General features: G+C 54.0%; 52 protein-coding genes (1 of these 52 running past the window's edge). 14 read left to right on the forward strand and 38 right to left on the reverse strand.

What is annotated here, in order from left to right; all coding sequences use genetic code 11:
* The 10 genes from H2508_RS00520 to H2508_RS00565 form a co-directional block, all read right to left on the reverse strand.
* The coding region (locus H2508_RS00520) for a vWA domain-containing protein (RefSeq protein ID WP_182168466.1) at window positions 1–954 on the reverse strand (954 nt) is incomplete at its 3' end.
* Between the two features lie 211 nt (window positions 955–1,165).
* The gene (locus tag H2508_RS00525) at window positions 1,166–2,680 is read right to left on the reverse strand and encodes an alpha/beta hydrolase (RefSeq protein WP_182168467.1); all 1,515 of its coding nucleotides are present in this window, start codon (window positions 2,678–2,680) and stop codon (window positions 1,166–1,168) included.
* Window positions 2,673–3,224 (reverse strand): lipid-binding SYLF domain-containing protein, encoded by a 552-nt coding sequence (locus tag H2508_RS00530; protein ID WP_182168468.1) that lies wholly within the window; start codon window positions 3,222–3,224, stop codon window positions 2,673–2,675. Before H2508_RS00530 ends, H2508_RS00525 begins: the two co-directional genes overlap by 8 nt.
* Entirely contained in the window at window positions 3,221–4,693 is a 1,473-nt protein-coding gene (locus H2508_RS00535) for a MipA/OmpV family protein (RefSeq protein WP_182168469.1), read from the reverse strand. Before H2508_RS00535 ends, H2508_RS00530 begins: the two co-directional genes overlap by 4 nt.
* 198 nt (window positions 4,694–4,891) lie before the next feature.
* The gene (locus H2508_RS00540; protein WP_182168470.1) at window positions 4,892–8,944 is read right to left on the reverse strand and encodes a hypothetical protein; all 4,053 of its coding nucleotides are present in this window, start codon (window positions 8,942–8,944) and stop codon (window positions 4,892–4,894) included.
* A 354-nt stretch (window positions 8,945–9,298) separates the two neighbouring features.
* Complete coding sequence (locus tag H2508_RS00545) at window positions 9,299–9,910, reverse strand: IPTL-CTERM sorting domain-containing protein (protein WP_182168471.1); 612 nt, start codon at window positions 9,908–9,910, stop codon at window positions 9,299–9,301.
* A 117-nt stretch (window positions 9,911–10,027) separates the two neighbouring features.
* Window positions 10,028–10,441, reverse strand: a complete 414-nt coding sequence (locus H2508_RS00550) for a nuclear transport factor 2 family protein (protein WP_182168472.1) — start codon at window positions 10,439–10,441, stop codon at window positions 10,028–10,030.
* Between the two features lie 258 nt (window positions 10,442–10,699).
* Window positions 10,700–12,937, reverse strand: coding sequence for a TonB-dependent receptor (locus tag H2508_RS00555; protein WP_182168473.1), 2,238 nt, complete (start codon window positions 12,935–12,937; stop codon window positions 10,700–10,702).
* Between the two features lie 247 nt (window positions 12,938–13,184).
* Window positions 13,185–13,559, reverse strand: a complete 375-nt coding sequence (locus H2508_RS00560) for a YbaN family protein (RefSeq protein ID WP_182168474.1) — start codon at window positions 13,557–13,559, stop codon at window positions 13,185–13,187.
* An 18-nt stretch (window positions 13,560–13,577) separates the two neighbouring features.
* The gene (locus H2508_RS00565; protein WP_182168475.1) at window positions 13,578–14,225 is read right to left on the reverse strand and encodes a DUF2959 domain-containing protein; all 648 of its coding nucleotides are present in this window, start codon (window positions 14,223–14,225) and stop codon (window positions 13,578–13,580) included.
* 164 nt (window positions 14,226–14,389) lie between these two features.
* Here H2508_RS00565 and H2508_RS00570 point away from each other — a divergent pair, with 164 nt between their 5' ends.
* The 3 genes from H2508_RS00570 to H2508_RS00580 all read left to right on the forward strand — a co-directional run bounded on the left by H2508_RS00570 (window position 14,390) and on the right by H2508_RS00580 (window position 17,571).
* Window positions 14,390–14,986 (forward strand): LemA family protein, encoded by a 597-nt coding sequence (locus tag H2508_RS00570; RefSeq protein ID WP_182168476.1) that lies wholly within the window; start codon window positions 14,390–14,392, stop codon window positions 14,984–14,986.
* A gap of 32 nt (window positions 14,987–15,018) precedes the next feature.
* The gene (locus tag H2508_RS00575; RefSeq protein ID WP_182168477.1) at window positions 15,019–16,983 is read left to right on the forward strand and encodes a M48 family metalloprotease; all 1,965 of its coding nucleotides are present in this window, start codon (window positions 15,019–15,021) and stop codon (window positions 16,981–16,983) included.
* Between the two features lie 171 nt (window positions 16,984–17,154).
* On the forward strand, window positions 17,155–17,571 hold the full coding sequence (locus H2508_RS00580) for a helix-turn-helix domain-containing protein (RefSeq protein WP_182168478.1): 417 nt from the start codon (window positions 17,155–17,157) through the stop codon (window positions 17,569–17,571).
* A gap of 8 nt (window positions 17,572–17,579) precedes the next feature.
* On the opposite strand, the gene H2508_RS15195 is transcribed toward H2508_RS00580, so the two are convergent.
* The 13 genes from H2508_RS15195 to H2508_RS00645 form a co-directional block, all read right to left on the reverse strand.
* On the reverse strand, window positions 17,580–19,451 hold the full coding sequence (locus H2508_RS15195) for a sensor domain-containing diguanylate cyclase (protein WP_182168479.1): 1,872 nt from the start codon (window positions 19,449–19,451) through the stop codon (window positions 17,580–17,582).
* Between the two features lie 70 nt (window positions 19,452–19,521).
* Window positions 19,522–20,820 carry an adenylosuccinate synthase gene (locus H2508_RS00590; protein WP_182168480.1) on the reverse strand — a complete coding sequence of 433 codons (1,299 nt, stop codon included), beginning with the start codon at window positions 20,818–20,820 and terminating at the stop codon, window positions 19,522–19,524.
* Window positions 20,821–20,827: 7 nt separating this feature from the next.
* Complete coding sequence (locus H2508_RS00595) at window positions 20,828–22,015, reverse strand: ATP phosphoribosyltransferase regulatory subunit (RefSeq protein WP_182168481.1); 1,188 nt, start codon at window positions 22,013–22,015, stop codon at window positions 20,828–20,830.
* Between the two features lie 10 nt (window positions 22,016–22,025).
* On the reverse strand, window positions 22,026–22,217 hold the full coding sequence (locus tag H2508_RS00600) for a DUF2065 domain-containing protein (protein ID WP_182168482.1): 192 nt from the start codon (window positions 22,215–22,217) through the stop codon (window positions 22,026–22,028).
* 304 nt (window positions 22,218–22,521) lie between these two features.
* Window positions 22,522–23,397, reverse strand: coding sequence for a protease modulator HflC (gene hflC / locus H2508_RS00605; RefSeq protein ID WP_182168483.1), 876 nt, complete (start codon window positions 23,395–23,397; stop codon window positions 22,522–22,524).
* Window position 23,398: 1 nt separating this feature from the next.
* A complete protein-coding gene (hflK, locus tag H2508_RS00610) occupies window positions 23,399–24,559 on the reverse strand; it encodes an FtsH protease activity modulator HflK (protein ID WP_182168484.1) in 1,161 nt (386 codons plus the stop codon).
* 111 nt (window positions 24,560–24,670) lie between these two features.
* Window positions 24,671–25,942 (reverse strand): ribosome rescue GTPase HflX, encoded by a 1,272-nt coding sequence (hflX, locus tag H2508_RS00615; protein ID WP_182168485.1) that lies wholly within the window; start codon window positions 25,940–25,942, stop codon window positions 24,671–24,673.
* Between the two features lie 59 nt (window positions 25,943–26,001).
* On the reverse strand, window positions 26,002–26,253 hold the full coding sequence (gene hfq, locus H2508_RS00620) for an RNA chaperone Hfq (protein WP_182168486.1): 252 nt from the start codon (window positions 26,251–26,253) through the stop codon (window positions 26,002–26,004).
* A 185-nt stretch (window positions 26,254–26,438) separates the two neighbouring features.
* The gene (gene miaA, locus H2508_RS00625; RefSeq protein ID WP_182168535.1) at window positions 26,439–27,431 is read right to left on the reverse strand and encodes a tRNA (adenosine(37)-N6)-dimethylallyltransferase MiaA; all 993 of its coding nucleotides are present in this window, start codon (window positions 27,429–27,431) and stop codon (window positions 26,439–26,441) included.
* A gap of 6 nt (window positions 27,432–27,437) precedes the next feature.
* Entirely contained in the window at window positions 27,438–29,294 is a 1,857-nt protein-coding gene (gene mutL / locus H2508_RS00630) for a DNA mismatch repair endonuclease MutL (protein ID WP_182168487.1), read from the reverse strand.
* A 10-nt stretch (window positions 29,295–29,304) separates the two neighbouring features.
* Window positions 29,305–30,621, reverse strand: a complete 1,317-nt coding sequence (locus H2508_RS00635) for an N-acetylmuramoyl-L-alanine amidase (protein WP_182168488.1) — start codon at window positions 30,619–30,621, stop codon at window positions 29,305–29,307.
* A gap of 12 nt (window positions 30,622–30,633) precedes the next feature.
* Window positions 30,634–31,140, reverse strand: coding sequence for a tRNA (adenosine(37)-N6)-threonylcarbamoyltransferase complex ATPase subunit type 1 TsaE (tsaE, locus tag H2508_RS00640; protein WP_182168489.1), 507 nt, complete (start codon window positions 31,138–31,140; stop codon window positions 30,634–30,636).
* Complete coding sequence (locus H2508_RS00645; RefSeq protein WP_182168490.1) at window positions 31,137–32,639, reverse strand: NAD(P)H-hydrate dehydratase; 1,503 nt, start codon at window positions 32,637–32,639, stop codon at window positions 31,137–31,139. Before H2508_RS00645 ends, tsaE begins: the two co-directional genes overlap by 4 nt.
* A gap of 139 nt (window positions 32,640–32,778) precedes the next feature.
* Between H2508_RS00645 and queG the strand changes: the two genes are divergently transcribed.
* A complete protein-coding gene (queG, locus tag H2508_RS00650) occupies window positions 32,779–33,894 on the forward strand; it encodes a tRNA epoxyqueuosine(34) reductase QueG (RefSeq protein ID WP_182168491.1) in 1,116 nt (371 codons plus the stop codon).
* A 158-nt stretch (window positions 33,895–34,052) separates the two neighbouring features.
* On the opposite strand, the gene orn is transcribed toward queG, so the two are convergent.
* Window positions 34,053–34,601, reverse strand: a complete 549-nt coding sequence (orn, locus tag H2508_RS00655; protein ID WP_182168492.1) for an oligoribonuclease — start codon at window positions 34,599–34,601, stop codon at window positions 34,053–34,055.
* A 95-nt stretch (window positions 34,602–34,696) separates the two neighbouring features.
* Here orn and rsgA point away from each other — a divergent pair, with 95 nt between their 5' ends.
* Entirely contained in the window at window positions 34,697–35,710 is a 1,014-nt protein-coding gene (rsgA, locus tag H2508_RS00660) for a small ribosomal subunit biogenesis GTPase RsgA (RefSeq protein WP_182168493.1), read from the forward strand.
* Here rsgA and asd read toward each other — a convergent pair.
* The gene (gene asd, locus H2508_RS00665; protein WP_182168494.1) at window positions 35,707–36,558 is read right to left on the reverse strand and encodes an archaetidylserine decarboxylase; all 852 of its coding nucleotides are present in this window, start codon (window positions 36,556–36,558) and stop codon (window positions 35,707–35,709) included. The two genes, rsgA and asd, sit on opposite strands and share 4 nt — an antisense overlap.
* A gap of 224 nt (window positions 36,559–36,782) precedes the next feature.
* Here asd and H2508_RS00670 point away from each other — a divergent pair, with 224 nt between their 5' ends.
* The gene (locus H2508_RS00670; protein ID WP_182168495.1) at window positions 36,783–38,771 is read left to right on the forward strand and encodes a ribonuclease R family protein; all 1,989 of its coding nucleotides are present in this window, start codon (window positions 36,783–36,785) and stop codon (window positions 38,769–38,771) included.
* Here the strand turns inward: H2508_RS00670 and H2508_RS00675 are convergent, their stop codons facing one another.
* The 4 genes from H2508_RS00675 to H2508_RS00690 all read right to left on the reverse strand — a co-directional run bounded on the left by H2508_RS00675 (window position 38,772) and on the right by H2508_RS00690 (window position 42,273).
* The gene (locus tag H2508_RS00675) at window positions 38,772–39,083 is read right to left on the reverse strand and encodes a hypothetical protein (RefSeq protein WP_182168496.1); all 312 of its coding nucleotides are present in this window, start codon (window positions 39,081–39,083) and stop codon (window positions 38,772–38,774) included.
* 165 nt (window positions 39,084–39,248) lie between these two features.
* Window positions 39,249–40,643: an asparagine--tRNA ligase gene (gene asnS / locus H2508_RS00680; protein WP_182168497.1), complete on the reverse strand. Its 1,395-nt coding sequence runs from the start codon at window positions 40,641–40,643 to the stop codon at window positions 39,249–39,251.
* Between the two features lie 78 nt (window positions 40,644–40,721).
* Window positions 40,722–41,276: a lipid-binding SYLF domain-containing protein gene (locus tag H2508_RS00685; RefSeq protein WP_182168498.1), complete on the reverse strand. Its 555-nt coding sequence runs from the start codon at window positions 41,274–41,276 to the stop codon at window positions 40,722–40,724.
* Between the two features lie 22 nt (window positions 41,277–41,298).
* Window positions 41,299–42,273: an SDR family NAD(P)-dependent oxidoreductase gene (locus H2508_RS00690; RefSeq protein ID WP_182168499.1), complete on the reverse strand. Its 975-nt coding sequence runs from the start codon at window positions 42,271–42,273 to the stop codon at window positions 41,299–41,301.
* 126 nt (window positions 42,274–42,399) lie between these two features.
* Here H2508_RS00690 and H2508_RS00695 point away from each other — a divergent pair, with 126 nt between their 5' ends.
* Window positions 42,400–42,792: a PPOX class F420-dependent oxidoreductase gene (locus tag H2508_RS00695; protein ID WP_182168500.1), complete on the forward strand. Its 393-nt coding sequence runs from the start codon at window positions 42,400–42,402 to the stop codon at window positions 42,790–42,792.
* Between the two features lie 68 nt (window positions 42,793–42,860).
* Here the strand turns inward: H2508_RS00695 and H2508_RS00700 are convergent, their stop codons facing one another.
* Complete coding sequence (locus H2508_RS00700; protein ID WP_182168501.1) at window positions 42,861–43,487, reverse strand: phosphoadenosine phosphosulfate reductase domain-containing protein; 627 nt, start codon at window positions 43,485–43,487, stop codon at window positions 42,861–42,863.
* A gap of 263 nt (window positions 43,488–43,750) precedes the next feature.
* On the opposite strand from H2508_RS00700, the gene H2508_RS00705 reads away from it, so the two are divergent.
* The 3 genes from H2508_RS00705 to H2508_RS00715 are packed head-to-tail and all read left to right on the forward strand — an operon-like array spanning window position 43,751 to window position 48,284.
* A complete protein-coding gene (locus H2508_RS00705) occupies window positions 43,751–45,856 on the forward strand; it encodes a BCCT family transporter (protein WP_182168502.1) in 2,106 nt (701 codons plus the stop codon).
* A 20-nt stretch (window positions 45,857–45,876) separates the two neighbouring features.
* Complete coding sequence (locus H2508_RS00710) at window positions 45,877–47,172, forward strand: porin (RefSeq protein WP_182168503.1); 1,296 nt, start codon at window positions 45,877–45,879, stop codon at window positions 47,170–47,172.
* A gap of 5 nt (window positions 47,173–47,177) precedes the next feature.
* Complete coding sequence (locus tag H2508_RS00715) at window positions 47,178–48,284, forward strand: ABC transporter substrate-binding protein (protein WP_182168504.1); 1,107 nt, start codon at window positions 47,178–47,180, stop codon at window positions 48,282–48,284.
* A 60-nt stretch (window positions 48,285–48,344) separates the two neighbouring features.
* Here H2508_RS00715 and H2508_RS00720 read toward each other — a convergent pair whose 3' ends face one another.
* The 4 genes from H2508_RS00720 to H2508_RS00735 all read right to left on the reverse strand — a co-directional run bounded on the left by H2508_RS00720 (window position 48,345) and on the right by H2508_RS00735 (window position 50,725).
* Window positions 48,345–49,142 (reverse strand): ParA family protein, encoded by a 798-nt coding sequence (locus H2508_RS00720; RefSeq protein ID WP_182168505.1) that lies wholly within the window; start codon window positions 49,140–49,142, stop codon window positions 48,345–48,347.
* Window positions 49,143–49,226: 84 nt separating this feature from the next.
* Window positions 49,227–49,451, reverse strand: coding sequence for a hypothetical protein (locus tag H2508_RS00725; RefSeq protein WP_182168506.1), 225 nt, complete (start codon window positions 49,449–49,451; stop codon window positions 49,227–49,229).
* A gap of 16 nt (window positions 49,452–49,467) precedes the next feature.
* The gene (locus tag H2508_RS00730; RefSeq protein WP_182168507.1) at window positions 49,468–50,103 is read right to left on the reverse strand and encodes an FKBP-type peptidyl-prolyl cis-trans isomerase; all 636 of its coding nucleotides are present in this window, start codon (window positions 50,101–50,103) and stop codon (window positions 49,468–49,470) included.
* A gap of 97 nt (window positions 50,104–50,200) precedes the next feature.
* Window positions 50,201–50,725 (reverse strand): NUDIX domain-containing protein, encoded by a 525-nt coding sequence (locus H2508_RS00735; RefSeq protein ID WP_182168508.1) that lies wholly within the window; start codon window positions 50,723–50,725, stop codon window positions 50,201–50,203.
* Window positions 50,726–50,863: 138 nt separating this feature from the next.
* On the opposite strand from H2508_RS00735, the gene H2508_RS00740 reads away from it, so the two are divergent.
* Window positions 50,864–52,165 (forward strand): CinA family nicotinamide mononucleotide deamidase-related protein, encoded by a 1,302-nt coding sequence (locus tag H2508_RS00740; RefSeq protein WP_182168509.1) that lies wholly within the window; start codon window positions 50,864–50,866, stop codon window positions 52,163–52,165.
* A 2-nt stretch (window positions 52,166–52,167) separates the two neighbouring features.
* Here the strand turns inward: H2508_RS00740 and H2508_RS00745 are convergent, their stop codons facing one another.
* Entirely contained in the window at window positions 52,168–52,626 is a 459-nt protein-coding gene (locus H2508_RS00745; RefSeq protein WP_182168510.1) for a lipocalin-like domain-containing protein, read from the reverse strand.
* A 22-nt stretch (window positions 52,627–52,648) separates the two neighbouring features.
* Complete coding sequence (gene pdxH / locus H2508_RS00750; protein WP_182168511.1) at window positions 52,649–53,287, reverse strand: pyridoxamine 5'-phosphate oxidase; 639 nt, start codon at window positions 53,285–53,287, stop codon at window positions 52,649–52,651.
* 100 nt (window positions 53,288–53,387) lie between these two features.
* Here pdxH and H2508_RS15200 point away from each other — a divergent pair, with 100 nt between their 5' ends.
* Window positions 53,388–54,014, forward strand: coding sequence for a GNAT family N-acetyltransferase (locus H2508_RS15200; protein WP_182168512.1), 627 nt, complete (start codon window positions 53,388–53,390; stop codon window positions 54,012–54,014).
* Window positions 54,015–54,041: 27 nt separating this feature from the next.
* On the opposite strand, the gene H2508_RS00760 is transcribed toward H2508_RS15200, so the two are convergent.
* The gene (locus H2508_RS00760) at window positions 54,042–54,341 is read right to left on the reverse strand and encodes a hypothetical protein (RefSeq protein WP_182168513.1); all 300 of its coding nucleotides are present in this window, start codon (window positions 54,339–54,341) and stop codon (window positions 54,042–54,044) included.
* A 97-nt stretch (window positions 54,342–54,438) separates the two neighbouring features.
* On the opposite strand from H2508_RS00760, the gene ggt reads away from it, so the two are divergent.
* A complete protein-coding gene (gene ggt / locus H2508_RS00765; protein ID WP_328799273.1) occupies window positions 54,439–56,187 on the forward strand; it encodes a gamma-glutamyltransferase in 1,749 nt (582 codons plus the stop codon).
* 9 nt (window positions 56,188–56,196) lie between these two features.
* On the opposite strand, the gene H2508_RS00770 is transcribed toward ggt, so the two are convergent.
* Window positions 56,197–56,988, reverse strand: coding sequence for a thioesterase family protein (locus tag H2508_RS00770; RefSeq protein WP_182168515.1), 792 nt, complete (start codon window positions 56,986–56,988; stop codon window positions 56,197–56,199).
* A 167-nt stretch (window positions 56,989–57,155) separates the two neighbouring features.
* Between H2508_RS00770 and H2508_RS00775 the strand changes: the two genes are divergently transcribed.
* On the forward strand, window positions 57,156–57,671 hold the start of the coding sequence (locus H2508_RS00775; protein ID WP_182168516.1) for a hypothetical protein. It continues 699 nt past the right edge of the window; only the first 516 of its 1,215 coding nucleotides appear in the window; the start codon lies at window positions 57,156–57,158; its stop codon lies off the right edge, out of view.

A 57,671-nucleotide genomic window follows, 5' to 3' on the forward strand; every position in this document is an offset into this window, starting at 1 on the left:
CAGCGGAGCACTGGCCAAGGTCTTCATCCCCTCGCGCAATACATAGCGCACTTCATACATACCCGGTTCTGCAGGCGCTCTGAGCGTACCCTCGCTTTTGTCTCGCACCACATCTCGGTTGCCCGTCTTACCCTCGTCGGCACCGGCAGGAACAACCGTGTAGTAATCGTCACTGGATACTGTATCGCTCCAGCTGACCTTAAATTGTGCCCCAGTGGTGACCTGCTCGGGTGCGCTGATCTCGAGCTCGTAATCTGGCTCGGGTTCGGGCTCAGCTTGTTTTTGTTCAACTTCGGCTTGCACCTGACGTAAAGCGCCTTGCAACTCGCTGGCGTTGCTGGCTGCCACGAATATTCCACCTGTGTTGTCGGCAATACAGGAGAGTGCCTGCTGGCCTTCTTCATCCAAATCAAAGCCCACAACGTGAGCGGTAAAATTCGCCCCTAACGCATTTAACTCTTTAGCAACTGCGCAGGGATCACCCTGGCAAGACTCCAGACCATCGGAGATCAGCACCACAGTGGCGTTGTTATCACGGTACTTGAGCTCAGCGGCAGCCTGGCTAAGGGAGTCAGCAATCGGCGTCTTGCCCTTGGGTTCGATGGCGTTAACTTTGTTGATAAAAGAGTCAGCATCAACTTGCTGAGGTGTCAGTATTGTTTCAATATCCTTGCAATCGCCAGCACTGCGGTGCCCATAGGCGATCAGGCCGAGGTTGGTACCTTCTGGCCAACTCCGCACTAGCTCGGCCATTACCTCCCGGGCTGTAACGATTTTATTAACACCGTCAATTTGGCCCCACATAGAGCCAGATGCATCGTAGACAATCATCACATCTTCGGCGGCTTGCGCGGCAGCTAGTGGCAGAGCACTAATAGCTGTGGCAAAAAAGGGGGTCAATAGGGCCTGCATGGGTTTGCGAAGATTTATCTTAAATCTTGCTATGCTTTGCATGGTTCCTCCAGCTGTGCTTCTTACACACTTTGTTCTAATGAGTTATAGGCTTTAATCGATACTAGATCATCGCATTGCTGACTTCCAGCACAGCACCTCAAGCCTTTTGTTCTGGCCTGTTGTTTTTTACTGCCAAAATCTAAGGAAACCCAAGTGTACTTTGTATCATTATCGGCTTAACTGATAGGAGGGCTGCGGTGTCTCCCAAAGGCTAATTAGCGGCCGCTTTACTCTTTTCAGTCCTTGCCGACTCCGCAGCCTCGATAATACGGCGCTCCATATAGGGGAAAAATGGGTTGTATCGTTGCCGCGCCAGCAGACGCAAAGGTACCCCCAAAACACCGTGCTCTCCTTTAAACCACAGCTCGCCCAAACTCATCAAGCCATCTTTATTCGCTGGCCCATAGGTGGGGTCTTCAGCGCTAAAAGGCAGTGCCACGTGAGAGAGTGAGAAGATATTCTTAGGCCACTGCATCTCTGTTGGACTTTCCTGCCACTGCGAGCTCCCTGCTGCTTTGCGCCGAATCGAGACTCGACTGGGATCGTCACTATCATTGCCTACCACCGTAAGCTCAAAATTTAACACGGGCCGAGCTTGTAGCTCTTCCTGCAACCGCAGTTCAGTGGTTCGCAATAGAGGCAACATAGCACTGCCCCGGTTAATATCAAAAAGCACTAACTCCGCCGGTGTATTACCCAAGTGATCTAGCAGTCCTTGGACTATAGAGCGGGGTGGAATAGTGGCGTCAACCACCGACTGAAAGGCGATAAGTGCTGGAAACTGTTCGCGCTGCGCAGCGCTCAGTTGCCTCAGGTTTTTTTGCAAGCGCGAGGTCAGCTGGTGTATTTGCTCAGCAGTATAGACTGGGAATGAGTTGTACTTGAAGGGATCGTACTCAGCTAATACCTCAGTCCAACCTAGCTTCTCCATACCCGGCAACTCTGAGACCCAGCGCTGGATGCGAGCATAGGCTGCTACAGAAGGGGCCTGAACTGCTGGCGAAACCAGCAGCAAAAGATCTGCCTGAGGCAGCTCACTGTCCTGGGCCAGCGATCGCAGAGCATAATCAACCGCAAGTGCCGCCCCGTTGGAATAACCGACAAGAATCAAGGGCTCTTCGGGGGCTAAGTCTTTAGCCAGCGCGCGAACAGCGAGTTGATAGCTGGCCCGAAACTGTCGCCAACCGACATTCTGTAATGCACCCGGCATGGTACCGTGACCAGGCATCCTCAGATTTAGCGTTTGAAAACCAGCTGCCAATAAACTATCGGACAAGGCGTGCATACTGTAGGGCGAATCGGACAGGCCATGCACCAGCAATGCAGCCCCCCTCCTATCCTCGGGCGTACGCAGACTGGACATGTTACCCATCGGCCAAGTCTTTCTGTGGGCGGCATAAAATTGCTCATTATAACGGTGCCATAGCGGCAGACCTGCTGAGCGCTCAGTGATGACTTGATCGAGCCTTTTAAACAGCTTTTTCTCGTGAGCGAGGTAAGCGGCTAAATCCACATTTGCGAAATGCTGCAGCTCGGGCACTAGCTCTTCGGCAATATCTTCGCTGTGCCAGTATTCAAGATCAGGCAAGGCTTGCGACTGTAAGTAGTACAGATACAGCCCGGTGATAATAACTCCACTCAAGGCCCAGCCAAGACGCTGTAAGTACTTAAGTGCTTTTGCAGCTAAGCCCCTGATAGTGACAAAGCTGCGCTGGGCTTTACTCATAGCGGCCTTTGCCTAAAGGGAAATAATCGTAGCGCTGGGTACCGACACTGGCCTCAATCAATAAGCCACCACGCAGCTGGGTGAACATTGCCACGTCTTGATTAAACGATGGCGTTATAGCAGCACCCTTATTCATCAAAGCGGCATTTGCTTGACCGCTAAACTCAAAACGACCTTTCTTGAATTTTTTTAGCGACTTGTCACTGCGGAAAAATAGTATTGAGCGGTATGACTGAGCCCCCAAGTTAGCCCCAGCAAACAATTCGAACATAGCAACCCTGCCACTTGGCAAGTCCCCCTCAAATAGCCAGCCCGAACCCAGTGCACCACCAAAGCCGGTCCCTGCCCGAAGCGAGCTGGGGAAAATCACATAAGCCACAGCCTCTTCAAAAAAAGTATCCAGCGACGGCTCTGCACGAAACTCAGCTACCGCCTTCTCTACCGCTGCCGCAGTCTTTGCTGAATAAGTGATTGGCTGCCAGACACAAGCTGTCGCAACTAAAAATAGCGCGCTCAGCAACAAGTAGCGCAGCAGATATTTCATCGTTTGCACTCCAAGTGAGTGCTAAGCACATCCGAGCCACCGGCCACATTGCCTATAATATCCACGCGCCCAAAAATACCAGAGCGGTGTACAAGGGTAAGACCGGCATAACAATCTTTTAAAAAACTATCGCCAAAGAGATTGCGCAGTGGAAAATCCAACTGAGCCTCTAAGTAGTTGAGAAAGTGTGAGCTGTTCTTGCCGCGCTCTTGCTGCTTTAATTGCTCGACCATCGGCACCGAGTCTGCGTAGGAAAAGCCGAAGCCGAAACCATAGCGGAATAGTTCTTTATTAGACCAAGCTGAGTAGCCGCTACCCATGGCCATCACATAAGCGTTGATCTCAAAAAAATCGCTCTGATGATCCTGCTCAAAACGCCTATTAAGTGAGACCTTAGCCCAAAAATCTGCACGCTCACCATCTAATATCAGTCTGCCTAAGGTCAGGCCTAGCAAACTTGTATCGACATCTTTATTTTTTTGAATGTTGCCTTGATGTGTAGCAATAAAAGAGTTCTCTACAGTTTGGCCATAGTTGATGCGCCAGCTCCACCACTTATCTAAGTCGGGCTTCCTTCGAAAGTTCTTATCATCGCCAATAGTCGTCCCAAAACCGTAGGCAAAACCCAGCATAGCCTGGGGGATAAAATCACTATCTACCAATGGGCTATTGCGCACAGTACTATCGAGCTGGTCTAAGGAAAAATTAGCAAATACCCGCATTCGCTTTGACCAAGAGTAGGAAGTATTAATACCCAAGCGTACAAAGGCAGCATCACCAGCTTTGTACTGCGCTAAGTCTTCCCGCGCTTCTTCTGCTGATACACCGTAGTAGTAATTGCTAAGCTCACTGTCATGATAAATGACGCTAGCGAAAGGTGAGAAAGACCATTTCCCACTGTGCCATTTATAGCGGTAAGTGAGATCAAGTGCGTAGGAGTTATGATGATTCATCATGTCACCGAGTATAGATAACTTCAACTCTCCCCAGTCGCCAAAAACACTTCCTGCTAAACCACTTTCTAAGGTTTGTTCACGCTCTTGCACAGTGTAAAAAAAGTTGTCGAGTTCACTTTCTAGCCTATCAAAACGATAACTGAGCACTGCATCTAATTTAAACTTATCTCTCTCCAGTAAATGTATTCCCGCGGTACTGCCGTGAGCAAATAGCCACTTGCCCTCGTAGTAATAAAAGGGCATCAAATCATAAGCACCACCGTGCCAGCTGCTACCGACATGCTCGATACCTCTGTAGGGGCTATCCCCAAAACGCCAGCCAGCGCCAAGCGCGACCATCCCCTTAGGAACATCGCCTGAATGAATTTCGGTTACCGGGTTGGTGGCATAGGTTGAGCTAGGGCAAATGAAAAATACCAGCGCAAGGCAAGAGACAATCGGCAACAAAGCGAAGTGAGAAGCAATAAGCTGCCCTCTAAGCTCTGACCAAATAATGCTTAAACAGGCCTTCACGTGATATGCCTTAGAACCTAATAAGTGTGCATGCTATTTAGCGTCCGCCCTCTTGAATAAAGGGCTGAGGCAGAGCATATAGCTTTGCTACTGCTAAGCGCGCGCTCTGCCCGTCAAGCTTTCGGCAACACAAAATAAACTGTGCTTTTGCCCTAGAAAGCTATCGAATATTTCACTCAGCCTGATTGAATCAGCTTATCACTTTGCTAACCAAAGACCATTGCGACCAAAGGCCTTCCAGCCCCAAGCCACCCAAGCCAGCAGTCGACTGGCCAGCCACAGGGACCATATGAGCATAGCCACCCGATACACCATTATATCCAAGCTAACCACCGTCGCAGTAGGAAAGCTATCTGCCGGGGCACGATCTTGGAAGAAGTAGTACAGGTGTGACCAACTGTCATTGCCAGTGATGAGCATTTGCGGGCTGGATAGCAAACCTAAGGGGATCGCAGAGATCAGTGTCAGTAAGCTTAGCAATGCAACCAGCGCTAAGATGACCTGCATAAAATTAAATTTTAAGTGGTCCATGAGCTCTGGTTCCACTCGCTGGCGAAAACCCAAGGCGAAGAAAAACACCGCAAGCACTAAGACGCCGTAGCCGTTGACTGTGGATAGACCAATACCCAGCAGTAGCCAGCCAAGCAAACTGACGGGCAACTCAGTGCGCAGCCGCCGATCCAGCATGCTGAGCACAATCGCTGCGAGCATAATCACACAAAACACGCCCCAATACATAATCGCTGGGCCGATATCGGGACCACTTAAATACAGCGGCCAGCGATCCCGTGGCAGATTGTAGCTCAGGGTGATATTGCTCGCGCCACTGGGCAGTGTCAGGCTAGGCGTGCTACTTAGCCAGCCAGCAGCGCCATCCTGCTCAAAGCTCAGTACAATCTGTTGCTCACCGGGCTGCAAGGCCACACTTACCCTGTGGCTGTCAGGCAGGTTCAGTACACTAGCATCACGCTTGAGTGAAGTTACCCGCGCGTCAGCTGGCAGCTCAAAGACATAATCCTGCCCTATACTGGCTTTTATCTTCAGTGTAAGAAGGCTTTTACGGATTGCGCCGCCTGGCTGATAATCTAGGCTTGCCTCCTCTACGGTATAAGTCGGTCCCGCAATACCCTCCGGCCGATAGAAGCTAAGTTTCAGCGACTCACCGGGCCAAGGCTTCCACTCCGGCTGCAAGCTACCTGCACCTGCGGCTCCGCGAGTAGCTGCTATACCCTCGTAGTCCACTCGCCACAGTGCAGCAGGCCGTAAACGCCAAGTTTCGACATAATGGCTGCCAGCTGCAGCCACTAACTCCAAGCTATCTTGCGGCTTGATACTGGATTCCCAACTAATCTCACGCTGGCGCTCACTGAACTGCAACAGGGCGCGCCGATCTTTGACCCCAATATGCTCAGAGAGCAATCGCTCAAACTCCAGTAAGGGCACCTCTACTGCTACCGGCCCTGTACTGGGCGCAAGCCGCGTCACCCGGGTCACCAGACGCCACTGCAAGCCAATATCAAATTCCCTGTGGACTCTAAAAAATGGTTTTACAGGGTCTGGGCTAAGCACTGTGCTCGCTTCCTGACGCACTGCGGACATAGCCCGCAGCGACAGCGTGCCAGAAGGCACCCGCCCATCAACTAGGCCACTCAGCTGCCAGTGTTGCCCCCTGGCCTCGATATTGTGAATTGGCAGCGGCAAGTTAACGCTGGCGATCTCACCTTGCAGTGCTCCCACAATAGTAATGGTGTGATGGCCTTTAGTAAGCAGTATGGACAGTTCACCTTGATGCAGTCGCGCAGCGACATCTCGCTGACCATCAAGCTGAATCTCTGACACACGCCAGCCTTGACGAGGCGTAGGTAGGCGCAGCAAAACATCTGCCGCAGCGTAGGCTTTGAAACTGATCGTCATCGTTTCTTCGGTGGTAGTGATCAAGCCCTGGTCCAAAGAGATGCAATGTGGCGAACACAGTGGTGGCTGCAGCAGTCGCGCTTCAAGCTCAGTGAGCAAGTAGTCTGGCGGAAAATCCTGAGCCTGACTGAAATTGGGCGAAGCGCCAAGTAGCAAGCCACAAGTGAGCAACAAAGCCACTGGGCTTGATGCGGAAGCTGAGGCACTACTGAGTCCACCCTGCTCTTTAGCTGCTGGATCCGAGGGACTCCGTCGCAAGTTTCCCAGCACCGCAGAGGCCAATAAACCGGCATAGGCCAGCGTCAACAGTACGTTTAATATCCGCCACAGCCGTGTCAGCCAGGGCGGACTGTAAATAAATGACAATTCAGCGCCTTCTGGCACCGGACTACTAGCGCTTAAGTGCAGAGTATTCCAATGCCATTTGGGAACCCCCGGCCCTGTTTGTACACGGTCGTTGTCACCCAACTGATAAGCATCGCGCTGTACTTGTGGCGCCGCTTGAACTGCCGCGCGCTTACCCTTCTGCGCCATTACCTGGCCAGTGATAGACTGACTTTCCATCATATCAGCGGCGGCACCCACCGGACTTGGCAACACTAGCTCATTGTTGGGTCCAGTTTGGTAGACATCGACTGCTCGCTGCTCGAGCGAGGGGTATATTGCTAAGCGGAAGTTACTAATGGCGAAGGCCAACAGTGACAACAACAAGGCCGCACAAGTGAGCACTACCGCCACAGTCACTCCGCGCCTGATGCGCCCCCCTGCTACTGCAGACAGTGGCAGCAACAGCAGCAATAGAGCGAGCAAGTAGCTGGGCATACCTGCTTCGTGACGGCCAAGCAGCAGGGCCAGCAGGGCCAAGACGGCCACCTTAACACCCAACAACTTGCGCGTGGCCGCCACTATAATAAGCAGCAAAAATATATCCCATAAATCCCACTCGCTTATCCAGCTGCCTTCGATGCCGTCAACACCCGAAGCGTGCAGGACCCGCCAACCGGGCGGTATGTGCAGTGTCGCGCTAAACCGGTCAACCCGACTGTCCCAACCGCTTACCGAAAAGCGCTGCGGATTATCAATGCGAGTGACCGCCTGTAAGTTAATATTGGGGCTGCGTATTTCTACCCCCTGCGCCTGTTTATGGCGAGTGACTAATACGGGTCGGCCAGATACCTGAGCGCTGCCAAGTTGGGTATCAGGCCAGGCATCAAGCCGCCAGTCGCGGCGCATGGAACCGCTAAGCAACTCCAGACCGGTGAGCGCTCTGCCATCAAAATCGAGCCAGAGCTTACGATTGACTGCAATATCATTAGCCGCTGGCGACTGCTCGCCACGATACTCAGTAACAAGCTGCAAGCTAGTCTTGGCGTCAAGGCGCCAAGTAGGCAAGTCCTTCCATTCATTCGGAACGGGGACTTGTGAAGTGTCGATGCCCGGCGCACCAGATAACTTTAGCTGCCGCAAATCGCTGTCGCTGGCAAAGCTCAAATACTCATGCTGCGGCCAGGCTTCCTGCACGCGATTCATGGAGAGCTGTTCCACAGCAGCACTAAAGCGCGTGTGGAAAACCAGTGTGTGGCGGCCCGCTGTGAGTTGGACACGCAAGTCGCCATTGTCTTCTACCCGGGCCGGCAAGGGAGACTGAAGTGCCATTAATTCCATGCTGGGCCACACTAGCTGCCCTACTTGCACTTCTCGAGGCTCTCCACTTACCGTTAATATCAGACGCGTTTCCATAGTCATAGGAACGCCGTCACTCAGCTTACGAAACACCTCGATAGACAAAGAGTTACTCTGCTTTACTGGGTCGCTCCTTGTACTATCGCTGCCAAGAACAATTTGCCCTGAGCGGCGCTCTAGGCTGGTAGCTCGTCCGTTTTCTGTCATGCTCACCAGTGCAATACTCTCCGGTACGGCAAGACTCGATGGCCTGCGTTGCCACTGGAACTGCCCTTGAAGCTCATGCACACCGGCATCTAATAGCACATGGGGAGCACCGCCTCGATCGAGCACAGCGGCTGGCTTAGCATTAGCTGTCACACGTAGCGGCCAAGCCTCTGTGCTCCCGGGTAGTGGCACTAAGGCTTGATCCTGAAACACCTCTACACGGTAACTAAAGTCCAGCCCCTGGGAGCGTAGCTCGAGTGCCAGATGAGCAGGCCAGATACAAACCCGCGCAGGGTTATTGTCCAGTACCCAAGGACAGGTATGCTCTTGGTGCCGCTCCAAAACCCAATCCTGCCATTGCTCTAGTTCAGTGGGACTGGCTGTCGCCTGTAGCGCTGTAAACAAAACGATAAGACCAGTGAATAAGCGGACTAAAGATTGAGGCATCGGACTCTCCGACAAATGTGGCTATTGCGGCTAAAGATAGCACTATCTTAGGCAAAAAATGCAGCTGTATTAGTCGAGCTCGGCTCTCAGCCAGAGATTTCAACAACGCTCTATCAGAAGCTTAGCCCACTCGGCATAGCCTAGATCTTATTACAAGAGAACTAAGGTGAGAGGAGTTAAATTGGAAACTGGGAGCACAACACATCTTTTAATAACTCGGATCGTGACTATTTGCTGCAGCTAAGTATCGGAGTCCGGTCTGTGTCTGGGTGAATTTATTAATAAGCGCTTAAATGGCCCGGCGTACTACGGAGGCGAATTGCACGCTGTAGCACGCCGGCCCACCTAATCCTGTCAGTATTTCAGATGGCGCCTCTGACTTGCAACAATCACTAAGAGAAGCAGTGTCAGTAATGCAAGCCCCCAAAGTGGTAATGTCGGCACAGCGGTCGCTTCAGTAGCAACAGCCGGCTCTGGTGCATTAAAGGCTGAAATGGTGACCTCTGCTGCACCCTCGATACAATCCTCGCAGTTGAGCGCAAAACCAAAGGTATCCCCTGCGCTAACGTTCAGTGATTTACTGCCAGACTGCGTAGCCGGGCCAGCATCATCACTGAGCTGCTCGCGACTCCCATCGTGGAGTATAATAAAAACATCATACTCCGGCCCATCCACATCTGTGGTGCTATAAGACCAGTTAAAACTTAAGGTGCCAGTAGCTGCTACTGAGGTCGTATACTGCAGTTCGCAGTCGTCATCACAATCATCGTCGCCCCCTATTAATACTATCTGATTGGGCGCCCCCGAGGTATCTACCGCGGCACCCCCTCCGCCGGGCGGCGTACCGGTCAAAGTGGTAGACCAGTTACTAGGTGCATAGCTTCCGGAAAAACCGGCAAAGCTTGGAGCAGCAAAAATCGCTAATACCACAGCGACAGTACAGTGAAGCAATCTATGAAAAGCCAAGACTAACCCCCTTTGCGTTATTATACGTAGCGACAGGATAGCATATAGTCTATGAGCTTTGGAGTTGCACCCTGCTAAGCCAGTAACAGCGCATCATTAAAGTACAACTGTACGACATTATTTCTCCCAAGTGCCCTGAGTGGATTGGGCTAGGCTGTCGAGGTACTCCGTCACTGCGCAGATACGGCCATCGCGCAGGGCAAAGACAAAACAATATTCGTTAATATAAGCTGCGCCATTAGCGAGCCGGGCACGCATGGTGAATTGAGCTACCACCTGCTGCTCGGCTACGATCAGAGGCTGTAGATCCAAGCTCATACTACCGGCCTCGTAAACACTGACCCCGCTGTGCAGCAGATCCATTACCGCCGCATGTCCCACACGCGGATTGGGGGTAATCTGTGGGTTCGATCGCGGCACGCGCCAAGTGACGTCGTCAGTGAAGAAATCAGGCAAGTCACGACTGCTGTCGCGGCCCTGAATCACCTCAAAATATTGTTCAATCAGTGCCTTGTTGTCACTCGAGCTCATCTCGGCATCCTTTTTATTAGTGTTTCTACAGTTTGTCATATTTTATGCCAAGCATAAGCCAGAGCTTGTATCAAACAAGAGACTTTAAATTAAGCAGTGGGGTTTATCTTGGTATTTATAAACCAGAAGAGGCGCTGTTTCGAAGGGTTTGGGAGGGGCCGCTTAACAGCGGCCATTTGAAACTGCGGCCCATGACGTAAAACACAGAGGGGCCGCTGGCAGGTCCATCCTAGACCGTGGGACTCTAGCTCAGAGCTATCAGAAGTCGTAGCGTAAATCTAAGCCCCAAGTACGGGTATTGCCCCAGCTATTGGCATATAAGCCATCTGGCGGATTGATGCCGAAGGTCGGCACATCAAAACCACCGCTGCGGTATTCCTCATCGCCAATGTTTTTACCCCACAAAGCGAGCGCAAAGTTAGAGCCCCACAGTTCACGCAGCTCCAAGCGAGCATCTACTAAAGTGTAACTATCTCCATCAATCAAGGGCGAAGGGGACACAATAAAGTGCTGATCACCCACATAAGACCAATCGACTCGGGCTACCAAGTTACCTAGCTTTTCGAAGTGTTTTTCATAGCGCGCAGTGATGTGTCCGGTCCATTCTGGCGAGAACTGAAAGTTATACTGATCGGCGACATCGACAAACTCTAGCGTTGTAAAGTCTTGGCTGAGGTAAGTGTCGTACTCAGGATCAATCCAGCCTAAGCTGCCATTAATCTGGAAAGAGTCGCTGACCACGAAAGTCGCCTCCAACTCCGCTCCGGTCATGGTTGCAGCAGCCGCATTTTCAATCCGACTTAGAAAGGTGAAGGTTTCCCGGTCGATACTGTTTACTTGTACTTGCCAGTCATCAACCTCCTGGTAAAACACCGCCATGTTTAGGCGCAAACGGTCATCAAACAAATCTGACTTTACACCGACTTCATAGCTAGTGATTTCTGCATCATCATATACAGAAAAGTCTGGCACCTGCGTAGCACGACCATTTAGACCACCACTTTTAAAACCTACCGAGTAGGTCGCATACAGCATAGTAAAATCTGTCGGCTGATAGCTGACCGTGAGCCGTGGTGAGAAATTGTCCGTATCGAATTCATTGCTCGGTGCCAAGGCACTTACTGGTAAAGTACCCCCAGTGGAGGGGAAGAATATTGAGGAATTTACCTCTTTCTCCTCTTCTGTATAGCGAGCACCCAGCGACGCTTTCCAGCGATCGTTCAGGTGGTAAGACAGCTCAGCATAGACCGCCCAGGTTTCTGTTTCGGTGTCTAAGTTAAGCACAGTGTTGGGCACAGAACTTCCGAACTGCTGTTTTAGCTGATATTCGCCATCGTCTTTACTAAAGAAAAGACCGGAAACTATGCTCAGGCGCTCATCGAGCGCGGTACCCAAAAACTGGAATTCCTGAGTAAAGAAATCATAAGTCTGCTCCAGTGGCCCAGAAATAAAGTAGTAGGGCACCATGGTGCGAAAACTGCTCAGTTTTGAGCGGCGGTACCCGGTCAATGACTTGATCGTCAAGTCATCCACCACTGCGGTGTCGCCCACTTCATAGGCTAGCGTCAGCCCGTTAAACAATTGCCGGGAGTTATCATAAACATCTTCTGGTGTTGAAACCCTGCGCTCCAGGTCGGCGGCGCTAGTGCTCGCAATACCAGGAAACACCACTTCGAGGCCTTCCTCAATCAGTGTTGGCTGCCAGCCATTGGGGGTTTGTTTGGCATCAAACCAATCAAAGGTGTAATCCGCTGTAAAGCGACTATTAAAGTCAGCTGCCAAGGCGATACGGGCAGTTTGGTAATCTTTGTCGTTCAAGTCAGAGAAGGTGGTGTTTTTAATCAGGCCGTCACGCTTTTGCTGACCATAGCTAATACGCCCCGCCAAATGATCAGACATCGGCATATCAAGGCTAAACTTGGCACCTTTTAAAGAGTCACTACCGAGTGTTCCCTCGACATAACCGCCGAGCTCACCGCTGGGTCGTACCGTGGTGATATTGATTGCGCCACCGGCGGTATTCTTACCAAATAACGTACCCTGCGGTCCACGCAAGACTTCAATTTGCTGGACATCCAGCAGGTCAAAAAACGCGCCCTGCATGCGCGAAATATAGAAACCATCAATGTAGGTCCCCACCATGGGTTCCTCTGTGATGATATCGTCAGAGCGACACAAGCCGCGCATACAGGCAGTTAAACTGCTGTCACCGCCGGCGTTCCTCTGTAGTTGAAGGTTGGGCGTAGAGGTGGAAATGGAGGTCAATGCCTCTAGGCCCATTTCACGCAGTGTTTGGTTCGAATAAGCACTGACCGCTATTGGCGTGTCCTGCAAACCCTCCTGGATCTTACGGGCGGACACCACCACCTCTTCCAACTTCCCAGAGCCCTGCGCTAAAGCTAAGCTGGGATAGGCCAAAGCCGTTAGTATGCTAGGCACAAGTACGTATTTGCGAAGCCCCTCTCGGGCATCTGAGCGGTAGTTTCGATAAGACATCAGCATTCCTTTTTTTAGAATAGTCGTCCCCCAACTAACCAGCACCAGGCACCTGGCAACATTGAGAGCAGCTGTAGAATCAGGTGGGTTACATTTCAGTGTTTTGGGCTTCTTGTCAATATTTTTTGACAGTTTCTCAACTGGGCTTTAGCGCAAGTCCAACTAACAAAAACCGTCAGGTCTGCGGCTCGCACTCAATCAAGACTTAGCCCTTCCAACTTGATAAGCGCTGAGCTGATCGACTGGCTCAGTGATCAGGGCAGCGCCATAGCCAAAGGGCCACGCACAGAAGCAGTACTGGCAGGCCAAAGCGCAGCCAATCATCAAGCGCTGAGCTCACTATGATCGAGCTACTGAGCAGCATCATTCCAGTGGCAGCCCACTTAGCATTTCGGGGAATGGCCCGCCGCTCACGCCAGCGACGAATCGTCTCGCCATAGCGGGGGTGTTTAAGCAGCCAGACTTCTATCGCCGGCCAGCCGCGACCTCCGCACCAGGCCGCGAGCAAGAGAAAAGGGACCGTGGGCAAACCAGGCAAGACCAAGCCTACAGCCCCCAACAGTAAGGCCAAAACAGTCGCTGCTCGCCAGAGTAGCCGCAGCACTGCCGCTGCCAAGCGCATCGCTAGAGCTAGCTCTCATTAACCCTCTGCTGGGTTTTGCATACTGTCGATAAAGGCGTTTGAGGCAGCAATGGATTTACGCATATCGGCTATTAGAGCCGCCACATCCTGCTCAATACCTCGAAACTCTGTCTTCAGTGAGGCCACTGCTCGAGCATTTAGATTATGTTTTAAAAACAACACGTTATCTTTAAGTGCAGCCAACACCGGGTCCATGCGGGACTCCGCTTGGCGCATACTGGCAATCATAGCGTCATAGCGGCGGCGGGTTTCGCGCAGCTTAGCCTGGCTAGTCGCCTTGAAGTTAGCGTTCTGATACTCATCAATCTCATTTTTCCACTCTTTAAACAGCGCCTTTGCTACCGAATCGACTGATTTAATCCGGTCGCTGACCTCTGCGGCAGCCTTCACAGAATCTTCGTACTCATCATTAAGCTTGTGGTAAACATCCTCTAGGTCACCACCATCAAAAGCCACCACTGTCTGAAACTGCTCTAAAGCTGACTGGAATTGCTCTTGGGCATCCTCCTGAGCGTCCCGGGACTGCTCCACGCGATCGACCAAAATATCTCGCTTATGGATACCGACCTGCTCGGCAGCCGAGTAGTAGACGGATTCACAAGCCGCTAAAAATAGCAGCGCGCTCAAGGCGAGTGCAGTGCGCATGACAATTCTCCTTCAAAACATTCAAGTGACAAGGGCAATATGCCCAAGTGTAACGGGCGACTAGCTATCGCGCACCCACCAATGGCCACTTTGCGCGATTGAGGCACTTTGTCCCAAGAGCTGACTCGGCTACACTCAAACTCTCATCTATCCGGAGCGGCATAATGGAACTGTCTAGCATTCTCTTCTGGCTGGTATTATTGGGCCTAGTGATTTATGTCATTAGTATCTACAACCGACTAGTGACACTGAAGAACCGCTATCTCAATGCTTTTTCCCAGATCGAGGTTCAACTCAAGCGTCGTTACGATCTCATCCCCAGCTTAGTGGAAACTGCTCGCGCTTACATGACCCACGAGCGCGAGACCCTCGATGCCGTGACCAGCGCTCGCAATGATGCCGCCACTATTCTCAAGGGGATTAGCGACGGCACTATTGGTGGTGATGCCATGCAGCAACTCGCCGGCGCCGAAAACACACTGCAGGCTGCGCTAGGGAAGCTGAATGTAACTATGGAGGCCTACCCTGAGCTCAAGGCTAGTGAGAATATGCAGCAGCTATCTGAAGAACTGATCAATACGGAAAACCGGGTGGCTTTTGCGCGGCAGGGCTACAACGATTCAGTTATGGCTTACAACAACTACCGCCAGAGTTTTCCACCAGTGTTTTTTGCCAGCAAGTTCGGTCACCCAGATAATGCCGAGCTCTTAGAGTTCGACGATTCCGCGCAAATTCAAGCGGCTCCTAAAGTCAGTTTCTAGCTAACCTAGCTTTTGTAGCGAGCGAAGCCTCGATGGATTTTTTCCAAGAGCAGGATATCGCAAGGCGCAATTCGCGCCTTTTAACACTGCTGTTTTTAGTCGCAGTACTACTGCTGATACTGCTAACCAACCTGCTTGTTGCGGCCTTCCTCTGGCTAGCGGATGACTACAATATCTACAACGGTGGCAGCGGTGGCTGGGCCGGTTTTCTGTCCTACTTCTCCTGGCAGCGTTTTGGCACTATCGGCTTGGCTGTGACCAGCACGGTCGCCCTAGTGGTAATGCTAAAATGGATGCAGCTCTCAAGTGGCGGCAAGGCGGTTGCCGAGTCTATGGGAGGCAGTCGAATTGTGCCCCAGACACGCGACCGCTTAGAGCGGCGCTGTCTCAATGTGGTGGATGAAGTGGCATTGGCAGCCAATATGCCGGTGCCACCGGTCTATGTACTTAATGGCGAGCGGGGTATTAACGCCTTTGCCGCGGGCCTAAGCCCTGCTGACGCAGTCATCGCTGTTACTCGCGGCACCCTAGAGCACCTTAAGCGACACGAGCTCCAAGGCGTCATCGCACACGAATTCAGCCATATCCTCAATGGTGATATGCGCCTCAATATTCGCCTGGCAGCGATGCTTAAAGGCATTACTTTTATCGGTGATGTTGGCCATATTTTATTGCACTCAAGTCATCGTGCACGCAGCGGTCTGAGTGAGCAAAATACCAGTAAACGGGGTGCTATGCCCATCTTAGGTTTGGCGCTCTGGCTGCTGGGCTGGCTGGGCGGGCTCGCAGCAGGCTTCATCAAGGCCGCTATTAGCCGCCAAAAGGAGTTCCTCGCCGATGCCTGTGCCGTGCAGTACACCCGCGATGCTAGCGGTATTAGTGATGCACTCAAGGTCATTGGCGGCTATTTACCGGGAACCCTGGTGCACACTGCCCGCGCCGCAGAAATGTCCCATATTTTCTTTGGTCAGATCGAACACCAGCTGTGGCAGGTGTTTGCCACCCACCCGCCATTAGACGCTCGCATTCGCAAGCTCGAGCCACAGTGGAATGGTCAGTATATCAGCCGCAAAGTGAAGCACTACCAAGAGCAACCCAGCCGTCCGGGCGCCGCTGAAGTCGGCGTGGGCCGAGCCGCGCTTGTGGCCGCGGTCTTAGCTGCCAACCAGGATCTAGCAGCACCCGCCCTGGAGTTCGAAGAGCAAGATCAAAATACAGCCCCACAGGATCAACTTGATGAACAAACAGCCGAGCGTTTTGCACTGCCAGTCGCTTTTATCGAGCACAGCCACAACCCACTAGGTGCTCAGGGCCTGTGCTTGGCGCTACTCATCAGTAACGATCACAGCGTGCAGCAGCAGCAACTCGCTCATATTGATGCGATGGAAGTAGCAGGTTTAGCTGCCCTAGTGCTCACGCTGACCCCCGGTGTAGCGGCTCTTGGACCTAGTCAGCGCTTGCCATTACTCGAACTCTGCCTGCCCGCACTAAAGAGCATGTCATTAGCGCAGTACCGTCGCTTTAAAAACACACTGCTAATGTGCATTCAGGCTGACCGTCGTACAGAGCTCTTTGAATGGTGCCTATTTCAGCTGTTGCGGCACTATCTTGATCCAGAGTTTCTACGCACCAAAGCCAGCCGACCCCGCTATCGTAAATTGACTCAAGTTAAGCATTCGCTACAGGTCTTATTATCGGTACTGGCGAGAGAGTCTGGGGCAAATGCCACAGCCGCCTTCAATCTAGCCGCTAGCGAGCTTGAGCTGCAAAACTTACAGCTGCTAGCCATTGAAAAGTGCAGCGTTGCAGAATTTTCCAAAGCTGTGTACCAGCTTGCCGACTGCTATCCCTTACTCAAACCACGCGTCATCAAAGCGATGACTAAAGCGGCCGGCTGCGATGCTGAGCTCAGTCCGGCCGAGCGTGAAATTATTTATAGTGTTGCTGCGGTGATGGATTGCCCCCTGCCCTTAGAATCCGATTGGCTACTGACGTAGTCTGAGTTGTAGCCTGCCAGCTGTGCGCAGTAAATCACCATTAGCGGCCAGCGCTGTCTCTTGGCATGGCAAGCAGAATATTAACTGCTATATTTCAAGTTAACCGCCGCTAAGGCTGGCAGCGGTACTTAAGCATCACCTTTTCTGTAACCCGAACAAGGACGTTTGGCTATGGACATCAATACTGCTTTTTCCTCTGCGCTAAACAATGCGCAGCCTTCACCACCGAGCGCAATTAGCCATTATGGCTCCTCTCGGACTAGCGATCGCGTGCTACAAATTTTGCTACAGGGAGACCTTGCTCGATTGCGTGCGGAATCCGTCGCCGAGGAGCTGGGAATGAGTGGCACCACCCTGAGACGAAGACTGCGCGCCAATCATACGCATTATCAATTTCTTCTGGACAGAGCACGACAATACCGCTGTGAGCAGATCCTGCAATCTAACTGGCTACCGGGAAAGTGTTTAGCAGATGAATTGGGCTATTTAGAGGTCAATAGCTTTTATCGCGCCTTCCGTCGCTGGACCGGGATCAGTTACAGCGAGTACAAATTGCGCTGGGAACAAAATAGCGTGCAGCGACACTAGTGGTTGCTCTAGCTCGGTGGCCGCCCAGAGCTTTGGCTAGACGCTATCTTTACGGTGTTGCGGCCATCAGCCTTTCCTCGGTAGAGAGCGGCGTCAGCTCGAGCAATGCAGCTGTCCATGCTCTCACCGGGTAAATAGCCAGCAACGCCGAAGGTCATAGTGATTGACAAGCTTTGCTGCTCGAATTCCAAGGGCAACTCAGCCATGATAGAGCGAAGTTTTTCTGCAAGAATCGCTGCACCGGCGCTGTCAGTCTCAGGCAACAGCAGAATAAACTCTTCGCCACCCCAACGCGCCACAGAATCAACATCTCGGATTTTCTCACGCAGCTTGCTTGCCACATGGCTAAGAACATAATCGCCTAGCGCATGGCCAAAACGGTCGTTGACCGATTTAAAGTGGTCCACATCGGCCAGCACAATACTAAAGGGGCGGCCGCTACGAGACTGTCGCTTAATTTCCGCCTCCACTTGAATAGCAAATCCGCGACGGTTGTATACTTCGGTCAAAGGGTCGAGCAAACTGCTTTCTAAAAGGCGTTGATTAAGCTCATTCAGCTCTGCGGTCCTCTGCCCCACCTCTTCCTCTAAGCGGTTCAAGGTCGCTGTTAAACGATTACCCAGGGACACCGCCATAGACACTAAGACAGCAAGAAAGCCCCAGGGCAATAACTTAACTGAGTGGTAATCAAAGTTATCTACGGCAATATCGTTGAGGCAAGTCGCGATAAAAATCAACACACTTAAAGCCACAGTGCGCGCCTCTGGATAGCCAAACCACGCTTTACGCAACACCAGGGCACCTGCCAATACCATTGCCGGCACGGTGGAGAATTGCCACAGGCCCATGGTCAAAAGATGCCACTTGAGCCCTGGTGTCATTAACAGGGCTAGGGCCACAACGACAAAATACAGCTGATAGGCCCGCAAACAAGGGCCAATTTTTTGACCTAGCAATGTCCAGAGTAGCTGTATCGACAGAGCAGGAATCATGTAGACTGAGCCGTACTCCAACTTTTGGTACAGTACAAAGCTCCAACCCAAGTAGTCGCGCCACTGACTTAGCATCAAGCCATATAGACCGATGTCGATAGCAATCAGGCCAAACCAAAAGAAGCTTTTTAACTGACGGTTACGAAAGTACAAATACAGGTGATAGAGCCCAAATAGGATATAGAACATACTGCTGTGCAGCCTGGGCATCTCGCTCATAAATGCCGAGATCAACAAGCGTCCGTAACTACCTAGCTCAAATTGGCCTCGCCAGGGCCCACCACCAGCAAAAGATAAGGCCGCTGTTTCTCCCGCCCAAACACGCAGCGCCAGCACCAACTCTCCTTCAGCAGAGATCGCTGATAGGGGGATTGCCATCACCGCTTGCCGGTTGAAGTCGATGGCGGTATCAGAATGTGGTGGTAGCTTTCCGACTCCACCGACAAACTTTCCGCCAGCATAAAGTTCGTAAGCACTGTAAATGCTACCAAGGCGAATACCCAGCGGGACCACTTGCTCCCGCTGAGCAAGCTCTGTCAGCTCAATTGTCAGACGCTGCCGATACCACCCCACTGCCGTATCTGGGCTCGCAGCCTCATCTCGCCGCCAGCGGTGTGGCAGCGACACAGTCTCCCAAGTCGAATCATCAAAGTCTGGCGCTGACCATTCTGGCTTGTCGCCTAAGTGAAACTGCCACTGTTCATTCAGCTCAACACCGGATATCAACTGCTCAAGCGAAACACCGGAATCTCCCCGATGCTGCACAGCAGCAGAAGCACTCGACGTACTGAGCAAGAGCAAAAAAGTCGCGAAGCCAAGCAATAGGCTGCCATAGCAGAGCGCCATACTGTAGCGCTCTAACAAACTCTGGCGATAAGGCTTAGGCACCAGCGACTTCAATAGATAGCTGATAGGTAGATATAACAAGTGCGGGACCGAGAACCGGCCCCGCAAGTGCTTAGGCGTCGCCGAAGGGGTGGCGCAGCACAATGGTTTCAAGGCGCTCAGGCCCAGTGGAGATAATATCGATTGGTGCACCCACAACGCTTTCAATTTTGTGAATGTAATCAATCGCCGCCTGCGGCAACTCTTCCAGTGTTTTTGCGCCCAGCGTTGACTCACTCCAGCCTGGAACTGTCTCATAGACCGGTACTAGGCCCTCATAATCGTCAGCGTCGATCGGGTTGGCCACCGGATTGCCTTCGGCATCGGAGTAGCCAACACAAATCTGGATCGTCTCAAGGCCATCTAGAACATCGAGCTTGGTTAAGCACAGACCTGAAACGGAGTTGATATTAACCGCGTTGCGCAGAGCAATCGCGTCAAACCAACCACAGCGACGCGGCCGCCCAGTGGTAGCGCCAAACTCATGGCCCTTTTCGGCCAAATGGGCGCCGGTGGCATCGAACAGCTCAGTGGGGAACGGACCGGAGCCAACCCGGGTCGTATAAGCCTTAGTGATACCCAATACGTAATCGAGATAGAGCGGCCCAAAACCGGAACCGGTAGCTGTCCCGCCAGCGGTGGTGTTGGAACTGGTGACATAGGGATAAGTGCCGTGGTCGATATCCAGCAGTGAGCCCTGGGCCCCTTCAAACATGATCTTGTCATTGTTTAAGCGGCACTGATGCAAAATTGCCGTGACATCACCCAGCATCGGCAACAACTGCTCACCCATCGCCATCGTGTCAGCAATCACCTGCTCGACATCGAGGGGCTCCACACGGTAATAGTGCTCCAGCTGGAAGTTGTGATACTCCATCACTTCGCGCAGCCTGCGTGCAAAGCGTGCCTCGTCTTGCAAATCACCAAAGCGCAGACCGCGTCGGGCCACTTTGTCTTCGTAAGCGGGGCCAATGCCACGCCCAGTGGTACCAATTTTATCGTCCCCGCGACGCGCTTCACGGGCCTGATCCAAAGCTACGTGGTAGGGCAGGATCAAAGGGCAGGAAGGAGAGATACGCAAGCGCTCACGCACCGGCACCCCTTTGGCTTCCAGCTGAGCAATTTCTTTCAGCAGGGCCTCGGGGCATAACACAACGCCGTTACCGATCAGACACTGCACATGCTCGCGTAAAATGCCGGAAGGTATTAGGTGCAAGACCGTTTTTTCACCGTCAATGACCAGCGTATGGCCAGCATTGTGCCCCCCTTGGAAGCGCACAACGGTATTGGCCTGATCGGTCAGCAGGTCAACGATTTTACCCTTGCCCTCATCACCCCACTGGGTGCCTAGGACGACTACGTTTTTGCTCATGCGGTTCTCAACTCGTTACGTGGTCAGTTGTGTTCAGCGGCTGCACAAGCCACTCGCCTTCATGTTCCACCAGGTGGCGGTCACAGCGCGAGTCGGGCTCGGCAGAGAGACAGTTGATTACGATCTCCCCTGCAGCACGCAATTCATCTACCCGAGCCTGCAGGTCCGGGTCGTCTATATCTGGCATGCTGATCGCATTGTTAGTACTCACCTCAGCGGGCAGCAGTGCCATTAATGCCTTTAAGTCTGTGGCAAAACCGGTGGCCGGTCGCGCTCGACCGAACACCTTGCCTACATCATTGTAGCGCCCACCGTTGGCTAGCGCTTGTCCATGCCCTGGTACATAAGCGGCAAATACCATACCGGTATGGTAGTGATAGCCGCGCAGCTCAGTTAGGTCAAAATATAGGGCAATATCTGGTCGCTGACGCCGAATATCAGCCGCCACATCTTGCAGGGCATCAATGCCGGCTAACGCTTCAGGAACCTGCTCGGCAAGCAATTCTCGGGCTCTAGTCAGCACCGATTCATCACCATGCAAATCGACCAAGCTGATTAGCAAGCGGCGCGTTTCAGCATCGACATCTGCCAAGGCTAGCTCTAAATCAGGTAGTGACTTGCGCTGCAATGCATCAAACACGGTGGCTTCGTGTTCGGCATCAAGATCAGCAGCGGCCAGCACGGCACCGTAAACACCAACATGTCCCAAATCGAGTGTAATGTCATCCAGCCCAGCAGTTTCTAGGGTGGCCAGCATCAAGCGGATAATTTCAACATCGGCCGCTAAACTGCTGTCGCCATAGAGCTCGGCCCCCAGCTGAATGGGGGAGCGGGAGCCTGTGGCTGTTTTAGGACGTGTATGGAGAATGGATCCAGCATAGCACAGGCGAGTCACTCCGGACTCCGCCAAACTGTGTGCGTCAATGCGGGCCACTTGGGGCGTAATATCCGCCCGCAGACCTAAAGTGCGGCCACTTAACTGGTCGGTCATTTTAAAAGTTAACAGGTCCAGATCGGCACCTAGGCCAATCAACAGCGACTCGGTGAATTCCACCAAGGGCGGAATAACCAACTGATAGCCCCAGCTGCGATAGAGGTCCAGGACTTGCCTGCGCAGACGCTCCGCCGCAGCTGCCTGCGCTGGGAGCACTTCTTCCACCCCGTCGGGAAGCTGCCAGCGATCCACGTTCTTCATTTAAGCCTGCCTAATTCACTAAATACAGTAACAACAGCCCCGCCAGCATGCTGCCGAAACCAATTTTGCGAATGACGTGATCTTCCATCTGCCCGACCATGGCCAGCATCTCACGCCAGCTGCGCGGGCTGAGAAAGGGCAGTACGCCTTCGATTATCAACACCAATGCCAGAGCGGCCGGCAGCACTTGCCAGAAATCCACGCATTACTCCCGTGATAGTCCCGCTTCTCGCGAAGATAGTGTCATCACCGCTAAGACAGCAGAGTCTATCTCTCGCGATGTACCGCACGTCCTGTGCATGCATCGCTACCGACGTCCTGCCTCTCGCGATGTACCGCACGTCCTGTGCATGCATCGCTACCGACGTCCTGCCTCTCGCGATGTACCGCACGTCCTGTGCATAAAAAAACCGCGGGTTCGGGGGGTTTGTTGTACAAACGCCGAATCACACGGTTGCAAAATTCTATCACAGACGCCCCTCAAGGCATCTGTGATTATTTGGGTATTACTTACCGCCCTTGGAGTCTTTCAAGTAACGGAAGAACTCGCTGTCGGGTTGCAACAGCATAATGTCTCCGCTGCCCTGGAAAGCGTCCTGATAGGCTCGCAAACTACGAGTAAATGAGTAGAACTCGGGATCACTATTGAAAGCTTCAGCGTAAATAGCGGTAGCAATGGCATCACCTTCACCGCGAATCAACTCGGCATCGCGGTAGGCATTAGCCGCAATCACCGTCACTTCACGATCTGCCGCGGCTTGAATACCCTCAGCCAACTCTTGACCTTGAGCGCGGTGCTCACGGGCTTCTTTTTCACGCTCGGCATTCATTCGGCGATAGACCGACTCAGACACATCGGGCGGCAAGTCAATTTGCTTCACTCGCACATCGACAACCTCAACACCCAGCTCTTTCAGTGCCACTTTATTCAGGTCAACTGCCAATGACTCCATCAGCATATCGCGCTCACCAGACACCACCTCTTGAATGGTGCGCACGGCCACTTGGTTACGCAAGCCGTTGTTAATGCGCTGCGACAGCAGCGTCATGGCCCGCATTTCCTCACCGTTGGTAGCGGTATAGTATTTAAGGGTATCGGCCACCTTAAACTTAGCGTAGGAATCGACGATCAGGGCTTTCTTTTCCTGAGTGAAGAAACGTTCCGCCTGAGCGTCCACTGTGAGTACTCGTCCATCGAACTTGCGGACGTTGTTCACAAAAGGAATTTTCCAGTGCAAGCCAGGCTGGATATCTGGCTTGACCACCTCACCGAACTGCAGCATCACTGCACGCTCTGTTTCCTTAACCACAAACACCGAGTTACTAACCACAAATAGCAACAATACCGCGGCGAGAATGACTGTCATATTACGTCCTGACATTTTAACGTCCTCCTCTGCGTGAACTGCTATTACTCTCATCGCGACGCAATTGCTCAACCACCGCGTTGGTCAGCTCACGAATATTGGAGCTATCAACCCGCTGGCCGCGCGTAGTGCTTTTGGTCGCTGCGTGTTCGGTCATCTTATCCAGTGGTAAATACATCACGTTGTTGCCACCTTCAACATCCACCATGACTTTAGTGGCGTTAGTAAAGACATTCTGAACGGCATCAAGATACAGACGCTCACGAGTTACCTCAGGCGCCTTTCGATATTCCGTCAGCAATTTAGTGAAACGTTCCGCCTCACCCTGTGCGTTGGCAATCACCTGCTCTTTATAAGCGTTGGACTCCTCAACTTGACGCTGAGCTCGACCGCGAGCCTCGGGAACAATACCGTTGGCATATGCTTGAGCTTCGTTCTTCAGACGCTCTTCGTCCTCTCGCGCCTTGATCACATCGTCAAAGGCAGCCTGCACCTGTGAAGGCGGCTTAGACTCATCGACGTTCACTTTCGATACGTGAATACCGGTTTCGTACATATCTAAGTATCGCTGCAAGCGCTGGTGAACCTCGATGCCAATTTGCTCACGCCCTTCCGTCAGCACCAGATCCATCCGCGTATCACCGACCACATGGCGGATAGCACTCTGAGCCGCATGCTGCAGCGAGTTTTCCGGTGAGCGCACCTTGAGCACGAACTTGCTCGGATCATCGATGACATACTGCACAGACATGCGCATCTCGACGATATTTTCGTCTTTAGTCAGCATGATTTCTCGGAAACTCACGGCGCGCACCTTGGTGGTATTGACCTTAATGACTTGGTCAATCAAGGGTGGGTTCCACTGCAAGCCCGGCTGCACGGTGTCGTAGTACTTACCAAAACGCAGCACCACAGCACGCTCTTGCTGGTCGATCTGATAAAAACCCAGCAAGCCCCAAACGACCAGTGCCGCAGCAGCAATAACTAACAGCAGGGCACCGGACAAACCGCCGCCACTACTGCTATTACCGCCAGAACCGCTCCGACCTCCGAAAAGGCCGCTGAATTTCTGTTGCAGTTTTTTCAGTGCTTCGTCGAGATCGGGTGGTCCCTGATCACCGCCGCCCCAAGGGTCCTTGGGCTTGTTGTTGCCGCCGCCCGGTTCATTCCAGGACATACCTAACTCCTACTATTAAAGTGCACGCAGTCTAACATTATTCTTTGTGCTGGTAAGCATCGCCACTGCAGTACTATGCGATACCGGTGACCACTCGACAACGAGCAGGCTTTAGAACAGTGGTTCCGGCCCTTTTTTCATCAGTCGATTCCAGTCAGCCCGCGGCAGCCTCACACTGAGATGTGAGTTACCATCGTCGCTGTAATCTTCCGACTGCACCGCTCCCATATTATACAGTGCCGCCCGCAAGCCGCCCTGATCGGGTCTGAGACTTAGCTCTTCTTGCACCATATCCTGCCCCAGCAATTCAGCCATGGCTTCAAGCAGCAAGTCACAGCCTTCGCCGCTAACAGCGCTCAACCAAACACGGCTTGGCTTACCCTCAGCATCGCGATCAATACGCGGCGCTCGCTCCAACAGATCGAGCTTATTAAATACCTGTAACTGGGGTATATCGGCAGCGCCAATCTCTTCTAAGACATCTTCAACCTGAGCGATATTGTCATCGCGCTCAACTGCAGCTGCATCCACTACATGCAACAGCAAGTCCGCGCTACGGGTTTCTTCCAGTGTTGCCTTGAATGCCTCCACTAGCCGGTGCGGCAAGTGCGCAATAAAACCCACTGTATCAGCTAACACTACTGGGCCGACCTCCTCTAACTCCAGCCGGCGCAGTGTCGGATCCAAAGTAGCAAAGAGCTTGTCTGCTGCGTAGACCCTAGACTCTGTCATACGATTAAACAGCGTTGACTTGCCAGCGTTGGTATAACCCACCAGCGACACCGTCGGCACTGCCGCACGCCGCCGAGAGCGACGCCCCTGTTCGCGCTGACGCTGAACCTTCTCTAAACGAGCGGTAATAGACTTAATCCGCGCCCGCAGTAAACGGCGGTCAGTCTCTAGCTGAGTTTCACCAGGGCCGCGCAGACCGATACCACCTTTCTGCCGTTCAAGGTGAGTCCAGCCGCGCACTAGGCGGGTACTCACATGCTGTAACTGGGCCAGTTCTACTTGCAGTTTACCCTCGTGGGTGCGCGCTCGCTGGGCAAAGATGTCCAAAATCAATCCGGTGCGATCGATTACTCGGCACTGCAACTCGCGCTCAAGGTTGCGCTCTTGGCTGGGGCTTAAAGCGTGATTAAACATCACTATCTCAGCATCATGAGCAGCCACTTCTGCGGCTATCTCCTCGAGTTTTCCCTTGCCCACGAAAGTACCTGGGTGCGGCGCATCGCGCTGCCCCATAATATAAACCACCGGGTCACCGCCGGCGGACAAAACCAGTTCTTCGAATTCGCGGGGATCTTCCCGCTCTGTTTCGCTTGCCAGGTTAAGATGAACGAGCACAGCTCGCTCGCCCGATTCGGGTCGTTCAAAAAACAAAAGCACCTCGGCAATTTAGACCGCAGCCACCCCAACTTGAGGTGGCACTGCGGTGGATATTAGCTGTCGCCACCATCTTCCTCGGGCGGATTCTGCATTGGCAGACGCACCACACGAGACGGGACAACAGTAGAAATGGCGTGCTTGTACACCATCTGACTGACAGTGTTCTTCAACAGCACAACAAACTGGTCGAAGGATTCGATTTGGCCCTGCAGCTTGATGCCATTCACCAGGTAAATCGAAACAGGCACTCGTTCCTTACGCAGAATATTCAGGTAAGGGTCTTGTAGAGTGTGCCCTTTTGACATAGCTCTCTCCTTGGTCGGCTCAACTCGAGCCAAAAAAATGAATTAAGTAGCCTCTTCCCAACCCAGCAGCCGTATTAACTATCTCCACTGGAGTGACATCGGGCATGATCACGGCGCAACAACGAGTTGCGAGCTCCTAGCACTGTCGCAACAGCCCATCGGTAGTATAGTTCACAACCAGCAACCTATATTGGGTTTGCTCCAATATAATTCAAAGCCACCTGCAACGGGTCACTAATACTAGCACTCGTCGCATGCTGTGACCCTTGGTTGGGCAAAATGTTCCCTTGCTCGTCAGTATCCATCCAATATAGCTCTGGCCACTTGCGCAACCAAGTCAGCTGACGCTTAGCTAGTTGGCGCGTCGCCGCTATAGCCCGCTCAACGGCCTCCTCTAAGCTACACTCACCATCTAGATGCTGCCAAAGCTGTCGGTATCCCACTGCACGAATCGCAGGCAGGTCAGCGTGCAACTGGGGTTGAGCGTAAAGCTCCTGCACTTCTTGCAAAAACCCCTGGGCCATCATCTGCTGAAAGCGCTGCTCTATACGACGGTGTAAAACTTTACGGTCCCGCGGACAAATAACCAGCTGACGCAAATCAAAGCGGGCCGAGGGCAATTCACTGGGCTGCTGTCGCTGCCACTCACTAATTGGCACCCCGGTACTGCGATAAACCTCCAGCGCCCGCGACAGCCGCTGAGAATGATTAGGGTGGATACGTGCAGCAGACTCGGGATCCACCTCCTGCAGTTGCCGGTGCAGAGCAGGCCAGCCGCTCTGCGCTGCCTCGCGCTCGATCGCCTGCCGGACCTCAACATCAGCCGCTGGCATGTCTGCCAAGCCGTCGAGAAAGGCGCGAAAGTATAACATCGTCCCCCCCACCAGCAGGGGTGTTTTACCGCGGGCAATAATATCCGCAACAACAGCCTGGGCGTCGCTGGCAAAATCAGCAGCCGAGTAGGGCTGCTGCGGCTCTCGAATATCAATCAGGTGGTGCGGGTAGTCTGGCTTAGCACTGCCGATATCGAGTCCGCGATATACCAGCGCCGAATCGACGCTGACCAATTCGCAGTTTAGCTCGCCGGCTAAGGCTATCGCCAGCTCCGTTTTGCCCGAGGCAGTTGGCCCGGTCAGGCAAATCAGGCGCGGCTTAGCCGAGCTCGAAGCTGCTGACATAATCACTCAGCGCCCCCTTAAAAAGAGCTTGTCGAGCTCAGCGAGCCCCATCTGAGTCCAAGTTGGTCGCCCGTGGTTACACTGACCGGCGCGCTCAGTGGCCTCCATATCACGCAGCAGAGCATTCATTTCTGGGATAGTCAGCCGCCGGTTGGCACGCACAGAGCCATGGCAGGCCATGGTTGAGAGAATTTCATCCTGATGGGCTTCAATACGATCCGAACTGCCATATTCAATAAGGTCCGACAGCACATCTCGCAGCAACTGCTCAACATTAGAATCGCGCAGCGCCACTGGAATTTGTCGGATTAGCAAGCTTTCAGCACCAGCCACATCAACAGCCATGCCTAGACGCTCGAAGAGCTCACTATGCTCTAGGGCTAAATCCACCTCACGCTGGCTAACTGCCACCGCTTGCGGCACCAACAGCGGCTGACTGCGAATGCCCTCAGTGCTACGAGCTTGCTTAAGCCGCTCGTAGGTAATCCGCTCATGGGCAGCGTGCATATCTACCAGCACCAGACCATGAGCATTTTCCGCTAGGATATAAATGCCTTTGAGTTGAGCTAGCGCATAGCCCAAGGGCGGCACTTCTTCATCGGCGTTTTGTGCCAGCTCCTGTGACTGGCCGTGCAGAGCTGCATAAGCACGCACTTGCTCCATGCTGTTGCCGGCAGTTGAAGGCGCTGCACTGTAATAGGGAGCAGCGCCAGAGGCTGTTCCAGCCGGGGGCAGCAAATCCTGAGCAGCGCCCCAAGCCAAACCTCCTTGGCTGCGAATTTCTCCGGTTAAGGTATCGACAGTCTCGCCCTCTGCGGTGACTGCTGTAGAGCCACCCGCTAGGCTATCTTGACCGGGCCGCACATCGGCCAAGGCTCGGTGCAAGCTACTAAAGATAAAGTTGTGCACACTGCGTCCATCGCGAAAACGCACCTCGTGCTTGGTGGGGTGGACGTTAACGTCCACCTGCGCTGGGTCGAGCTCTAAATAGAGGACAAAAGCAGGGTGCCTTCCGTGATACAAGACGTCGCGATAAGCTTGCTTTACTGCATGGGCGACCAACTTGTCGCGAATCACTCGCCCATTGACGAAAAAGTACTGTAGGTCAGCCTGACTCCGTGAAAAGGTCGGTAAACCCACCCAGCCCCACAGGCGCAGGGGCGGGCGATCGTGATCGATATGAATGGCCTGCTCCATAAATGCCGGACCGCAAACACTTGCCACTCGATGCTGACACTCGGCCTGCGTTAAGGCTGGCTTGAGATTATGAATGCTGCGGCCATTGTGACGCAGGCTGAACCCGACATCGAAGCGCGATAAAGCAAGGCGCTTAACCACCTCTTCCAAATGATTGAATTCAGTTTTTTCAGTGCGTAAAAACTTGCGCCGGGCCGGCGTATTAAAAAACAGATCGCGAACTTCTACTGTGGTGCCCCTAGGATGGGGTGCCGGCTTTACCTGCACCTCCATATCGCGGCCCTCACATAGAGCACTGTTGCCCTCGCTGCTTTGGCTCTGATCATTCGAGGTCAATGTCAATCGCGACACCGAGCCAATACTAGCCAGCGCCTCGCCTCTAAAGCCCAAACTGCCAACGCTCTCGAGATCTTCCAGCGAAGTAATTTTACTCGTGGCATGGCGGGCCAATGCCAAGGGCAGGTCGTCCGCAGCAATGCCCATTCCGTCATCGCGCACGCGAATCAATTTGGTGCCACCGGCTTCAACATCTACTTCTATTCGAGTAGCGCCGGCATCAACGCTGTTTTCCAACACTTCTTTTACTACCGACGCGGGGCGTTCTACCACCTCTCCGGCAGCAATCTGGTTGGCCAACCTGGTACTCAGGCGGTGTATTTTAGACATAAGACGCTTGTTAGCTTGTGGGGATAGTGAGTGTTTGCCCGATGGTAATCCGTGTGCCGGAAAGGCCATTAGCATTTTTCAGTTTACTGAGCGGCACATTAAAGCGCTCGGCAATACCGGACAGTGTATCACCACGGGCAATAATGTATTGCTGCTCGCCCTGCATCTTCTGCCAAGCTAGCAAAGTCCCAGCCGGCGGATGCGCGGCAAACCAGTCGCGAATACCCGCATGTATGGCCTGCGCCATCCTTTGCTGATAGCTTCGCGTGTTAAGACGGCTAGCATCATTGGGGTTGGAAATAAAACCAGTCTCAATAAGGATCGAGGGTATGTCTGGCGACTTGAGCACGGCAAACCCAGCTTGCTCTACACCGGGCTTATGCAAGCGCGCCACGCCACTCATACGGGACAAAACTTGCCCGCCTAATTTCAAGCTGGTATCGAGGGTGGAGGTCATCGACAAGTCGGCAAGCACACTAGCCAGCACGTCATCCTTATCCGATAGGCGCACACCGCCGACTAAGTCCGCGGCATTTTCTCGCTGGGCTAAATAGCGGGCAGCCGTACTGGTCGCGCCTTGGGTCGACAGTGCATAAACCGATGCGCCATTAGCAGATGGACGAGTAAAGGCATCGGCATGGATGGAGACAAATAAATCTGCCTGGCGCTTACGAGCGATATCCCGACGACCTTTCAAGCTCACATAGTAGTCGCCAGTGCGGACCATCGTCGGCTTAAAACCGCTGTCGCTGGCCAACAACTTTTCCAACTCTTTGGCGATCGACAGCACCACGTCTTTTTCACGCAGACGGTTGGGGCCTAGCGCGCCAGGATCTTCGCCGCCGTGCCCGGCATCGATAGCAACAATGATTTCTCGCTTGCCTCGATCAGCGACACTCTTGTGAACTGTCGGCGCTTGCGTGGTTGCTTTCGCAGGGGCCTGATCATAGAGATCCAGCACCAAGCGGTCGCCAGCCTGCTGGTTGGCCCGCAGAGAAAAGCTGCGAGGTGTGATCTCCTCACTTAAATCAAATACTACGCGCAGATCGGTCTTTTCTCGGATACCACTGCGAATCTGCTGTATCGGCGTATTCTCTAAAGGCAGACTATCCAAACTGGTCTTAAGCTGGATATTAGGGATATCCACCACCAAACGGCGGGGGTTATCCAGCATGATAACTTTATGTTCGGCGGGACCTGTCAGGTCAAATACCACACGCGTGTGGTCGGGTGCCCGCCACAAACGCACATCGTGCACCTCCACCGCCCACGCGGTGGAAGCCGACAGCCACGCCAGGAGCGCAACGATCCAGCAAGCCCTGTTCATATCACTCCAACCCTATTGTCGTTGTTGAGATCGATGTTTTTGTCGCCACCGAGCCAACACCGAACCCCCCAATTCTGTACTGGCTTGTATGTGAAGACGGCGGCCCGATCCTGCTGGCGCTATGGTAATCCCTATGTCTGCTGGGGGCAAAATCCCCCGCCCCCGAACCGGCCACTCAATCAAGCATATCGAATCGGGCCGAAAATAATCTCGCACCCCCATAAACTCAAGCTCTTCTGGATCACCTAGGCGGTACAAGTCGAAGTGATACACCTCCACGCCAGCTAAAGCATAGGGCTCTACTAAAGTATAGGTTGGGCTTTTAACCGCCCCTTCATGCCCCATGGCCCTAATCAGACCTCGGCTAAAGGTCGTTTTTCCCATCCCGAGTTCACCTTCTAGGTAAATCACCAAACCCGGGCAGCACACCGCAGCCAGGCCCGCCCCTAGATCTGTCATAGCAGTTTCTTCGGGGGCCTCAACCACCCATTCCGCAGCTTGACCAGATACATCAATCATTGCAGGAGACCTCGCATTTCATGCATTAAATCCGAAGCCGCCAGACCGCGCTGACCAGCAGCTGCAGCACGATCTGCAGCAGCGCCATGTAAACATGCTGCTAGGGCCGCAGCCATCACCGCCGGTAGGCCCTGCGCTAAGAGAGCCGCAATCACACCACTTAACACATCGCCCATACCGCCACTGGCCATCCCCGGATTACCGTAATCACTTAGCAAAATCTGCCCACCACCACTAATCAATGTACCACTACCTTTTAACAGCACGACTCCCCCCCAGCGACGCTGGAGCTCACTGACAGCCGCAAAACGATCAGCTTGAAGCTCCGCTGTAGAGCAGCCTAGTAAACGAGCTGCTTCACCCGGATGGGGCGTCAGCACCCAGTTATCACGCGCTTTGAACTGTCCCCCTAGCCCAGCGGCCAGCAGATTCAGCGCATCGGCATCGACCACCATTGGCAACTCACTGCGCAAAGCTGCCTGGCACAGTTGTTCAGACCATGGCGAGCGCCCCAGCCCCGGCCCTATCACCAGCACTGTGGCGCTGGGAATTAAGGCCGATAAATCCTGCCCCGAAGCAACTGCCTGGGCCATCACCTCTGGACTGCGCGCCAGCACTGCGCTGACATGCTCCGCTCGGGTAGCAGCGCTGACCAAGCCTGCCCCGCAGCGCAGTGCCGCCTCGGCCGCTAGCGCCGTCGCCCCGCCCATACCGTAATCACCGCCGATGACCAGCACTCGCCCATATAAGCCTTTATGGGCAGTGGCTGGCCGTGGAGCCAATGCCGGCAACAGGGCCTCCAGCTGCAAGCGCAGGCAAGTAGCTGGTAGATGACTGCTGAGCGCAGCCCCGACCCCTAGACTGGCCAGTTCCACACTGCCACAGTAATCCGGCCCAGACGCTGTGTACAAACCGCGTTTTGCGGCAATAAAAGTGACGGTGTGCGCTGCCTGCACTGCCACCCCGAGTACTGATCCGCTATCGGCACAGAGGCCAGAGGGAAGATCCAAAGCCATCACCGGTATCGCTGAGCTGTTTAGTGCCTCAATCGCTGCTCGATAGGCAAGACGCGGCTCCCCACCCAAGCCAGTGCCAAGCATGGCGTCGACCCGTACCGCGTCATGTGGATCGAGCGCGGCAAATTCTTCGGCAGAATACGCCACCATCGGCACTCCCGCCGCTAAAGCCTGCTGTCTAGCAGCAAGTGCATCGCTCTGCATTCTCTGCAGCTGCCCCAACTCCAGCACCTTCACTGAGTAGCCTTGCTGCTGCGCAAGAGCGGCCAGCAAGTAGCCATCACCCCCATTATTGCCAGTGCCGCAAAGTACCTGCAGCGATTTCACCTGCGGCCACTTACTCAGTAGCGACTGCCAGGCCGCCTGAGCGGCACGAGACATTAACTCCGCAGCCGTCACCTCAAAATGCGCCATGGCATAGCGGTCTAGCTCTCGGCTCTGCGCAGCAGTGTACAAAGCTTGCAGGCCTATATGCTCGAACATACATCCTCTCTCGTAATACGAATTGTGCCAGGCCTAGAGCCCGCCTATCCTGATTCTGCTAAACTGCTTGCTAGCATACTGATTCTGACCACCGCGCGCCGGCAAATTATAGGCGCCCTAGCATCCGCGGCCCAGCCCCATGTCTGATCTATCATCAACTCAAGCTGACAGTGAACAAAGCCGCGCAGCTGCGCCGACACTCGACAGTGAGCAGCAATTATTGCTACTGCAGCAAATCAAAGAGTGGGCGGCAGAGCTGGGCTTCCAGCAAGTGGGCATCAGTGATATCGAACTCAGCGAACATCAGGACTATCTGCAAAAGTGGCTCGATGCCGGCTACCACGGCAGCATGGACTACATGGCCCGCCATGGCAGCAAGCGCTCCCGCCCCGAACAGCTGGTCCCTGGCACCTGCCGAGTAATTAGCCTGCGGATGGATTACTTATACGAGGATACTCAAGCGCTCGAGGTGCTGGACTCATCTGAGCTAGCCTATATTTCACGCTATACCTTAGGCCGGGATTATCACAAACTGATCCGCAAGCGCTTGGCACAATTGGCCCTGCGTATTGAGGCCGAAGCCGGCGGCGGTCAGTATCGCGCCTTTGTCGACAGCGCGCCAGTGCTAGAGCGAGCCCTTGCCGAGCGCGCCGGCTTGGGCTGGATCGCCAAAAACACCATGTTGATAAATGACAAGGCTGGGTCTTGGTTTTTCCTCGGCGAAATTTATACCGACCTCCCCCTGCCCGTCAGCAAGCCCCAGACGAGCAAGCACTGCGGCAGCTGCAGCGCGTGTTTGGAAATCTGCCCTACCAACGCCTTTCTTGGCCCTCATCAACTCGACGCTCGGCGCTGTATTTCATACCTCACCATTGAGCACCGCGGCAGTATCGACCCCGAACTGCGACCACTGATGGGCAACCGCATTTTTGGCTGCGATGACTGTCAGTTAGTATGTCCCTGGAACAAGTTTGCCAAGGCGACCAATGAGCCCGACTTCCGGCCCCGGCATCAACTTGCCGCGCCACAATTAGTAGAGCTTTTTCTGTGGGACGAGCAGACCTACTTAAAAAACACCGAGGGCTCAGCTCTCAGACGCATTGGCCATGAACGCTGGCTACGCAACATCGCCATCGCTCTAGGCAACGCCGAAACCTCAGATGAGATTATTGCTGCACTTCAGCAGCGCGCTGCACATGACTCAGAGCTGGTCAGAGAGCACGTCAACTGGGCGCTAGCGCGCCACGGCCAATAGGAGCTATTGCCACTACTCATGCGCTCACAGCCTGAGATAAGGACTCTGTGGTGCCCGAGCCTGAGGGGGAAACTTGCAGCACATGAACCAGGCAATAGGCGCAAGCTCCCCAAGCGATCCCTCCATTAACTGCAATATTGCTGATTAATGGATGCAGTTCATGGATTCAAACGCAGAAAATGTTCACGGTAATAGCGCAGCTCCGCTATCGATTCTCTGATGTCGTCCAAGGCCAAATGCGTGCCCGCCTTGCTGAAGCCTGCATCTAAGTCTGGCCGCCAGCGCTGCATCAGAATTTTTAGGGAGCTGACATCGAGGTTGCGGTAATTAAAAAAGCGTTCCAACTCCGGCATATGTCGAGCCATAAAGCGTCGATCTTGGCAGATACTATTGCCGCACATTGGCGATGCGCCAGCCGGCACCCACTGCTCGAGAAAAGCGATGGTTTCACTACTCGCCATTGCTTCATTCACGGTACTGGCACGAACTCGCGGCACCAGACCTGAGGCATTGTGGTGCGTGGTATTCCACTCATCCATCGCCGCGAGGCGCTCATCACTCTGATGGATTGCCAGTACCGGTCCTTCAGCTAGAGTATTGAGCTCGCTATCGGTCACTATGGTGGCGATTTCAATGACCACATCCTGCTCTGGGATCAGCCCGGTCATCTCCATATCAACCCAAATCAAGTTAGCCGGATTTTGCATGTTTATACCTGTATTGATTTAAAAGTTAGCCAGTGTAGCAAATACTTATTGCGATACTATTTGCGCCGACCCCTCCAGCACCTAATAATGATCGCATGAGCAAACGAAAACTTAGCCGCCAACAATCTTGGCGCGTCAGCAAAATCCAACAGGAGCGCGCCGAGCGCGCTGCTAAACGTGGCGCGGCTGCCGAACAAGCCCTATCCGCAGGTGAACTCGGCCCCGAACGCGAGGGACTGGTGATCGCCCACTACGGCACACAAGTCGATATTGAGTCTGAACCGGGCCACAGCATGCGCTGCCACCTGCGAGCCAATCTCGAGCCCTTAGTGACCGGCGACCAGGTGATTTGGTGTGAAGGACAGCCCACTGGGGTGGTGGTCGCGCAATTGCCGCGCCACAGTGAACTATGCCGCCCCGACCCCTACGGCAAACTGAAGCCAGTAGCGGCTAACATTGACCGGATTTTTGTCGTCATTGCGGCTCTACCTGAGCCCCACGCCAATCTGATTGACCGCTATTTAATCGCCGCAGAGGCGGTGTCGATTCAAGCTGTACTGGTCCTTAATAAAACAGATTTATTGGCAGACAACCCGCAACTGAAACAAAAGCTGGATCAGCTCTTAGCTATTTATCCGGCGCTGGGCTATCCCTTACTGGAGGTCTCCAGCCTCAGTGGCGGCCTCGAAGACTTGCACGCGGCACTGCGCGATCGCACCAGTGTATTTGTCGGGCAGTCGGGCGTGGGCAAGTCTTCGCTGGTCAACAAGCTCCTGCCAGGGATAGATCTGCGAGTGGGAGGACTCTCGGAGTCGAGCCATAAAGGCACTCACACCACCACCACAGCGCAGCTGTTTCACCTGCCTTCTGGAGGCAGTTTGATTGACTCTCCCGGTATTCGCGAATTTGGACTCTGGCATATGAACCGCGATCAAGTGACGCAAGGCTTTCGGGAGTTTCGCCCCCACTTAGGCCACTGTCGTTTCCGCGACTGTCAGCATCAGCAGGAGCCCGGTTGCGCCATACTAGCCGCAGCCGAAGAGGGCATAATCAGCGCCGAACGACTCGATAGCTACCGGCGCATTATTGCCAGCTTAGAGAACCCCTAAGAAGCACTCTCTGCCAGTGCTTCCCCGAGCCGAGTGGGACTGCCCGCGCGATAGTGCTCAGCCCAATCCACCGCGCCTTCAGGGAATAGCAAAATAACCGTTGAGCCCAGTTTAAAGCGCCCCATCTCCTCGCCTTGGGCCAGTGTTATCGGCGCAGGTTGCGCACTGTAGTCGCGGTGCTCAATTTGGCGCGGCGGCGGTGCCACCTGGCCTGACCAAACGGTTTCGATGCCAGCGACGATCATCGCCCCCACCAAAACCATCGCCATCGGCCCTACTTCAGTATCGAAATAGCACACCAAGCGCTCGTTGCGGGCAAATAAACGCTCCACCCCTTCAGCCGTCGCGGCGTTGACTGAAAACAGCTCACCGGGAATATAGCGAGTTGCCGTGAGCCGGCCGGCTACGGGCATATGGACACGGTGATAGTCTCGGGGCGATAGATAAATAGTCGCGAAGCTGCCGTTGCGGAACTGTTCAGCGCGCTGCTCATCCCCACCAAGCAGTGCCCAGGTAGAATAATTGCGCCCCTTGGCCTGCAATAGGCTGTGCTCCTTGATCTCCCCTATTTGGCTAATCGCGCCATCGGCAGGGCAGACAATCGCGGCCTCCGCAAGGGGGCGTGCCCCCTCTTTCAGAGCCCGGGTAAAAAAGGCATTAAAGTTGGCATAGGAGGATAAATCAGGGTTCTCCGCCTCACTCATATCGACCTTAAAATGGCTCGCAAAACCGCGGATCAGCCAGTTTTTCAGCCAATGGGGGCCGCGCAGCTCGGCTAAGGCAGCTACCAGCCGCGATAAAAGATGCTGAGGTACTAGATGTTGAAACAATATAAACAGTGAATCCATAGCGTCGACAGCTTCCTGCTCCGTTTGCTGTAATAAGAGGTCGCGAAGGTGCCCCCGCCGGCGCAGTTTAGCACCGCAGGACAGTAAATGGGGGAGTGGCAGCACGAGAAAGCACGATGGCTTTGCCTCTGCCGCGCAGACAAGGTGATTGCACACTGACAGGGCCCTGCTTTTCAGCTACGATAGCCTGCCTATACTCTCACTATGTAAGACGCTGTAACCCAATGCTCAATCAGGACTCACTCTCCCAGCTCAAAGGCCTTAAGTCGCGCATGGAGGCCGAAAAAGAACGGGCCGAGGCGGTGGTCAAAGGTACCCAAGCCCGCTACGGTTTTGCTGTCCTAGATGACGGGCGGGAAATCTTTATTCCGCCTGACGAAATGCTCAAAGCCTTCCCCGAAGACCGGGTAAAGGTTTGCATCCGCCCCACCGGCGACAATAAAACCATCGCCGATATTGAAAAGCTGGTAGATAGCCCGCTAGGCGAGTTTACTGGCCGCTGTGTACGCAAGGGTAAAGCGTTTTTTGTACAGCCAGACCTACCCCATCTAAAGCGCTGGTTATTCATTCCTCCTCACGCCCGCAACGGCGTTAAAGAGGGTGATTATCTGCGCTGCGCCATTTTGCGACACCCCATACGAGACGGTAAACCACAAGCCAAGGTGCTGTCGATAATGGGCAACGATGCCACGCCCGGTATAGAAAACCTCTACTGCATAACCAAATTTGGGCTCGCCACCGAATGGGGCAGTAGCGCACAAAAAGATCTGCAGCGCAGTCTGGAGCAATGTCGCCCACTGGAAAACTCCAGCCGCCGCGATTTGCGGGACCTAGAATTCATCTCCATTGATGCAGCCAAGACCCAAGACATCGACGACGCTCTGTATGCCGAAGTCTCCAACGATGGCTGGGTGCTGTACGTAGCAATCGCCGACCCCACGGCTTACATCACCCCCGGCTCACAACTGCAGCGTGATATCGCTGCGCGCGGCACCTCGGTATATTTTCATGGTGATATTCTGCCTATGTTGCCCGAGGCGCTGTCACAAGACACCTGCGCCCTATCTGAGGGAAATGACCGCCCAGCATTGGTCTGTCGTATTGCTATTGGCGACAACGGCTCTGTCGGCGAGGCTGAGTTCATCGAGGCTACCATCCGCTCACGCGCCAAGCTGTCCTATTACGCGGTAGATCGCTATCTCAACGGCCAAGCCGATGAACTGATGAGCCACGCCAGCCCGCTGGAGGCCTTGTATCAGGTTTATCGCGCACTGCGCGCGCACCGAGAAGCCAATGAGCTGGTCATGGAAGATCGCCAAGAGTACCGCTGGGTGCTCAACGACAACAAACAGATCGAGCATATCGAGCCCTACGACAAATTACTCTCGCAAAAGCTCGTTGAAGAATGCATGGTGGCGACTAACCGCTGTGCGGCTCAATTTCTGGCAGAGCACCAAGCGCCGGGGCCCTTTGTTTGCCACCCGGGATTTCGTGCTGACCGCTTAGATGAAACTCGCAAATTTCTGGAAATGCATGCGCCGGCAGCTATCGAGCTGGACCCACAGAGCCGCGAAGGCTACCGCGACATCATGCTCGAGTTAGCTAAAAACTCCGAGACTTTGCCTTTGCGTGCCATGGTTAATCGCCTGCTGACCCGAGCCGAGCTCAGTACCGAACCCGGCCCTCATATGGGCATGGCACTGGACTGTTACACAAACTGCACTTCACCACTGCGCAAGTACGTGGACTTCTTAGTGCACTTACAGATCAAGGCCATTCTTGCGGGCAATAAGCCGGACATGATTGAACAGAGCAGCCTCAGCGCGCTGAAAGATCAGCTGCTAGTGGCACGCAGCGCGACCCAAGAGGCCGAGCGCTGGTTAGCCAGTCGCTACTTAGCTCGCATAGCAAGTGACAACGAAGGCCAAACCTTTAGCGGCACAGTGTCACATATCAACAGCAGTGGCTTTAATGTCCGCCTAACCGACAACGGTTTAGAAGGTTTTGTCGACCTGCGCAAAGACCCCGAGAAGTTCAGCTACGATAAGTGGACTGCCAGCCTGACTAGCACGACGCGTCGCTTCCAACTCGAACAGGCGGTAGAAGTGCGCTTTGAACGGGTTGATAGCGATAACCGCTTCCAGGTTTTATTTCAGCTCGCAGATGGCTGCGGCCTAAAGCCGGATAAAAACGCGCCTCAAGAACAAGCTTAATTAATACGCTTTGGGAGCCGGTGATTTAGCACGCCGGCGGCCCAAAGCCGGCCCCTGCAAATGACTTAAATACTGCTGCACCCGGGCTACCAAACGCAGCATCTCTGCCACACCCAGAGTGCGCAGATAGATACCCATTGCACTCATGTCATCAACTGCCATATTGGGCTCAACGATTCGCAGGGCAGCAATCACCTGCAACTCACTATGACTGTAGTCACCCTCATCGGCGAAAATTAGCCGCGTAAAAGTATCCACAATAGCCATTTCATCAGGTACATCTAGCTGTACCCCTGCGCCAGCCCACCTCATTGCGCCTCTCCCGAGATTGATCCATATCGCGACACGCTCAAAGCACGCTCCAATTACGAGCCAATTGCTTAAAGCTTAGGCGATATTCACGAAACTGCAGGATTTTTGTACAGCGGAGCTAAAACTGGAGGGCGCAGGGCCTGCTGCGCCCCTATGCTTAGCCGCTTAAAAAGCCGCGTTACCCGGGGTTCGCGGGAAGGGAATCGCATCGCGCACATTGTCCATGCCGCTGACGTAATTGAGCAGACGTTCGAAACCGAGGCCAAAGCCAGCATGGGGCACACTGCCGTAGCGGCGCAGATCTCGATACCACCACAGCTCTTCGCGCAAATGCTCATCCATGCGCTCATCTAGTACTGACAAGCGCTCCTCGCGCTGACTTCCGCCGATGATTTCACCGATACCTGGTGCTAGGACATCCATGGCCGCGACGGTTTTTTCATCGTCGTTAAGGCGCATGTAAAAGGCCTTGATGTCTTTGGGGTAATTCATCAGCACGACTGGCCGGCCGACGTGTTTCTCCGCTAAATAGCGCTCGTGCTCAGAGGCCAAATCAACCCCCCAAGCCACCGGGTACTCAAAGCTTTCGCCACAGTTTTCCAGTATGCGAATTGCTTCGCTGTACTCCATTCGCTCAAAGCGATTATCAATCACACTGCGCAAGCGATCGATAACCGTGTTATCAATGCGCTGTTGGAAGAAGGCCATATCATCTTCACACTCCTCCAGCACACGGGTAAATACATGCTGCAGCAAGCCCTCGGCGAGATCCGCATTATCATCGAGGTTGGCAAATGCCACCTCCGGCTCCACCATCCAAAACTCTGCTAAGTGGCGGCTGGTATTGGAGTTTTCCGCGCGAAAGGTCGGCCCAAAAGTGTAGACCTTGCTCATTGCCAGACAGTAAGCCTCGACTTCCAATTGTCCCGAGACGGTCAGAAAGGTCTCTTTACCGAAAAAATCCTGACTGTAGTCAAGCTTAGCGCCCCCTGCAGAGAGATTAACTTGATCTAAAGTACTTACTCGGAATAACTCCCCTGCCCCCTCACAATCACTAGCAGTAATAATCGGCGTATTGATCCAGTGGAAGCCATCGCGATAGAAGTAGTTATGGATCGCATTGGCCAAGGTGGTGCGCAGCCGGGTAATGGCACCAAAAGTATTGGTACGCGGACGCAAGTGCGCCTGGGTACGCAAATACTCAAAGCTGTGGCGCTTCTTGGCAATGGGGTAAGACTCGGCATTATCGACCCAGCCAACAACCTCCACCGCAGTGGCCTGTATCTCCAAGCTCTGACCTTTGCCTTGGGATTCCACCAGCTCGCCGCACACGATTACGGCGCAGCCCGTTGACAGCTTTAACAGTTCGGACTGGTAATTATCCAGTGTATTTGGCACTACTGCCTGAATAGCATCAAAGCAGGAGCCATCGTGTATTGCGAGAAAGGAAATACCGGCTTTAGAGTCGCGTTTACTGCGTAGCCAGCCGCGGACTTGCACCGCGTCACCGGAAACAAAGCGCCCCTTAAGGGCATCGGATACTGTGCTTAGTTGTGGCATACGAAAGAGCTCTCAAGGGCTGCTGGAATAGGCGCGGAGGATACCGAAACCGCGCCGCCATCGCCAGTTGTGCCTCGCCTAACGGGCGATTCGGTTAATCACCGTACCGGCCAGATCAAGGTGCGGGGTGAGCTGCCTATCGCTAAAGGTAAAACCCAGGACTGGGCCGATAGCCTGCTTACTCTCTATCCGGCCGCGGCCGTCCACGTGCACGCGCGTCACACCGCCGCTCACTCCAACCTTCCAATTGACGGTATTGCGAAAAGACACCAGCGCATCCTGATTCATAAACAATACCACCTCGGCTTTGAGCCCCTCCGTCTTTGGCAGATCGTGATGGCCACCGGTGGCGGCGTAATAGGCTACAGGCTCCTGATTCACCAGCAACACCCCTTCGCCGTAACGCCCTCCTTCACCAAAGCCCATTTCAACCATGTCGGGAAATACCAGCACGCCGCTGGCCTTGCTGACTAACTGATCAGCTTCAGGGGCGTGTATACGAAGTTTCCTCAGTGCCTCTTGAGATTTACGCTCTATACTTTCACGATCATCTGCCAGCGCCGAGCCTACCAAGAGGCTCAACAGAGCCAAAAGCCAAAAGCCAAACCATCGCCTACTTAATAACTGAGCCATCGACTGTACCTTCCACTTACGGTTAACCAAGCATTGAATTAAAACTGAAAGACTGCCCCACAAGACCTTCAGATAGTTGCCAGAGATCTTCGGCAGTAGCTAAATCAGTGGCGTAGGACTCCACCCCACCAGGGCTATCTGCTGTAGCCGGCCCGGCAATATGACAATCTTCGAGATAGTCGCCCCCACGGTCCAACAATTCTGGCGCTGTTGCCGCATAGACAGTGGTCGCTGCACCCTGTGGAATGGTTTTATAGTTACCCCCAGAAGCATTTTGGGCACGCTGCCCCAACGCCTCGATATCAGCGCTATCTAAGTGGCGTCCCAAGTCGGTGACAATCATACCGGGATGGACAGCAAAAGCTCGCACCCCATAAGGTGCTAGACGCCGATCCAAAGCTACTGTGAACAGCACATTGGCCGTCTTAGACTCACCATAGGCCTGCCATTTATCGTAGTCACGCCTTAAGTAATTCGGATCCTCCAGGTTTAGCGGCGCTAGGCGGTGGCCTGCTGAGCTGAGATTGACCACCCGTGCAGCACCCTGCTGCTTGGCAGCCTCACACAAGGCTGGAGCCATCAGAGCAGTAAATAGAAAATGCCCCAAGTGGTTGGTGCCAAACTGCATTTCAAAACCCTGCGCGCTACGCTGCAGGGGACAGGCCATCACCCCGGCGTTATTAATCAGCAGGTCTACCGATGGATACAGATCGAGCAAAGTGGCAGCGGCGCTGCGCAGCTGCTCTAAGTTCGCCAAGTCGAGCGTAGCAGTATCTAGCTGCCCTGCCAGATTAGCGTCTTCCAAACTTGCTGCTGCCGCTTCCAGCTTTTCTCGATTACGCGCCAGCATCACTACCCTGGCACCACGACTGGCCAAAGCCCTTGCAGTCTCCAGGCCTAAACCAGAAGAGGCGCCTGTGACCAGCGCTACCTTGCCCTCCAGCGACAAGCCCTGCAGCACATCGTCGGTGCTGCTCTCGGCCCCAAACTCTCTCATCAAACACCTCTAATTATGTCGATTTGTTTTGCCAGTCATTGTGGCAGAGAATCTGCTACAAGCGTTAGCTCGACACTCAGATGCCAGCAACAAGCCACAGTCATAATTCAACAGGAAGCAGTCAACATGAACAACACAGTGCAACAACTCGAATCCGGTGATTACATCAGCTTTGCGACACGCAAACGCTCAGGCGAGTTTGTGCCCACGCCAGTGTGGTTTGCTCCCGATGGCGATAGTTACTATTTGTTCTCTGCCGGCGGGGCCGGCAAGGTCAAGCGCCTGCGTAACTTTAATGAGGTGCGCATTGCCTCCTGCACAGTCACCGGCAAGCTAAACGGCCCTTGGCACGATAGCCATGCCTATCTCTTAAGCAGTAAAGAAGACTGTGACAAGGCGCTGGCCGCTTTGCGGCGCAAATATTTTGTGATGATGCGCTTGGGGGACTTCTTTTCCTATCTCACGGGTAAGTATCAGCGCCGCGCCTATATCCGCGTCGACCGCCCTAAAGCTTTATAAATTATGAGTATGGCGCTATGGCCTAGTGCAGCAACAAAGGGCTAGCGCTTTGTTGCTATAAAATGCCTCTAAGCGGCTGTATGCAGGCCACATTCGCGGCCATCTAGGACTTTAGTCGGATCAAAGTAGTGCTTGCAGCTTGGCAGCTCGAAAGCCGCCATATACTCGGCAACCTGATCTTCTGACCAATAAAAAATTGGCGCCACCTTGATAATGCCACGGGCATCGCGAGACACGATATCTAGGGTTTTACGGTGCTCGGTTTCTTCGCGGCGAATGCCTGTGAGCCAGATATCGGGCTTAAAATCGTTCAGAGCGCGCTCAAAGGGCTCCAATTTAACCTGCCGGGTAAACTCCTGATGTCTTTCCGTCTCATCGACTGTCGGAATACCACCCATGATCGCGTTGCGCCGCTCTGAGGTCATCAAGGGCGAATAGACCTTCATATTCAGATCAAGGTCACGAATTAAGCGCTCGGCCACCACATAGGTATCCCGCAGGTTATAGCCGGTATCCACCCAGATGGTGGGCACAGAAGGGTCTTCACTGCTTACTAAGTGCAGCATTAAGGCGGCATTGCGCCCCATACTAGTAGTCGCAATCGCAGTGCCACCCAAATTCAAGGCCCAGCGAACCACCTCCTGTGGAGAGGCATTCCGTAGTGCTGCGTTGGCACTGTCTAGGTCCAGATCCAAAACTGAGCAATCCTTGGGATGATGAATGAAGTGAGGGCAGAACTGTAATGAATCAAAAGGGTACTGACAAATAACTATCCTTTATATGGTTATGCAGGCCCGTATGATTGGCGGTAAATGTCGCTCAGTGGATGACAGAAAGTGCAGCGACTCTTTGCTCCGCTACAGAAAAACACCAAGTGAATCAATGGCCCTGCGGTGTGTAAAACGAAGCTCAGGCTGGTAGGCTAGGGGAAAACAGCGCCATTATAAGGAAGTGAAGGATGTCAGACTCGCGCCTCGGGGGCAGCTCCACAATACTCATTCCGGTATTTATCCCCTCCGTCATTGTGATGATATTGCTGGTAATCGGCACCATCAGCAATCCAGATTTGGCCGGCAGTGTATTTGAGCAAACCCTCAAATACATTACTGAAACCTTCGGCTGGTTCTATATGCTCGCGGTAGCCTTTTTTCTGCTCTTTATCGTAGGCATCGCGATGACCCGCTGGGGACACATCAAGCTTGGCCCCGACCACGCCGACCCGCAATACAGTTTCCCTGCCTGGTTTGCCATGCTGTTTTCCGCAGGCTACGGGATTGCCCTACTGTTTTTTGGTGTAGCCGAGCCAGTGCTGCACTACGCTTCTCCACCCAAAGGGGCCGGAGAAACCGTCGACGCTGCGGCGCAAGCGATGCAAATTGCCTTTTTCCACTGGGGCTTTCATATCTGGGCCATTTACGGCCTAGTCGGCTTGGTGCTGGCCTATTTTGCCTTTCGTCACGGCTTACCCCTATCGATGCGCTCAGCCCTATACCCACTCATTGGTGACAAGATTTATGGCCCCATTGGCCACATGGTGGATACCTTTGCCATTCTCGGCACCATGTTTGGTATTGCCACCACTCTGGGGCTGTCCGTCACTCAGATCAACACTGGCTTAAACTATCTCTGGCCGGAAGTGCCAATCAATACTACGGTTCAGATCATCAGTATTTTCCTGATTACTGGACTGGCGATTTTTTCGGTAGTGGCAGGTATGGATAAGGGGGTAAAGCGACTTTCATTATTGAACATGGCCTTGGCGATTACCCTGATGCTGTTTGTGTTTATCGCTGGGCCCACCATCCATATCCTAGAAACTTTCCTGCAGAATACCGGTAACTATCTCAACAATATTGTCGCGCGGACCTTTAACTTACAGGCTTACACGCGAAGCGATTGGATCGGTAACTGGACCCTGTTTATTTTCGGCTGGACTATCGCATGGGCACCTTTTGTCGGCCTGTTTATCGCCAAAATCAGTCGTGGCCGCAGCATCCGCGAGTTCGTCGTTGGGGTGATGTTAGTCCCTTCACTGTTTACCTTCCTGTGGTTTTCGATTTTCGGTGACACCGCACTCTACGCCATCATGAATGAGGGCTATACCAGCCTCATTGGGGAGGTGAAGAACAACCATGCGATCGCTCTCTTCAAGCTCTATGAGATCCTGCCGCTAACCTCGGTGATGTCTTTCCTTTCGGTACTGTTAATCATCACCTTTTTCGTGACCTCTTCCGACTCTGGCTCACTAGTGATTGACTCCCTAGCCTCGGGAGGCGCGCTGCATACGCCTGCCTGGCAGCGGGTTTTCTGGGCTTCTACAGAGGGCGTCCTTGCCTCTGCCCTGCTGCTCGCCGGTGGCCTGGGTGCGCTGCAAACCATGACTATTGTCAGCGCCCTACCTTTCAGCATCATCATGATCGTGTCGGCACTCGGTATGTGGCGCGCTCTGCGTATTGAAGGGCACCATCACCGCAGCTTAAAAACCGACATACAGCAGCGCTTCAGCGGCACCAGCGGTCACGGGCTATGGCGGCGGCGCCTTCATGATTTGGTCACATTCCCCAGCCGTAGCGAAGTTCAAGAGTTTATGGACACCACGGTGCGCAAAGCTATGTTGCGAGTCGAACGCGAGCTGCTAAAAGTCGATTGGCAAGCCGTGGTACACAACGATCACGAGCACCAGCGCATCTATTTAGAAGTCATCAAAGATGAACAGGTTGATTTTATCTACGAAATTCGCGCCCTAGAGCAAGCTCTGCCTGATTACGCCCAATTGGAATCGAGTGATTCCGATGACACTCAAGAGTTTTACTACCGGGCCGAGGTGTTTTTACGCCGCGGCGGACAATCCTACGATATTTACGGGTTCGACCAGCAGGACATCATCACTGATATTCTCGACCAGTTTGAGAAGCACCTGCACTTCCTGCACATATCGCCAGACATACTGCCTTGGCGGATGGAGGCACACGATGACCTACTCAATTCCCCAGCCGATGCCACTGAGGAAGACAGTAAGGCAGCACCCTCTGGTCAAAGCGGCGCAACAAAGCCCGCTGTATAAAACTGTGTGAGGGCAATACTGTGAGCAAAAACAAAGTCTCCCCCCTGCCACTACTTTGCTTAGTGGCACTGTGCAGCAGTGCAGGCGCCGCCGAGCCCTCGGTCAATGCCCTCAAAGAGGAAATTGCGACGCTCAAGGATCGCCTCGAGAAGCTGGAACAGCTGGTTTTGCAGCTCAGCACTGAACCAGCCTACAGCTCTGTGCCGCTACAGGCCGAGCACAGCGCTTTAGAATCAGCGGCGGTGGAGCCAAGCACAGCCGAAACAGAGCCTGCGACCAAACACATCGATATTGGCGGTGCACTGCGTTTTAACTTGGTCTATCGAGACGATGTTGAAGACTCGGTTGGCAAGCGCGGAGAAAGCGGCTTAGATATCTTTCGCCTCAATATTGACGGCGCTATTAACAATATTCTGCTCTCTGCCGAGTATCGCTTTTATTCCTATATGAGCACTCTGCGCTACGGCTGGCTGGGTTATCAATTTGCTGATGACAGTCAAATACAGGTGGGGATTAGCCAGGTGCCTTTTGGCCTATTGCCCTATGCCGCCCACAACTCCTGGTTCGGACTGCCCTACTACCTGGGGCTGAGTGATGACTACGACATGGGGCTTAAATACGAGCGCCAGGATGGCCCCTGGAGCAGCCAGCTAGCCTTTTATAAAAACGAAGAGCTGAATGATTCCAGCAGTGCTAAACGCTACGCCTTTGACCTGGTTCGCAGTGGCGATCAACAAAATGAGGAAATCAACCAAATTAACGCCCGCCTCGCCTACACCTTCGGCCTAGGCAGTAACTGCGAAACCGAAGTCGGTGCATCCTATGAAACGGGCCAAGTTTACAACACAGTGAGCAAGAAGCGCGGCAAGCACCGGGCCGCTGCGCTGCACTTAGACAGCCGCTGCGGACGCTGGAACTTACAGCTACAAGGCACTCGTTATGATTATGATGTAGCAAACCCGCTAGGCGTCGACGATTCTGTGGTGCGCATGGGCGCCTTCGCTGGCACTTATGACATCGCTAGCGACGCTGATATTTGGGTTGCCAACTTGGCCTACAACTTCTCCTCCCCCTGGAAGCACATCGACAGCATTACCTGTTACAACGATTACTCACGGCTCGACAAAGACCTCTCAGGGGCCACGGACTCACAGATCAACACCTTGGGCTGCGCTATCGGCAGCGGCCCCATCTTCACCTACCTCGATTATATTGTGGCCAAAAATATGCCCTATTTCGGCAACGGTTCACTCGGGCACGGTGGCAATGACGATTGGCAAAGTCGTCTCAATATCAATATTGGTTATTACTGGTGAACATCATGAAACCCGCATTGGCTGGCCTAAAACGCTACTGTGTCGCCGCCTTGTGGCTGTCAGCACTACTGGCTCAGCCCGCAACGGCACAGCAGTCACTTAACGTGGTCTCCTGGGATGGTGCCTACGTCAAAAGCCAGATCCTAGGCTTTATCCGCCCCTACGAAGAGGCCACTGGCCACCGTATCAATGTCATTCAATACAGCGGCGGTATCGATACCATCCGCCAGCAAGTGCGCGCTTGGAACGTGAGCTGGGATGTCGTTGACCTAGAGCTGTTTGATGCCATGCGCGCCTGCAAGGAAGGCTTGCTTGAAACTATCGATCACTCGATCTTAACGCCGGCACCCGACGGCACCCCGGCCGCTGAAGACTTTATCGAACTAGGGCAGACTCCTTGCGGCGTAGGCAATGTCGTGGGCTCCACTGTGGTGGGCTATCGCCAGAATAGCTTTAAGCAAAAACCGACTCAATTAGAAGACTTGTTTGATCTAAAGCGTTTTCCAGGTCGCCGCGGTTTGCGCAAATCCCCTAAGGGCAATCTCGAATGGGCGCTGATTAGTGACGGCGTGGCAGTAGATGAGGTCTACCCCCTACTGTCGACGGAAGCCGGCTTAAAACGAGCATTTGCCGTGCTGGACAAAATTAAACCCCATGTTGACTGGTGGGAGACTGGGCAGCAGGCAGTGCATATGCTGGAGTCTGGTCGAGTGGCAATGTCCTCAGTGTACAGTGGCCGCATCGCTGCCGCTGCCGAGCGGGGGCAGCCGCTAGAGATATTATGGGACCATCAAATTTGGTACTACGACGTTTGGGCCATTCCCAAGAATGGCCGCAATACTGAGTTAGCTATGGACTTTGTGCGCCACGCATCAAGCACCGAAAGCCTTGCAGCTCAAGCGCGCTACATACCCTACGGTCCACTGCGTCGCTCCTCTGTGGCCCTTCTCGAGCCGGCCCTGCGCGAACAGCTACCCACCTCGCAGAAACATTTGGCAACTGCTGTGAAGCTCGATGCCAAGTGGTGGTCAGAGCACCTCGACAGCATTGCCCCGCGCTTTAGCCGTTGGCTTGAGCGACCAGTGATGGTACCGAAAAGCTTGCCGCGCTAATGCACTCAGAGTGAGTTGGCAGCCTTAGCGCGTGCGCAACAACGAGCTGGCCGAGCTAGGTCAGCGTTTTGCTGAGCGACGCTTTTCCAGCTCTCGATGCAGTTCGATGTACTGCTGAGTCAGTTTATGACTAGGCGCCAAATCAATCAGGGGGCGATTAAGGTGATGAGATTCTTTCATCTTGACCGAGGTATTTAAGTAAGTAGCGAGAACCGGATAACCCTCTTCTTCTAATTCCGCCACTAACTCACCGGGGAGACGGGCCTGACTGTTGAACTGGTTGATTACAATGCCCTCAACCTCTAAGTCGGGGTTGTGGTCTTCTTGTAACTCAGCAATATTCTCCATCAATGCGTAGAGACTCTGCCGGGCAAAACTGTCGCAGTCGAAAGGCACCAGCACTGCATCAGCGGCAATCAAGGCCGACTTGGAATAAAAGTTAAAGCTGGGCGGCGTATCGATATAAATGCGGTCGTAGAGCTCATCGAGCTTATTCAAGGCATCACGCAGCTTATAAATCTTGTAACGCGACTCGAGCTCTTTTTCCAGCTGTGACAGTACTGGGCTAGATGGCATCAAATAAAGGTTTTCGTAGGGAGTTTCCCACACGAACGAGTCCGGGTTATTGCGCATTTTGCGCGGTCCCACGGTCTGCTTGAACAGGCCAGCAACACCCTGGGCTTCGGCGGGGAATGCCTCGGCATCAATTTCACCGACTAGGTAGTGAGTACTATTACCCTGTACATCCAAGTCCAATACCAGTGTGCGCAAACCTTCACTAGCGCTGATAGCTGCAAGATTACAGGTGATGCTGGTCTTGCCGACACCACCTTTCTGATTGAATACAACACGTCTCATGGGCTAAATGCTCATCATCAGGAGGTCTACTAGGGAGACCAAAGTGTAATCAATGGCGCCGAGCAATGTAAGATGGGCGAGGAATTAAGCGCCCCAAACACGCTGATAAAAAGCCACCATATCGCTTTGCTGGGGAATTCGAGGGTTATTAGCCGGAGACCCCGAGGCGATGGCCTGTTGCGCCAACATCAGCGGATCAGTCACTACAAAGGGCCGCTTGTAGCCCAGCTCTTGCAGGCTAGTTAATAACTCAGCGCTGGCCCCTGCCCCGATTTTAAGGATCCGCGGCAGGGTGATGTTGGCAATCATGCTCGGCGCTTGAGTATTAGCTTTTAATCGCGATCAAGTGCACTTCAAACACCAGCGCGGTGTTTGGTGGGATCGCTCCCGGAGCGCCCTGCTCACCATAGGCCAGCTGCGGCGGACAGGCGATGCGCCACTTATCCCCCACTGACATCATCTGCAGCGCCTCGGTCCAGCCGGCAATCACTTGATTTACGCCAAACTCCGCCGGCTGACCGCGTTCCACAGAGCTATCGAACACAGAGCCATCAGCAAAGGTGCCGTGATAATGCACCACAACCACATCCTCTGGGCCGGGGCTGCTATCGCCGCCGCTCGCTTCCAAGACTTCATACTGCAGGCCGCTCGCTGTAGTAGACACTTCATCGCGCGCCGCGTTGGCTTGCATAAACTGTTCGGACAGTGCAGCTCGCTTATTAGCCAGCTCTGCGGCAGCGGCTTTTTGTCGCTCTTGGATCACCTGAAAGCTGGGATTAATTTCTTCGTTAGTGAGCAGAGCCTGCTGATGCAAAAACTGATGCTGAATACCGGCTAGCACAGCCTCGAGTTCCATGCCCTCGAAATGATTACGGCGTAATTGATCGCCAAACTGCAGGCCAAAGCCATAGCTGACCTTTTGCTCATCGCTGCTCAGGTCGACCTCGGGGAGTAAAGACATAAGAGTGTTCCATTATCTTGGGGCTAAAAGAGGCTGAACTTTACCATATTGCCGCCCACAAAATGGCCCACCTGGGGCAATTTTTGATCGCAGATGCTCACTCGGGCGCGACTGCCCAACGCTGATAGCCCTTCGCTGTCATTTGCGAGTGCCAAACCCGAAACTCGCCAGTTGCCAAGTCGCGATAAGCCTGTTCGATGACATCATTCACCTCGGGGTAGGCTACTTCGTCCCAGGGGCAGTCCTGCAGTGAGAAAAAGCGGCACTCCAGAGCTTCGTTACCCGGCGCCACAAAATCGCTATCGACGCTGGCACGGAAAGCCACATAGACCTGATTGATGAAGGTAATACTGCCCACCATATACAGCTCTAGGGCAGAAGCTGGCAGCTCAATGCCAGTTTCTTCTCGCAATTCCCGGGCGGCACCTTCGGCAAGTGTTTCGTCATTTTCCAAGAAGCCGCCTGGGATGGCCCAACAGCCTGCTTTAGGCTCTAAGCCGCGGCGCATCCACAGTAGTTTTTCTCCGCGAGCAATGAAGCAGGTCACTACGACCATCGGAAAGTCTACGCGGCGCTCATTGCAGCGCGAACAAAACAGCTGCAAACGCTGATGGGCGGGCATCTGCCGCTGCTCGAGCCTACTGCCACAATCCGGACAAAATCGCATATTCAATTCAGCTCAACCCCCACCTTTGGTAAGTCACAACTAGGCATTGTAAGTTATGCTAGCAGACTGAGGACTTCCAGTAACAGGACTGTTATGACTGACCAGCAATTTAGGGTACAGCTGCTACTGACCGGCAGCGAACTAATGAGCGGCGATACGCTCGACTCCAACTCTGCACTAATCGCCCAGCGCCTATTGGAACTGGGAATCTCCGTAGAGCGTAAAGTCGCGCTGGGAGACCAACAAGCGCTGTTGGTCAAAGAGCTCAGCGCCATGGCCCAAGACGCCGACTTAGTCATTGTCAACGGCGGCCTTGGCCCCACTGTCGACGACTTAACAGCACAGGTCCTGGCCGAAGTAGCCGGTGTTGCTATTGAAGAGCACCCCGAAGCGATGAAGCACCTGCACCGCTGGTGTGCACAGCGCAATATCGAACTAAACCAAGCCAATTACCAGCAAGCTCTACTACCTGCGGGCTGCAGCCTAATCGATAACCCGATCGGCAGCGCAGTGGGATTCGAGCTCAGCGTGAATGGCTGTCGAATCATCTGCACCCCCGGGGTACCAAGCGAGCTGACTGGCATGCTAGACGACATTGTTGCCAGCCTTAGAAAGCAATTGCTGCGGCCCTGCGAAAAGCAAATACTGCGCCTGCAAACTTTCGGTTTGGGCGAATCTACGGCTCAGCAGATGATTGCCGACACCTACCCCGACTGGCCGGCAGAAGTAGAGCTGGGCTTTCGCGCAGGTGCACCCCAAATGGAAATAAAGCTTAGCATCGAGCACTCCTCCGATCAGGCCACTTTGGCGCGTTGCCGTGAACAGCTTGAGCAGCTTTTTGGCGACCACATAATTGGCGAAGGGGACGCCTTACTAGCGAGCACTGTACTGCAGCTACTGCGTGAACGGGGCCAAACCCTCTGTACCGCCGAGTCCTGCACCGGCGGCCTAATTGCCAGTATGTTGACTCGTATTCCGGGCTCATCAGATGCCTTCCACGCAGGCTTTGTCACCTATGACAATCATATTAAGAGCGCGGTGCTAGGGGTCAATGAGCAGGACCTCGAAGAGCAGGGCGCAGTCAGTGAAACCGTGGTGCGGCAAATGGCTCTCGGTGCTATGCAGCGCTCTGCTGCCGATTATGCGATTGCCGTGTCAGGTATCGCAGGTCCCGGCGGCGGTAGCAAAGATAAGCCGGTCGGCACCGTATGGCTCGCCTGGGGCTCCCAGTCTAAGCTGCAAGCGCTGCAGCTTTACTGGCCGGTAGAGCGCGGCCTGTTTCAGACCATGCTGGCCGCTGCGGGTCTGGATATGATCCGCCGGCAATTGCTCGGCATCAGCACAGAGCCCCGCTACTTTAGCCAGCGCCAAGCACCGCGAGCTAGTGCTAGATAAGCTTAGTCGGCGCTATCAAGCTCGAGAGCTTCTGCTCGGTGCCACACCAAAACGTGAAAACGGGTGACACCGGCCACCTCATCTTTGCCACTGAGCACTAGCGTTTGTCCGTCTAGCTCGGCGTGACGCAATTGCTCAGTACCGGGGAAGTTCGGGTTAAGACTCTGCGTAACATAGTGGATGACATCGCCGCCACTGAGTTTATAGCGACCGGCATAGTGAAAATAGGAGCTAAAGGCCTCAGCTTTAGGACCGTCGTCCACCCTGCGTGGACTTTGCTCGGCAGGGAAACGGGGCCGTTCGGCATGGCAAATCGAAGCGCTCATCCAGCCTTCGGCGCTATACAGCAAGAGCCCCTGGGGATCCTCACCAAAAGGATTGCTCAGTTCATCACGATCCGAGTAGGCAATAGTCCAAGATTCCAAATGCCAAGTGCCGATTAGGTCTTTAACTTCTATCATGACAGTGTCTGTGCTCCCTATTTTATGGCTGCAGCTGTTCGATGGACCAACTGTCGTCTGACTGTCGAGTGTAACGGTAACGATCGTGTAAGCGATGCGCACCACCCTGCCAAAACTCTACTCGCTCGGGGCGCACCACATAGCCACCCCAAAAATCTGGCATCGGAATATCAGCCCCAGCAAACTGACCGCGGAATGACTCCACCTTCGCTTCTAGCTCAGCGCGGCCGGATAGGGGCTGACTCTGATGTGAAGCCCAGGCCACTAGCTGGCTATCTCGAGGCCGACTGTGGAAATAAGGAGCTGATTCAGCTGCTGTCATTTTTTGCGCAGGACCTGCGACAATCACTTGACGGTCTAAGGCATTCCAGGGAAACAGCAGAGAAACCCGTGACTCAAAGCCAATCTGATGAGCCTTAGCGCTGGCAAAGTTGGTGTAAAAAACAAAACCTGCCGAAGACAGCCCTTTCAACAGAACAATGCGCTGCCAGGGAGCGCCACTGTCATCTACCGTGGCAAGCACCATTGCCGTCGGGTCCTCAATCTGACTTTCGAGGGCCTGTTCCATCCACTGCTCAAACTGCCGTACTGGGCAGTCATTGAGCATCTCACGGCTTAAGCCTCCGGCTAAGTATTCGCGCCTAAAATCCTCGTATCGCACAATTGCTCCTGCTAAAGTTGAACCGCTGGGCCCGACTAGCCCCGCCGATTGACTATCATGTTAGAGTCAGCCCTGATTCAGGTAAAGCAAAGGAGTGCTCGTGGCACAGCAGCCCGAGGAACAATACACTGCGCCGCTTATTCGCAGTGCCGAAATTGATGATCTCGACACCTTGGTCGACACATTAAGTGATGCCTTCGCTCACGATCCGGTGTTCAATTGGCTTTTCCCAGACACCGAACTCTACGCGGAGCTATTTCGTCTGATTCTGTCGAGCAACAGCCTGCCTAAGGGCATGGTACACCTAGAACAAAACGGCCGCGGAGCCGCAGTTTGGCTGCCACCGGACTGCCCCTTCGACTTAGCTCTGAGTTTTGACCTGCTGGCACTGGTCGCTCGCTGCCTGTGGCGGATGGGCCCGGGCACTATCAAGCGCCTGCGGCAGCAGTCGTCTCTCTTTGACCAGCAAAAGCCAAGTCAAGCCCACTTCCATTTGCAATTTATTGGCTGTCGCCAGCGCGACCAAGGGCAAGGCATTGGCGCAAAACTCCTCCAGCAGGGCACTCGAACTTGTGACGCCCTGCAAAGCCCCGCTTACTTAGAGTGCTCAAGTGAACTCAACCTACCGCTCTATGAGCGGCACGGCTTTGTCATCCGCGATGAAACGAAGTTACCCAAGGGCGGACCCCGAGTCTGGTTTATGTGGCGCGAGGCACAAAATAACTGAGTGGGCGGACCACAGTAACGAGCGCACTCAGTCGGCAGTACTGGGGTAGACTAGGGCCCGCTGGGCGACCGCAGGAATTTGTGGAAAGGGATAGAAATCGGCCCAGTCTTCGCCAAAATCCTGCTCTAAAGCCCGCTCATTGACCTGCCGATAAACCACCGCCATTGCTTGCTGTAAACGCTCTTCACAGCCCGGCTCAAGCAGTGCTGCCGCCTCCATGAGCCCCTCGATCCGCAAGCGCTGTGCTGGCGGCGCGTCCAAACCCTGCTGTAAGTGCTGGAATAGCCGCAGCCAACGCCGCTCCAGTTCTGCTAGCAGAATAACCATAATTGACCTCTCTTATCGGGGAAGCACTGCCACAACAATTATGCGACCTGCGCCAAAAGGGTTAAAGTTAGACTTAAATTCACACAAGGACTCTGACGTGACTCGCCTGCAACGACTGACGCTAACCCTGCTTACTTGCTTCCTGACTGTATTTAGCCATTACAGCTTGGCACAGCCAGCGGCAGATGCCCAAACGCCCATTATCGATTTCCGCAACCGCTTCCTCCCCGTTGTTGGCCAGCACGGAATGGTCGTTGGCCCGGAAACGCTAGCCACTGAGGTGGGCAAGTCGATCTTGCAACGCGGCGGCAACGCCGTTGACGCTGCCGTAGCAACGGGCTTCGCCCTGGCCGTCACCTACCCCCGGGCCGGCAATTTGGGCGGCGGTGGCTTTATGTTGATTCATCTAGCCGATGAGAATCGCCAAACCTTAATTGACTACCGCGAAACCGCTCCTGCGGCAGCCGAGCACGACCTGTTTCTAGATGAAGCTGGGGATATCGACCGTATGCGTCTGTATTTCAGCCATCAATCAGCCGGCGTTCCCGGCACCGTGGCTGGCCTGCTTGACGCGCTGGAAAAATACGGCACGATGTCGCGCCAAGAGGTTTTGGCGCCGGCAATTGCACTGGCAGAAAAAGGCTTAGAGGTATCCTTTGCGCTGAGCTTTGAAATCGACTCCCGGGCCGATCGTCTGCGGCAAAACCCCGAGGCTAAACGGCTATTTTTCAAAGCTGATGGCAGCCCATACCAAGTCGGCGAACTCTGGCAGCAACAAGATCTCGCCTGGACGCTCAAGCAAATCGCCGCCAAAGGTAAAGCTGGTTTTTACGAGGGGCCTGTCGCGCAGCGTATCGTGGCCGATATGGAAGCTAACGAAGGCCTGATCACCGCCGCCGACCTGCGCGCCTACCAAACGGTAGAGCGCAAACCGCTGCGGGGTAGTTTCCATGACTACGAGGTGATATCTACCCCACCACCGTCTTCCGGTGGCATCCACATTATACAAATGCTGAATATCCTCGAAGGACTGCCCCTGAAAGAGGCGGGGCACAACAGCGCCGCTTACCTGCACTACTTGGCCGAAAGCATGAAGTTGGCCTACGCAGATCGCAGCCACTTCCTTGGCGACAGTGATTTTGTCACTGTGCCTGTATCAGACTTGACCGACAAAGCTTACGCAGAGCGCCTGCGGGCCACAATAAACACCGAGCGCGCCACCCCCTCTGCAGAAATCGCGCCGGGCGCCAAGATGCTGCCAGAAAGCTCAGACACCACCCACTACAGCGTGGCTGATGCGGCCGGTAACGTGGTCACCAACACTTACACCCTCAATTTTAGCTTCGGCTCCCATATCGCCGTGCCGGGCACCGGCATGTTACTGAATAACGAAATGGCCGACTTTGCCGCAGCCCCAGGCACCGCCAATGCCTACGGTTTAGTAGAGGGCGAAGCCAACCGCATCGAGGGCGCTAAGCGGCCGCTGTCATCGATGAGCCCCACCCTAGTGATGCGCGATGGCAAGCCCTGGCTCGCCACTGGTAGCCCAGGTGGCAGCGTTATCATTACCACCGTACTGCAAACCCTACTCAACGCGATGATCTTTGATATGAACATTGCCGCCGCTGCAGCAGGTGCCAGAGTGCACCATCAATGGCTACCCGACGTCTTACTCTTAGAGCAGGGCATTAGCCAAGACACCGTGCGTCTACTTGAAGGCCTGGGCCATAAAATAGAGTTCGGCAACCGCAGCTTAGGTCGCACCCAGTCGATCATGCTCGACAATGGCTACCTCTATGGCGCTACCGATACACGCCGCCCCGGTGGTCATGTGGCCGCTTATTAAGCGCCGCCCTTAGTCCCGCGGGAGGCGAACTTTGGCGGTCTGACGCGAGATCGCCACGAGCTTGCCCTCGCTGTCCCAGTACTCGCCATCTGCCTCCACCACACCGCGGTCGAGATGGCGCGACAGCAGGCGCACCTGCAGCAGCCCTGGTGCGGGCTTGGCTCGCAGCTGCACAGTCAGCTCAATAGTGGGGACCCAACCCACTAGACCGACAATATCAAATGCCGGCGGTGGGAAAGCATCGGCAAACATCAGCAGGCTGATCAGGTCTGGATCACTGCCATCTTTGTGCCGTATCCAGCCGCCGAACTCCGCTCTCCCGCTGGGTTCACGGCTAGCAAAGACCTCTCCCCCCAAGGCCAAACGCAGGTCAACTCGTTCACGAAACTCGATTTTGCTACTGCCACCAGCCATGCACTCTTCCCAGGGGGCATAGAGCGGCCGCTTTGCCGCACTCCAGCTCGGCCCCTGCAAACGATCGAGATCAGTATAAGCAGCAGTCACTTGCACCTTGAGCTCATCTTGCTGATACATTTTTACACAGGCATGACTAGTACTACCGCCCTCTCGCAGTATTTCAAGCTCACAGTGGATTGGCCCGAGCTGTGTAGGCGCCAGATAAAAGGCATTCACTGCCAAAGGGTCTTTATGCGGCAAGGCCTCGCTAAGCACTCGCCCAGCTATCGACAAAACATAGCCGCCATTGGGTACCGTGCCAATACGCCAGCCAGCGTGCAGCTCACCCTGCCACTGGTTTTCAGCCACTTTGACGACTCTAGTCTCCTGTGCAAACTGTCCCATTTTCACTCCCTATTTTCAGCAGTATCTTGGATCTGCGCAGCGTGTGACTGCAGCGACAAAAAAGGCCATCATAACGCATAGCTCTATCGCTCAAAGTCAGCCATGGCCCAGCAAGCTTTAGAGTGCCTCCATAAACTAAACTGGCAGGAAAGAAACGGAGCCCAGAGATGCCCCTCAGGATCTGGCAACACTGCAGTAGCCTCAGTGCCCACGCGCCGCGTTTGGCGCTAGCCGGCTTACTGCTATACCACTGCGCCTTCAGCCTCGCCCAGACTGAGCCAGCAGACCTGGCGGCGTACCGAGCCTCAATCGTCGCACTGGAGCGCAGCGAAGGCGCTTATAGTTCTAAAATAAGCGAACAGCTCTTAGGGCTGGGCACAGCGCTGCAACAAGCAGATTTACACGCTGAAGCAATTACTGTGCTCAAGCGCGGCGTTCACCTGTCACGCATTAACAACGGTCTGTATTGCCTTGAGCAGATACCGCTCTTAGAGGCCCAAATTCAAAGCCATTTCGCCCTGGGTGAGTACGCCGCGGTTAATGAGCGGCAGGCCTATCTCTATCGAGTGCAAACAAAAGTACTGCCCGAAGGGTTGCAGCGCGCCGAAGCGCTAATGCAGCAAGCGAACTGGCAACATCAAGCCTACCAGCTAGGCCTAGACAATCAGGACACTATGCGCCTG

It is taken from the genome of Sediminihaliea albiluteola (assembly GCF_014077625.1).
Classification (GTDB): Bacteria; Pseudomonadota; Gammaproteobacteria; order Pseudomonadales; family Halieaceae; genus Sediminihaliea; species Sediminihaliea albiluteola.

Bases quoted from the DNA above. Each gene is read 5' to 3' on its own strand.
- H2508_RS00525 (WP_182168467.1), bottom strand. From the start codon at position 2,680: ATGAGTAAAGCCCAGCGCAGCTTTGTCACTATCAGGGGCTTAGCTGCA.
- H2508_RS00530 (WP_182168468.1), bottom strand. From the start codon at position 3,224: ATGAAATATCTGCTGCGCTACTTGTTGCTGAGCGCGCTATTTTTAGTT.
- H2508_RS00540 (WP_182168470.1), bottom strand. From the start codon at position 8,944: ATGCCTCAATCTTTAGTCCGCTTATTCACTGGTCTTATCGTTTTGTTT.
- H2508_RS00550 (WP_182168472.1), bottom strand. From the start codon at position 10,441: ATGAGCTCGAGTGACAACAAGGCACTGATTGAACAATATTTTGAGGTG.
- H2508_RS00555 (WP_182168473.1), bottom strand. From the start codon at position 12,937: ATGTCTTATCGAAACTACCGCTCAGATGCCCGAGAGGGGCTTCGCAAA.
- H2508_RS00560 (WP_182168474.1), bottom strand. From the start codon at position 13,559: ATGCGCTTGGCAGCGGCAGTGCTGCGGCTACTCTGGCGAGCAGCGACT.
- H2508_RS00565 (WP_182168475.1), bottom strand. From the start codon at position 14,225: ATGCGCACTGCACTCGCCTTGAGCGCGCTGCTATTTTTAGCGGCTTGT.
- H2508_RS00570 (WP_182168476.1), top strand. From the start codon at position 14,390: ATGGAACTGTCTAGCATTCTCTTCTGGCTGGTATTATTGGGCCTAGTG.
- H2508_RS00575 (WP_182168477.1), top strand. From the start codon at position 15,019: ATGGATTTTTTCCAAGAGCAGGATATCGCAAGGCGCAATTCGCGCCTT.
- H2508_RS00580 (WP_182168478.1), top strand. From the start codon at position 17,155: ATGGACATCAATACTGCTTTTTCCTCTGCGCTAAACAATGCGCAGCCT.
- H2508_RS00590 (WP_182168480.1), bottom strand. From the start codon at position 20,820: ATGAGCAAAAACGTAGTCGTCCTAGGCACCCAGTGGGGTGATGAGGGC.
- H2508_RS00595 (WP_182168481.1), bottom strand. From the start codon at position 22,015: ATGAAGAACGTGGATCGCTGGCAGCTTCCCGACGGGGTGGAAGAAGTG.
- hflC (WP_182168483.1), bottom strand. From the start codon at position 23,397: ATGTCAGGACGTAATATGACAGTCATTCTCGCCGCGGTATTGTTGCTA.
- hflK (WP_182168484.1), bottom strand. From the start codon at position 24,559: ATGTCCTGGAATGAACCGGGCGGCGGCAACAACAAGCCCAAGGACCCT.
- hfq (WP_182168486.1), bottom strand. From the start codon at position 26,253: ATGTCAAAAGGGCACACTCTACAAGACCCTTACCTGAATATTCTGCGT.
- miaA (WP_182168535.1), bottom strand. From the start codon at position 27,431: ATGTCAGCAGCTTCGAGCTCGGCTAAGCCGCGCCTGATTTGCCTGACC.
- mutL (WP_182168487.1), bottom strand. From the start codon at position 29,294: ATGTCTAAAATACACCGCCTGAGTACCAGGTTGGCCAACCAGATTGCT.
- H2508_RS00635 (WP_182168488.1), bottom strand. From the start codon at position 30,621: ATGAACAGGGCTTGCTGGATCGTTGCGCTCCTGGCGTGGCTGTCGGCT.
- tsaE (WP_182168489.1), bottom strand. From the start codon at position 31,140: ATGATTGATGTATCTGGTCAAGCTGCGGAATGGGTGGTTGAGGCCCCC.
- H2508_RS00645 (WP_182168490.1), bottom strand. From the start codon at position 32,639: ATGTTCGAGCATATAGGCCTGCAAGCTTTGTACACTGCTGCGCAGAGC.
- queG (WP_182168491.1), top strand. From the start codon at position 32,779: ATGTCTGATCTATCATCAACTCAAGCTGACAGTGAACAAAGCCGCGCA.
- orn (WP_182168492.1), bottom strand. From the start codon at position 34,601: ATGCAAAATCCGGCTAACTTGATTTGGGTTGATATGGAGATGACCGGG.
- rsgA (WP_182168493.1), top strand. From the start codon at position 34,697: ATGAGCAAACGAAAACTTAGCCGCCAACAATCTTGGCGCGTCAGCAAA.
- asd (WP_182168494.1), bottom strand. From the start codon at position 36,558: ATGGATTCACTGTTTATATTGTTTCAACATCTAGTACCTCAGCATCTT.
- H2508_RS00670 (WP_182168495.1), top strand. From the start codon at position 36,783: ATGCTCAATCAGGACTCACTCTCCCAGCTCAAAGGCCTTAAGTCGCGC.
- H2508_RS00675 (WP_182168496.1), bottom strand. From the start codon at position 39,083: ATGAGGTGGGCTGGCGCAGGGGTACAGCTAGATGTACCTGATGAAATG.
- asnS (WP_182168497.1), bottom strand. From the start codon at position 40,643: ATGCCACAACTAAGCACAGTATCCGATGCCCTTAAGGGGCGCTTTGTT.
- H2508_RS00685 (WP_182168498.1), bottom strand. From the start codon at position 41,276: ATGGCTCAGTTATTAAGTAGGCGATGGTTTGGCTTTTGGCTTTTGGCT.
- H2508_RS00690 (WP_182168499.1), bottom strand. From the start codon at position 42,273: ATGAGAGAGTTTGGGGCCGAGAGCAGCACCGACGATGTGCTGCAGGGC.
- H2508_RS00695 (WP_182168500.1), top strand. From the start codon at position 42,400: ATGAACAACACAGTGCAACAACTCGAATCCGGTGATTACATCAGCTTT.
- H2508_RS00705 (WP_182168502.1), top strand. From the start codon at position 43,751: ATGTCAGACTCGCGCCTCGGGGGCAGCTCCACAATACTCATTCCGGTA.
- H2508_RS00715 (WP_182168504.1), top strand. From the start codon at position 47,178: ATGAAACCCGCATTGGCTGGCCTAAAACGCTACTGTGTCGCCGCCTTG.
- H2508_RS00720 (WP_182168505.1), bottom strand. From the start codon at position 49,142: ATGAGACGTGTTGTATTCAATCAGAAAGGTGGTGTCGGCAAGACCAGC.
- H2508_RS00725 (WP_182168506.1), bottom strand. From the start codon at position 49,451: ATGATTGCCAACATCACCCTGCCGCGGATCCTTAAAATCGGGGCAGGG.
- H2508_RS00730 (WP_182168507.1), bottom strand. From the start codon at position 50,103: ATGTCTTTACTCCCCGAGGTCGACCTGAGCAGCGATGAGCAAAAGGTC.
- H2508_RS00735 (WP_182168508.1), bottom strand. From the start codon at position 50,725: ATGCCCGCCCATCAGCGTTTGCAGCTGTTTTGTTCGCGCTGCAATGAG.
- H2508_RS00740 (WP_182168509.1), top strand. From the start codon at position 50,864: ATGACTGACCAGCAATTTAGGGTACAGCTGCTACTGACCGGCAGCGAA.
- H2508_RS00745 (WP_182168510.1), bottom strand. From the start codon at position 52,626: ATGATAGAAGTTAAAGACCTAATCGGCACTTGGCATTTGGAATCTTGG.
- H2508_RS00760 (WP_182168513.1), bottom strand. From the start codon at position 54,341: ATGGTTATTCTGCTAGCAGAACTGGAGCGGCGTTGGCTGCGGCTATTC.
- H2508_RS00770 (WP_182168515.1), bottom strand. From the start codon at position 56,988: ATGGGACAGTTTGCACAGGAGACTAGAGTCGTCAAAGTGGCTGAAAAC.